62 protein-coding genes, 4 tRNA genes, 1 other RNA gene and 2 pseudogenes (2 of these 69 cut by a window edge) are annotated in these 53,098 nt (G+C 67.0%); 35 read left to right on the forward strand and 34 right to left on the reverse strand.

What is annotated here, in order from left to right; translation table 11 throughout:
• On the forward strand, positions 1 to 96 hold the end of the coding sequence (gene rpsD / locus KBY70_RS04450; RefSeq protein WP_094559687.1) for a 30S ribosomal protein S4. The gene continues 513 nt to the left of window position 1, outside the view; the window shows 96 of its 609 coding nt (coding positions 514-609); the start codon falls outside the window, past its left edge; it ends in the stop codon at positions 94 to 96.
• Positions 97 to 190: 94 nt separating this feature from the next.
• On the opposite strand, the gene trpC is transcribed toward rpsD, so the two are convergent.
• From trpC to KBY70_RS04475, 5 genes are all read right to left on the reverse strand, one after another.
• Positions 191 to 1,075, reverse strand: coding sequence for an indole-3-glycerol phosphate synthase TrpC (trpC, locus tag KBY70_RS04455; protein ID WP_254987552.1), 885 nt, complete (start codon positions 1,073 to 1,075; stop codon positions 191 to 193).
• A gap of 1 nt (position 1,076) precedes the next feature.
• Entirely contained in the window at positions 1,077 to 2,567 is a 1,491-nt protein-coding gene (gene lpdA / locus KBY70_RS04460; RefSeq protein WP_094559685.1) for a dihydrolipoyl dehydrogenase, read from the reverse strand.
• Positions 2,568 to 2,605: 38 nt separating this feature from the next.
• Entirely contained in the window at positions 2,606 to 3,439 is an 834-nt protein-coding gene (locus tag KBY70_RS04465; protein ID WP_233128481.1) for a TrmH family RNA methyltransferase, read from the reverse strand.
• A gap of 1 nt (position 3,440) precedes the next feature.
• Positions 3,441 to 3,689, reverse strand: a complete 249-nt coding sequence (locus KBY70_RS04470; RefSeq protein ID WP_254987618.1) for a hypothetical protein — start codon at positions 3,687 to 3,689, stop codon at positions 3,441 to 3,443.
• A 7-nt stretch (positions 3,690 to 3,696) separates the two neighbouring features.
• A tRNA-Leu gene (locus KBY70_RS04475) sits at positions 3,697 to 3,780 on the reverse strand.
• A gap of 141 nt (positions 3,781 to 3,921) precedes the next feature.
• Between KBY70_RS04475 and murA the strand changes: the two genes are divergently transcribed.
• From murA to KBY70_RS04500, 5 genes are all read left to right on the forward strand, one after another.
• Positions 3,922 to 5,259 (forward strand): UDP-N-acetylglucosamine 1-carboxyvinyltransferase, encoded by a 1,338-nt coding sequence (gene murA, locus KBY70_RS04480; RefSeq protein ID WP_254987554.1) that lies wholly within the window; start codon positions 3,922 to 3,924, stop codon positions 5,257 to 5,259.
• Between the two features lie 12 nt (positions 5,260 to 5,271).
• A tRNA-Leu gene (locus tag KBY70_RS04485) sits at positions 5,272 to 5,353 on the forward strand.
• An 11-nt stretch (positions 5,354 to 5,364) separates the two neighbouring features.
• Entirely contained in the window at positions 5,365 to 6,576 is a 1,212-nt protein-coding gene (locus tag KBY70_RS04490; protein ID WP_254987555.1) for an aspartate aminotransferase family protein, read from the forward strand.
• Positions 6,566 to 7,807: a bifunctional folylpolyglutamate synthase/dihydrofolate synthase gene (locus KBY70_RS04495; protein ID WP_254987556.1), complete on the forward strand. Its 1,242-nt coding sequence runs from the start codon at positions 6,566 to 6,568 to the stop codon at positions 7,805 to 7,807. The genes KBY70_RS04490 and KBY70_RS04495 overlap by 11 nt, the downstream gene beginning before the upstream one ends.
• Before the next feature lie 364 nt (positions 7,808 to 8,171).
• Positions 8,172 to 8,633 (forward strand): pentapeptide repeat-containing protein, encoded by a 462-nt coding sequence (locus KBY70_RS04500; RefSeq protein ID WP_409996020.1) that lies wholly within the window; start codon positions 8,172 to 8,174, stop codon positions 8,631 to 8,633.
• On the opposite strand, the gene KBY70_RS04505 is transcribed toward KBY70_RS04500, so the two are convergent.
• From KBY70_RS04505 to KBY70_RS04515, 3 genes are read right to left on the reverse strand one after another with little or no spacing between them, the layout of a single operon-like run.
• Positions 8,617 to 9,993, reverse strand: coding sequence for an FAD-binding oxidoreductase (locus KBY70_RS04505; protein ID WP_254987559.1), 1,377 nt, complete (start codon positions 9,991 to 9,993; stop codon positions 8,617 to 8,619). The two genes, KBY70_RS04500 and KBY70_RS04505, sit on opposite strands and share 17 nt — an antisense overlap.
• Complete coding sequence (locus tag KBY70_RS04510; protein ID WP_254987561.1) at positions 9,984 to 11,276, reverse strand: amidohydrolase family protein; 1,293 nt, start codon at positions 11,274 to 11,276, stop codon at positions 9,984 to 9,986. The genes KBY70_RS04505 and KBY70_RS04510 overlap by 10 nt, the downstream gene beginning before the upstream one ends.
• Entirely contained in the window at positions 11,276 to 11,731 is a 456-nt protein-coding gene (locus KBY70_RS04515) for a DUF4359 domain-containing protein (RefSeq protein WP_254987563.1), read from the reverse strand. The genes KBY70_RS04510 and KBY70_RS04515 overlap by 1 nt, the downstream gene beginning before the upstream one ends.
• Before the next feature lie 62 nt (positions 11,732 to 11,793).
• Between KBY70_RS04515 and KBY70_RS04520 the strand changes: the two genes are divergently transcribed.
• Positions 11,794 to 11,866, forward strand: a tRNA-His gene (locus KBY70_RS04520).
• Here KBY70_RS04520 and KBY70_RS04525 read toward each other — a convergent pair.
• Positions 11,848 to 12,999, reverse strand: a complete 1,152-nt coding sequence (locus KBY70_RS04525) for a DUF1611 domain-containing protein (RefSeq protein ID WP_094559677.1) — start codon at positions 12,997 to 12,999, stop codon at positions 11,848 to 11,850. The genes KBY70_RS04520 and KBY70_RS04525 overlap by 19 nt on opposite strands.
• Positions 12,993 to 14,081 (reverse strand): enolase C-terminal domain-like protein, encoded by a 1,089-nt coding sequence (locus KBY70_RS04530; protein WP_254987564.1) that lies wholly within the window; start codon positions 14,079 to 14,081, stop codon positions 12,993 to 12,995. The genes KBY70_RS04525 and KBY70_RS04530 overlap by 7 nt, the downstream gene beginning before the upstream one ends.
• 160 nt (positions 14,082 to 14,241) lie before the next feature.
• Here KBY70_RS04530 and miaB point away from each other — a divergent pair, with 160 nt between their 5' ends.
• The 5 genes from miaB to ftsZ all read left to right on the forward strand — a co-directional run bounded on the left by miaB (position 14,242) and on the right by ftsZ (position 19,323).
• Entirely contained in the window at positions 14,242 to 15,624 is a 1,383-nt protein-coding gene (gene miaB / locus KBY70_RS04535; RefSeq protein ID WP_233128479.1) for a tRNA (N6-isopentenyl adenosine(37)-C2)-methylthiotransferase MiaB, read from the forward strand.
• 32 nt (positions 15,625 to 15,656) lie between these two features.
• Positions 15,657 to 16,784, forward strand: coding sequence for a D-alanine--D-alanine ligase family protein (locus tag KBY70_RS04540; RefSeq protein WP_254987568.1), 1,128 nt, complete (start codon positions 15,657 to 15,659; stop codon positions 16,782 to 16,784).
• The gene (locus tag KBY70_RS04545) at positions 16,781 to 17,191 is read left to right on the forward strand and encodes a hypothetical protein (protein WP_094559674.1); all 411 of its coding nucleotides are present in this window, start codon (positions 16,781 to 16,783) and stop codon (positions 17,189 to 17,191) included. Before KBY70_RS04540 ends, KBY70_RS04545 begins: the two co-directional genes overlap by 4 nt.
• A 31-nt stretch (positions 17,192 to 17,222) precedes the next feature.
• Positions 17,223 to 18,038: a cell division protein FtsQ/DivIB gene (locus tag KBY70_RS04550; protein ID WP_233128478.1), complete on the forward strand. Its 816-nt coding sequence runs from the start codon at positions 17,223 to 17,225 to the stop codon at positions 18,036 to 18,038.
• 124 nt (positions 18,039 to 18,162) lie between these two features.
• A complete protein-coding gene (ftsZ, locus tag KBY70_RS04555; RefSeq protein ID WP_409996021.1) occupies positions 18,163 to 19,323 on the forward strand; it encodes a cell division protein FtsZ in 1,161 nt (386 codons plus the stop codon).
• A 70-nt stretch (positions 19,324 to 19,393) separates the two neighbouring features.
• On the opposite strand, the gene ffs is transcribed toward ftsZ, so the two are convergent.
• An RNA gene (gene ffs, locus KBY70_RS04560) (signal recognition particle sRNA small type) lies at positions 19,394 to 19,490 on the reverse strand.
• A gap of 45 nt (positions 19,491 to 19,535) precedes the next feature.
• On the opposite strand from ffs, the gene panB reads away from it, so the two are divergent.
• Positions 19,536 to 20,375, forward strand: a complete 840-nt coding sequence (panB, locus tag KBY70_RS04565; protein WP_254987621.1) for a 3-methyl-2-oxobutanoate hydroxymethyltransferase — start codon at positions 19,536 to 19,538, stop codon at positions 20,373 to 20,375.
• Here the strand turns inward: panB and KBY70_RS04570 are convergent.
• A pseudogene (locus KBY70_RS04570) lies at positions 20,263 to 21,558 on the reverse strand (coproporphyrinogen-III oxidase family protein); the annotation flags it as partial. The gene panB and the pseudogene KBY70_RS04570 sit on opposite strands and share 113 nt — an antisense overlap.
• A 90-nt stretch (positions 21,559 to 21,648) precedes the next feature.
• Here KBY70_RS04570 and KBY70_RS04575 point away from each other — a divergent pair.
• From KBY70_RS04575 to KBY70_RS04600, 6 genes are all read left to right on the forward strand, one after another.
• The gene (locus KBY70_RS04575; protein WP_254987570.1) at positions 21,649 to 22,842 is read left to right on the forward strand and encodes a PIN/TRAM domain-containing protein; all 1,194 of its coding nucleotides are present in this window, start codon (positions 21,649 to 21,651) and stop codon (positions 22,840 to 22,842) included.
• Positions 22,843 to 22,873: 31 nt separating this feature from the next.
• Positions 22,874 to 23,557 carry an ATP-dependent Clp protease proteolytic subunit gene (locus KBY70_RS04580; RefSeq protein WP_094559672.1) on the forward strand — a complete coding sequence of 228 codons (684 nt, stop codon included), beginning with the start codon at positions 22,874 to 22,876 and terminating at the stop codon, positions 23,555 to 23,557.
• A 72-nt stretch (positions 23,558 to 23,629) separates the two neighbouring features.
• On the forward strand, positions 23,630 to 24,232 hold the full coding sequence (locus tag KBY70_RS04585; protein ID WP_254987572.1) for an ATP-dependent Clp protease proteolytic subunit: 603 nt from the start codon (positions 23,630 to 23,632) through the stop codon (positions 24,230 to 24,232).
• Between the two features lie 50 nt (positions 24,233 to 24,282).
• Positions 24,283 to 25,278, forward strand: coding sequence for a ketol-acid reductoisomerase (ilvC, locus tag KBY70_RS04590; RefSeq protein WP_254987574.1), 996 nt, complete (start codon positions 24,283 to 24,285; stop codon positions 25,276 to 25,278).
• A gap of 20 nt (positions 25,279 to 25,298) precedes the next feature.
• Positions 25,299 to 26,360, forward strand: a complete 1,062-nt coding sequence (cbiB, locus tag KBY70_RS04595; protein ID WP_254987576.1) for an adenosylcobinamide-phosphate synthase CbiB — start codon at positions 25,299 to 25,301, stop codon at positions 26,358 to 26,360.
• A 49-nt stretch (positions 26,361 to 26,409) separates the two neighbouring features.
• Positions 26,410 to 26,652: a hypothetical protein gene (locus tag KBY70_RS04600; protein WP_094559668.1), complete on the forward strand. Its 243-nt coding sequence runs from the start codon at positions 26,410 to 26,412 to the stop codon at positions 26,650 to 26,652.
• Here KBY70_RS04600 and KBY70_RS04605 read toward each other — a convergent pair.
• Entirely contained in the window at positions 26,618 to 26,950 is a 333-nt protein-coding gene (locus tag KBY70_RS04605) for a YciI family protein (RefSeq protein WP_254987577.1), read from the reverse strand. The two genes, KBY70_RS04600 and KBY70_RS04605, sit on opposite strands and share 35 nt — an antisense overlap.
• A gap of 326 nt (positions 26,951 to 27,276) precedes the next feature.
• On the reverse strand, positions 27,277 to 27,432 hold the full coding sequence (locus tag KBY70_RS04610; RefSeq protein WP_254987578.1) for a hypothetical protein: 156 nt from the start codon (positions 27,430 to 27,432) through the stop codon (positions 27,277 to 27,279).
• 286 nt (positions 27,433 to 27,718) lie between these two features.
• Here KBY70_RS04610 and KBY70_RS04615 point away from each other — a divergent pair, with 286 nt between their 5' ends.
• Entirely contained in the window at positions 27,719 to 27,901 is a 183-nt protein-coding gene (locus KBY70_RS04615) for a ribbon-helix-helix domain-containing protein (protein WP_254987579.1), read from the forward strand.
• 249 nt (positions 27,902 to 28,150) lie between these two features.
• On the opposite strand, the gene KBY70_RS04620 is transcribed toward KBY70_RS04615, so the two are convergent.
• Complete coding sequence (locus KBY70_RS04620; RefSeq protein WP_158217103.1) at positions 28,151 to 28,396, reverse strand: helix-turn-helix domain-containing protein; 246 nt, start codon at positions 28,394 to 28,396, stop codon at positions 28,151 to 28,153.
• A 391-nt stretch (positions 28,397 to 28,787) separates the two neighbouring features.
• Between KBY70_RS04620 and KBY70_RS04625 the strand changes: the two genes are divergently transcribed.
• Positions 28,788 to 28,931: a hypothetical protein gene (locus KBY70_RS04625; RefSeq protein ID WP_254987580.1), complete on the forward strand. Its 144-nt coding sequence runs from the start codon at positions 28,788 to 28,790 to the stop codon at positions 28,929 to 28,931.
• Between the two features lie 16 nt (positions 28,932 to 28,947).
• On the opposite strand, the gene KBY70_RS04630 is transcribed toward KBY70_RS04625, so the two are convergent.
• On the reverse strand, positions 28,948 to 29,154 hold the full coding sequence (locus KBY70_RS04630; RefSeq protein ID WP_233128612.1) for a hypothetical protein: 207 nt from the start codon (positions 29,152 to 29,154) through the stop codon (positions 28,948 to 28,950).
• Between the two features lie 955 nt (positions 29,155 to 30,109).
• On the opposite strand from KBY70_RS04630, the gene KBY70_RS04635 reads away from it, so the two are divergent.
• Positions 30,110 to 30,289: a hypothetical protein gene (locus KBY70_RS04635; protein WP_254987581.1), complete on the forward strand. Its 180-nt coding sequence runs from the start codon at positions 30,110 to 30,112 to the stop codon at positions 30,287 to 30,289.
• A gap of 310 nt (positions 30,290 to 30,599) precedes the next feature.
• Here the strand turns inward: KBY70_RS04635 and KBY70_RS04640 are convergent, their stop codons facing one another.
• The 9 genes from KBY70_RS04640 to hisF all read right to left on the reverse strand — a co-directional run bounded on the left by KBY70_RS04640 (position 30,600) and on the right by hisF (position 38,281).
• Positions 30,600 to 30,773, reverse strand: coding sequence for a hypothetical protein (locus tag KBY70_RS04640; protein WP_254987582.1), 174 nt, complete (start codon positions 30,771 to 30,773; stop codon positions 30,600 to 30,602).
• A gap of 1,407 nt (positions 30,774 to 32,180) precedes the next feature.
• A tRNA-Ser gene (locus KBY70_RS04645) sits at positions 32,181 to 32,265 on the reverse strand.
• 35 nt (positions 32,266 to 32,300) lie between these two features.
• Positions 32,301 to 34,274: a ComEC/Rec2 family competence protein gene (locus KBY70_RS04650; protein ID WP_254987583.1), complete on the reverse strand. Its 1,974-nt coding sequence runs from the start codon at positions 34,272 to 34,274 to the stop codon at positions 32,301 to 32,303.
• A 58-nt stretch (positions 34,275 to 34,332) separates the two neighbouring features.
• On the reverse strand, positions 34,333 to 34,527 hold the full coding sequence (locus KBY70_RS04655; RefSeq protein ID WP_233128597.1) for a hypothetical protein: 195 nt from the start codon (positions 34,525 to 34,527) through the stop codon (positions 34,333 to 34,335).
• Positions 34,524 to 35,444 carry a glycine--tRNA ligase subunit alpha gene (gene glyQ, locus KBY70_RS04660; RefSeq protein ID WP_254987584.1) on the reverse strand — a complete coding sequence of 307 codons (921 nt, stop codon included), beginning with the start codon at positions 35,442 to 35,444 and terminating at the stop codon, positions 34,524 to 34,526. The genes KBY70_RS04655 and glyQ overlap by 4 nt, the downstream gene beginning before the upstream one ends.
• 94 nt (positions 35,445 to 35,538) lie before the next feature.
• Positions 35,539 to 36,285, reverse strand: a complete 747-nt coding sequence (locus KBY70_RS04665) for an EAL domain-containing protein (protein WP_254987585.1) — start codon at positions 36,283 to 36,285, stop codon at positions 35,539 to 35,541.
• A gap of 80 nt (positions 36,286 to 36,365) precedes the next feature.
• Entirely contained in the window at positions 36,366 to 37,070 is a 705-nt protein-coding gene (gene ubiE / locus KBY70_RS04670; RefSeq protein WP_254987586.1) for a bifunctional demethylmenaquinone methyltransferase/2-methoxy-6-polyprenyl-1,4-benzoquinol methylase UbiE, read from the reverse strand.
• Entirely contained in the window at positions 37,057 to 37,365 is a 309-nt protein-coding gene (locus KBY70_RS04675) for a hypothetical protein (RefSeq protein WP_254987587.1), read from the reverse strand. The genes ubiE and KBY70_RS04675 overlap by 14 nt, the downstream gene beginning before the upstream one ends.
• 127 nt (positions 37,366 to 37,492) lie before the next feature.
• Positions 37,493 to 38,281: an imidazole glycerol phosphate synthase subunit HisF gene (hisF, locus tag KBY70_RS04680; protein WP_254987588.1), complete on the reverse strand. Its 789-nt coding sequence runs from the start codon at positions 38,279 to 38,281 to the stop codon at positions 37,493 to 37,495.
• 68 nt (positions 38,282 to 38,349) lie between these two features.
• Between hisF and KBY70_RS04685 the strand changes: the two genes are divergently transcribed.
• From KBY70_RS04685 to KBY70_RS04695, 3 genes are read left to right on the forward strand one after another with little or no spacing between them, the layout of a single operon-like run.
• Positions 38,350 to 38,565 carry a DUF2862 domain-containing protein gene (locus KBY70_RS04685; protein WP_094560496.1) on the forward strand — a complete coding sequence of 72 codons (216 nt, stop codon included), beginning with the start codon at positions 38,350 to 38,352 and terminating at the stop codon, positions 38,563 to 38,565.
• A gap of 25 nt (positions 38,566 to 38,590) precedes the next feature.
• The gene (chlG, locus tag KBY70_RS04690) at positions 38,591 to 39,571 is read left to right on the forward strand and encodes a chlorophyll synthase ChlG (RefSeq protein WP_094560498.1); all 981 of its coding nucleotides are present in this window, start codon (positions 38,591 to 38,593) and stop codon (positions 39,569 to 39,571) included.
• Between the two features lies 1 nt (position 39,572).
• The gene (locus KBY70_RS04695; RefSeq protein WP_254987589.1) at positions 39,573 to 41,663 is read left to right on the forward strand and encodes a transglycosylase domain-containing protein; all 2,091 of its coding nucleotides are present in this window, start codon (positions 39,573 to 39,575) and stop codon (positions 41,661 to 41,663) included.
• On the opposite strand, the gene KBY70_RS04700 is transcribed toward KBY70_RS04695, so the two are convergent.
• Together KBY70_RS04700 and KBY70_RS04705 are read right to left on the reverse strand one after the other, a co-directional pair.
• The gene (locus KBY70_RS04700; protein ID WP_254987622.1) at positions 41,660 to 43,051 is read right to left on the reverse strand and encodes a 16S rRNA (cytosine(967)-C(5))-methyltransferase; all 1,392 of its coding nucleotides are present in this window, start codon (positions 43,049 to 43,051) and stop codon (positions 41,660 to 41,662) included. The genes KBY70_RS04695 and KBY70_RS04700 overlap by 4 nt on opposite strands.
• A 31-nt stretch (positions 43,052 to 43,082) precedes the next feature.
• Positions 43,083 to 43,439: an MGMT family protein gene (locus KBY70_RS04705; RefSeq protein WP_254987590.1), complete on the reverse strand. Its 357-nt coding sequence runs from the start codon at positions 43,437 to 43,439 to the stop codon at positions 43,083 to 43,085.
• 126 nt (positions 43,440 to 43,565) lie between these two features.
• Here KBY70_RS04705 and trmH point away from each other — a divergent pair, with 126 nt between their 5' ends.
• Positions 43,566 to 44,255, forward strand: coding sequence for a tRNA (guanosine(18)-2'-O)-methyltransferase TrmH (gene trmH / locus KBY70_RS04710; RefSeq protein WP_094560672.1), 690 nt, complete (start codon positions 43,566 to 43,568; stop codon positions 44,253 to 44,255).
• Here trmH and KBY70_RS04715 read toward each other — a convergent pair.
• The gene (locus tag KBY70_RS04715; protein WP_254987591.1) at positions 44,249 to 44,461 is read right to left on the reverse strand and encodes a hypothetical protein; all 213 of its coding nucleotides are present in this window, start codon (positions 44,459 to 44,461) and stop codon (positions 44,249 to 44,251) included. The two genes, trmH and KBY70_RS04715, sit on opposite strands and share 7 nt — an antisense overlap.
• 85 nt (positions 44,462 to 44,546) lie before the next feature.
• On the opposite strand from KBY70_RS04715, the gene KBY70_RS04720 reads away from it, so the two are divergent.
• A complete protein-coding gene (locus KBY70_RS04720; RefSeq protein ID WP_094560502.1) occupies positions 44,547 to 45,686 on the forward strand; it encodes an ATP-binding protein in 1,140 nt (379 codons plus the stop codon).
• Between the two features lie 8 nt (positions 45,687 to 45,694).
• Here the strand turns inward: KBY70_RS04720 and KBY70_RS04725 are convergent, their stop codons facing one another.
• Positions 45,695 to 46,516: an ABC transporter permease gene (locus tag KBY70_RS04725; protein ID WP_198953870.1), complete on the reverse strand. Its 822-nt coding sequence runs from the start codon at positions 46,514 to 46,516 to the stop codon at positions 45,695 to 45,697.
• Positions 46,517 to 46,660: 144 nt separating this feature from the next.
• Here KBY70_RS04725 and KBY70_RS04730 point away from each other — a divergent pair, with 144 nt between their 5' ends.
• The 7 genes and pseudogenes from KBY70_RS04730 (at position 46,661) to KBY70_RS04760 (ending at position 50,193) form a co-directional block, all read left to right on the forward strand.
• Positions 46,661 to 46,909, forward strand: a complete 249-nt coding sequence (locus tag KBY70_RS04730) for a CopG family transcriptional regulator (protein WP_094560676.1) — start codon at positions 46,661 to 46,663, stop codon at positions 46,907 to 46,909.
• A complete protein-coding gene (locus tag KBY70_RS04735) occupies positions 46,906 to 47,370 on the forward strand; it encodes a TA system VapC family ribonuclease toxin (protein ID WP_254987592.1) in 465 nt (154 codons plus the stop codon). The genes KBY70_RS04730 and KBY70_RS04735 overlap by 4 nt, the downstream gene beginning before the upstream one ends.
• A gap of 57 nt (positions 47,371 to 47,427) precedes the next feature.
• Positions 47,428 to 47,676, forward strand: coding sequence for a FitA-like ribbon-helix-helix domain-containing protein (locus KBY70_RS04740; protein WP_094560506.1), 249 nt, complete (start codon positions 47,428 to 47,430; stop codon positions 47,674 to 47,676).
• The gene (locus tag KBY70_RS04745) at positions 47,673 to 48,077 is read left to right on the forward strand and encodes a type II toxin-antitoxin system VapC family toxin (protein ID WP_094560508.1); all 405 of its coding nucleotides are present in this window, start codon (positions 47,673 to 47,675) and stop codon (positions 48,075 to 48,077) included. Before KBY70_RS04740 ends, KBY70_RS04745 begins: the two co-directional genes overlap by 4 nt.
• 434 nt (positions 48,078 to 48,511) lie before the next feature.
• Positions 48,512 to 48,646 (forward strand): annotated as a pseudogene (locus tag KBY70_RS14530) (prepilin-type N-terminal cleavage/methylation domain-containing protein); the annotation flags it as partial.
• A gap of 771 nt (positions 48,647 to 49,417) precedes the next feature.
• The gene (locus tag KBY70_RS04755; RefSeq protein ID WP_254987593.1) at positions 49,418 to 49,615 is read left to right on the forward strand and encodes a hypothetical protein; all 198 of its coding nucleotides are present in this window, start codon (positions 49,418 to 49,420) and stop codon (positions 49,613 to 49,615) included.
• A 5-nt stretch (positions 49,616 to 49,620) separates the two neighbouring features.
• The gene (locus KBY70_RS04760; protein WP_254987594.1) at positions 49,621 to 50,193 is read left to right on the forward strand and encodes a prepilin-type N-terminal cleavage/methylation domain-containing protein; all 573 of its coding nucleotides are present in this window, start codon (positions 49,621 to 49,623) and stop codon (positions 50,191 to 50,193) included.
• 88 nt (positions 50,194 to 50,281) lie between these two features.
• On the opposite strand, the gene KBY70_RS04765 is transcribed toward KBY70_RS04760, so the two are convergent.
• Positions 50,282 to 50,428 (reverse strand): hypothetical protein, encoded by a 147-nt coding sequence (locus tag KBY70_RS04765; RefSeq protein WP_233128603.1) that lies wholly within the window; start codon positions 50,426 to 50,428, stop codon positions 50,282 to 50,284.
• 139 nt (positions 50,429 to 50,567) lie between these two features.
• Here KBY70_RS04765 and KBY70_RS14465 point away from each other — a divergent pair, with 139 nt between their 5' ends.
• On the forward strand, positions 50,568 to 51,392 hold the full coding sequence (locus KBY70_RS14465) for a calcium-binding protein (protein ID WP_254987595.1): 825 nt from the start codon (positions 50,568 to 50,570) through the stop codon (positions 51,390 to 51,392).
• A gap of 7 nt (positions 51,393 to 51,399) precedes the next feature.
• Here the strand turns inward: KBY70_RS14465 and KBY70_RS04775 are convergent, their stop codons facing one another.
• The 4 genes in view from KBY70_RS04775 to KBY70_RS04790 are tightly spaced (each overlapping or abutting the next) and all read right to left on the reverse strand, a layout consistent with a single transcriptional unit that may run on beyond the window.
• Positions 51,400 to 51,960, reverse strand: a complete 561-nt coding sequence (locus KBY70_RS04775) for a type II secretion system protein J (RefSeq protein WP_254987596.1) — start codon at positions 51,958 to 51,960, stop codon at positions 51,400 to 51,402.
• Complete coding sequence (locus KBY70_RS04780) at positions 51,957 to 52,481, reverse strand: GspH/FimT family pseudopilin (protein ID WP_254987597.1); 525 nt, start codon at positions 52,479 to 52,481, stop codon at positions 51,957 to 51,959. The genes KBY70_RS04775 and KBY70_RS04780 overlap by 4 nt, the downstream gene beginning before the upstream one ends.
• Positions 52,468 to 52,896, reverse strand: a complete 429-nt coding sequence (locus KBY70_RS04785) for a hypothetical protein (protein ID WP_254987598.1) — start codon at positions 52,894 to 52,896, stop codon at positions 52,468 to 52,470. The genes KBY70_RS04780 and KBY70_RS04785 overlap by 14 nt, the downstream gene beginning before the upstream one ends.
• Positions 52,893 to 53,098, reverse strand: partial view of a hypothetical protein gene (locus KBY70_RS04790; RefSeq protein WP_094560524.1) — the final stretch only. The gene runs 259 nt beyond the window's last position; the window shows 206 of its 465 coding nt (coding positions 260-465); its start codon lies off the right edge, out of view — the gene reads right to left on this strand; it ends in the stop codon at positions 52,893 to 52,895. Before KBY70_RS04790 ends, KBY70_RS04785 begins: the two co-directional genes overlap by 4 nt.

The following is a 53,098-nucleotide window of genomic DNA, read 5'->3' on the forward strand; positions in this document are numbered from 1 at the left end:
CAGGTGGCCAAGGTGATCAGCAAGTGCGAACGCGAGTGGGTCGCCCTCGAGATCAACGAACTGCTGGTGGTTGAATTTTACTCCCGCAAGGTCTGATCGCGCCGGCCATCGCGCCACGTCCATCAACCGATTCAGCCCGGCCCCAAAAGCCGGGCTTTTTCATGGGGTGCTGCGGGTCCAGCCATGGGGCTCACCCCCCAATCAGTGCCTCAAGAGCAGCCGTCACATCGGCCTGGCGCATCAGGGATTCGCCCACCAGCACCGCATCGGCGCCGGCGCCCTGCACCCGATCGAGGTCGTCACGCGTGACCAGCCCCGACTCGCTCACCAGCAGGCAGCCCTTGGCACGGATCTGCTCGCCGTAGGTGGCGGTGAGCCGCTCGGTGGTGGCCAGATCGGTGTGGAAGGTGGCCAGATCGCGGTTGTTGATGCCAATCAGCTGCACCCCATCGAGGGCTAGCACCCGCTCCAGCTCCTCGGCATCGTGCACCTCCACCAGCACCGTCAGACCCAGGGCCTTGGCCACCTTGAGCAGGTAGGCCATGTCCACATCGGTGAGGATCGCCGCGATCAGCAGGGCGGCATCGGCGCCGGCGGCCCGGGCCTGATACAGCTGATAGGGGCTGAGGATGAAGTCCTTGCAGAGCAGGGGCAACTCCACCACCTGGCGCACCTGCACCAGCACCTCAAAGCCCCCCTGAAAAAACTGTTTATCGGTGAGCACCGACAGGCAGCTGGCACCACCGGCGGCATAGCCCCTGGCGATGGCCTCCGGATCAAAATCCTCGCGGATCACCCCCTTGCTGGGGCTGGCCTTCTTCACCTCGGCGATCACCGCCGGCTTGCGGCAGCTGGCCCGCAGGGCCGCCAGAAAATCGCGGGGCGCTGGCAGCTCGGCCACCTGCTGCTTGAGCTTCTCCAGGGGCACCCGCTCGCGGGCGGAGGCCACTTCCCGGTCCTTCTCCCAAACGATCTTCTCAAGAATGTGGCGCGGTTCACCCTCCTCATGGCGGATGGCGTATTCGAGGAAGGCCACCTTCACCTTGGGATTCGGGGGCCGGCGACGGAACTCCATCTCAGCCACCCACCGCGACGGGAGCCAGTGCAGCAGCGGCCTGCTTGTAGGCCACTTCCACCACCTCACTGAGGGTGGGGTGGGTGTGCACTTCATTGGCGAGCTGGGTGACGCTCTGGCGGCGCGCCACGGCGTTGGCGATCTCCTGGATCAGATCCGCCGCATGCAGGCCGTAGATGTGGGCGCCGAGCACCTCACCGGTGCTCTTGTTGAACAGCAGCTTCATCAGGCCATCGCTCTCCAGCTCGGCCAGGGCCTTGGAATTGGCCTTGAAGTAGCTGCGCACCACCCCCAGCTCAAAGCCGTCCTTGGCCGCCAGCGCTTTGGCATCGGCCTCGCTCAGGCCCACCGAGCTGATCTCCGGATGGGTGAAGGTGGCCGCCGGAATCGAGCGGTAGTCGATCGGGCGGGGGTGACCCAGGATGTTGTCGATCGCCACGGTGCCCTGGGCCGCAGCGGTGTGGGCCAGCATCATCTTGCCGGTCACATCACCCACGGCCCACAGGTGCGGCACGGGCTCGCCGCCCGCCAGCACCCGCATGTGATCGTCCACCGGGATGAAGCCGCGCTCGGTGTCCACCCCCACCGCCGCCAGGTTGAGCGCGGCGCTGCTCGGCACCCTGCCGGTGGCCACCAGCACCGCATCCACCTCCAGGGTTTCCACCAGCTCCTTGGTGGCCATGTCGGCCAGCTCGATTTTCACCGGGCAGCCCGGCGTCACCTTGCGGGCCAGCAGGCCAGCGCGGGCATCGATGTCGCGGCCATCGATCAGCTTGCGGGCGGCCAATTTGGCGATGTCGGGATCGAAGGTGGGCATCACCCGATCCAGGGCCTCGATCATCGTCACTTCACAGCCCAGGGCCGTGTACACATCGGCAAATTCCAGGCCGATGTAGCCGCTGCCGATGATCGCCAGCCAACGGGGCAGCCACTCCAGGCTCACGGCCTCGTCGCTGGTGAACACGGTGCGGCCGTCGGTTTCAATGCCGCGGGGCACGAAGGGCTCCGAGCCGGTGGCGAGGATCACGTCGCGGGCGCTGTAGGTGCGCTCCACGCCACTGCCACTCTCACGCACGGTCACCTGCTGGTGGCCCGCCAGCCGGCCGCTGCCCCGCAGGATCGTGGCGCCGGCGCGCTCGAGAGTTTTGGTGAGGTTGGTGCGGATCGTGGCCACCAGCTGGTTGGCATGGTCAGCGATCTTCTGGCGCTCAAAGCGCACCGGGGCGGCGTGGATGCCGAAGCCGGCCAGGTGCTCGGCGTCGGCCAGCTCCCGCACCCGGCCGCTGGCGGCCAGCAGGGCCTTGGAGGGCACGCAGCCGCGGTTCACGCAGGTGCCGCCCATATCGCGCGATTCCACGATCGCCACCTTCAGCCCGTGCTCCGCGGCGTGCTTGGCCGCGTCAAAGCCGCCGTAACCGGCGCCGACAACGATCACGTCGTAATCGAAGCTCGAGCCATCAAAACGCGATCCGTGGAGGGGGGCGTCGCTCACCGGGCAGCCGTGCAGTTGTTGGCAGGCATTCTCCCCCGTCAGGCTCCGACGCGCTGCCGCAGGCGCTCGAGCAGCAGGGGGGCCGCCGCCACCGCCACATTCAGCGACTCCACCACCGCGCTGTGGGGGATCGTGACCCGCTGGTTGGCCAGGGCTTCCAGCTGGGGCGACACGCCGCCCCCCTCGCTGCCGAGCAACAACACCGTGGGGCGAGTCCAGTCGAGCTGCCAGTAGGGCAGCGGCGCCACCGGCCCGGCCCCCGGCCGAACGGCCACCACCACCTGGGATCCCGCCGCCGCGGCCGCCGCCAGCCGCCCCGCCAGATCCGCCCGGCTCTCGCGCCACAGCGGCAGGGCCAGGGCTGCACCGGCCGAGGCACGCAGCACCTTGGGCTGGAAAGGGTCGGCCCCATCGGCCATCCACAAGCTCTCCACCCCAGCCGCCAGGGCGGTGCGCATCAACGTGCCGAGGTTGCCCGGATCCTGCAAGCCATCGAGGGCCAGCACGAAGGGAGCTGGAGCCGCAGCCGCCGGCGCGGGAGCGGGCGGAGCCACGGTCAACACAACGCCATCGGGATGCTGGGTGGTGGCCACCGCCTCCAGCACCTCCTGGCTCACCTCGCGGCAGATGCAGCCGGGCGGCAGGGCCGCCACCTGGGCACCGTGGTCGGCGAGCCAGGCAGCCGTGGCCAGCAGATCGCACGGCTGGAGCTGCAACCGCAGCACCTCCTGCAGTAGGTGGGTGCCCTCCAGCAGCAACAACCCCTCCTGACGCCGACCGCGGGCGTCGTGGAGCAACCGCAGCCGCTTGACCAGTGGATTGCGGCGGCTGGTGATCGTCTCAGCGAGGCACAGCCCAGGGCTGGGAACCACGTCAGAAGGTGTGGTGGCGCCGGACGCGCAGGCCATCGTGCATCACCAGCTCCTTCTCCTCCATCTCGAGACCTCGCACCGAAGCCACCTCGCCTTTGAGACCTTCGGCCTGGAGGTTTTCAACCAGCTTTTTCAAAATAATGTCCTCGATGGTCGACTGATCGAGAGCATCGGGAGTGAGACTCTCAAGAAACTTGCCGAGCTTCGAGGCCATCACCTCAGAGGCATTGGTGATCTTGAGGACAATCATAAAAAAGTGCGGATGGGGAGACTTGAACTCCCACGACATTGCTGCCACTAGTACCTGAAACTAGCGCGTCTACCAATTCCGCCACATCCGCGTGGCCGCCGCCGCAGCGACTGGGAAAACATACGCCATCGAGGGTCCTCCCCGGCCGTTCAAGCCAGTTTGGTCGGCGGCTGTCTAGACGGTCTCATCATTTGTTGTCAAAATGCGTCGGCAAGAGCTGGGCAGTCGCTCCATGGGTTTGATCGCTGTCCAGTCCAACTTTCAGTCTCAGGTGGTTTTCAGCCCCCAGCTGGAAATCTCTGGTGGCCGCAAGCTGTCTGGGGAGCTGCAGGTGAGTGGCGCCAAGAACTCAGCCCTGGTGCTGATGGCGGCCTGCCTGCTCAGCCGCGACACGATCCGGCTGCGCAATGTGCCGCCCCTCACTGACATCTCCGCCATGGCCGAGATGCTCGGCAGCCTCGGGGGCCAGGTGTTGCGCCAGAGCGACTGCCTCGAGCTCAATGGCGACGCCATCAACAACTCCACGGCGCCCTACGAGCTGGTGAACAGCCTGCGGGCCAGCTTCTTCTGCATCGGGCCGCTGCTGGCCCGGATGGGCATGGCCAAGGTGCCCCTGCCCGGTGGCTGCCAGATCGGCACCCGGCCCGTGGTGGAGCATGTCAAGGGGCTGAAGGCCCTCGGTGCTCAGGTGACGATTGAGCACGGGGTCGTCACCGCCGTCGTGCCAGGTCGTGGGCATCGCCTCACCGGCGGCCGCATCCACATGGACTGCCCCAGCGTCGGCGCGACCGAGACGTTGATGATGGCCGCCGTGCTCGCCGATGGCGAGACGGTGATCGACAACGCCGCCCTGGAGCCGGAGGTGGTGGATCTGGCCGGGCTGCTGATCGCCATGGGCGCCAAGGTGCGCGGCGCTGGCACGCCCACCATCACGATCGTGGGCGTCGAGCGTCTCCACGGCGCCGACTACGCCGTGATCCCCGATCGCATCGAAGCCGGCACCTTCCTGCTGGCCGCCGCCATCACCCGCTCCCACCTGCGGATCGCCCCCATCATCCCCGACCACCTCGGCGCGGTGCTCACCAAGCTGGAGGAGGCGGGCTGCACCCTGGAGCACGACGGCATCGGCCTCACCCTCAAAGCCGATCACATCAATGCTGTTGACCTGCGCACCCAACCCTTCCCCGGCTTTCCCACCGACCTGCAGGCGCCATTCATGAGCCTGCTGGCCACGGCCCAGGGCACCAGCGTCATCACCGAGAACATCTTCGAAAACCGCCTGCAGCACGTGGCGGAGCTGCAGCGCATGGGGGCCGCCATTCGCATGCAGGGCAACACCGCCTTCGTTGAAGGAGTGGCCCGGCTCAGCGGTGCGCCGGTGCAGGGCACCGATCTGCGGGCCTCCGCCGCCATGGTGCTGGCGGGCCTGGCCGCCGAAGGCATCACCACGGTGCGGGGGCTGGAGTTCCTCGACCGCGGCTACGCCAACCTCGAAGCCAAACTCAATGCGGCCGGCGCCTGCATCCAGCGTGTTAGCGGTGCACCAAACAGCACCAGCATTGCCGCGTAAGCTCTCCACTGCGGGAGCGTGCCGGAATTGGTAGACGGACTCGACTCAAAATCGAGCGCCTTCGGGCATGTGGGTTCGAGTCCCACCGCTCCCATCTCGCCGGTCATGGACACCTATGCCCGCTTCCCGATCAGCCTCACCCGGGGCCGGGGTGTGTGGGTGTGGGACAGCAGCGGCAAGCGCTACCTCGACTGCGTGGCCGGCATCGCGGTCTGCACCCTCGGCCACAGCGACGGCCGGATGAAGCGGGCCCTGAGCCGGCAGCTGGGCAAGCTCCAGCACGTCTCCAACCTGTATCGCATTCCTGAGCAGGAGGAGCTGGCGGCGGCGATCACCGCCAGCAGCTGTCTGGATCGGGTGTTCTTCTGCAACTCCGGAGCTGAAGCCAATGAGGCCGCCATCAAATTGGCGCGCAAGCACGGCAACACGGTCCGCGGCATCAACACCGCGGGCGGCATTCCCGGCGGCGAGCACAGCCCCCTGATCCTCACCGCCCAGGCCAGTTTCCACGGCCGCACCCTGGCGGCCGTCACCGCCACCGGCCAGCCCAAATACCACCAGGGCTTTGAGCCGATGGTGCAGGGCTTCCGCTACTTCCCCTACAACGACACCGCCGCCTTTGAAACCCTGCTGGCCAGCAGCGAGGCGCAGGGTCCGCGGGTGGCGGCCGTGCTGCTGGAGCCGATCCAGGGCGAGGGCGGCGTGCACCCGGGCAACCGCGCCTTCTTCCAGCGGGTGCGGGAGCTCTGCGACGCCCACAACATCCTGCTGATCTTCGACGAGGTGCAGATCGGCGTCGGCCGCAGCGGCCTGCTGTGGGGCTACGAGCAGCTGGGCGTGGAGCCCGATGCGATCACCCTGGCCAAGGGACTGGGCGGCGGCATCCCGATCGGCGCCCTGGCGGTGAAGGCGAAGGTGGATCACTTCCGCCCCGGCGAGCACGCCAGCACCTTCGGCGGCAACCCCTTCGCCTGCCGGGCCGGCCTCACGGTGCTGGCCGAACTCGAGCGCCGCAAGCTGCTCAGCCACGTGCAGCGGATGGGAGAACTGCTGCAGGAGCTGCTGGCCGAGCTGGTGAGCCGCCACCCCACCCTGCTGGAGGGGGTGCGCGGCTGGGGGCTGCTGCAGGGCCTGGTGCTGCGTGCCGAGGCCCCGAGCGCCCCCGAAATCGTCAAGGCCGCGATGGAGCAGGGCCTGCTGCTGGTGCCCGCCGGACCCCAAGTGGTGCGCTTCGTGCCGCCGCTGGTGATCCAGCCCCGCCACCTGCGCCTGGCGGTGGATCGCCTCGAGCGGGCCCTCACCAGCCTTGGCCGCTGAGCGCGACAGCTTCGCCGACCTGATCGAACCCTTCAGCCGCCGCGGCGTCGACCTGGGGCTCGATCGCCTGCAGGCCGCCCTGGCCGAGCTGGGCCATCCCGAGCGTCGCTTCGCCGCCGTGCAGGTGGCCGGCACCAACGGCAAGGGCTCGATCTGCACCCTGGTGCACCAGGCGCTGCTGGCCGCCGGCATCCGCGCCGGCCTCTACACCTCGCCCCACCTGGTGAGCTGGACCGAGCGCATCCGGCTGGGCGACACCCCGATCGCCACGCCGGACCTGCGCCGCCACCTGCAAACCGCCACGCCGGTCGCCCAACGCCACCAGCTCACGCCGTTTGAGCTGGTCACCGCCGCGGCCTTTCTGGCCTTCGCGGAAGCGGAGCTGGAGCTGGTGGTGCTGGAGGTGGGACTGGGGGGCCGGCTCGATGCCACCACCTGCCATCCCCACCGGCCCGTGATCGGCTTTGCCTCGGTGGGGCTCGACCACGCCGAGTTTCTGGGGCCGGATCCAGCCCGCATCGCCGCCGAAAAAGCCGGCGTGCTCCAGCCGGGCGCCGTGGCCATCAGCGCGCCTCAGAGCCCCGAGGTGGCCGCGGTGTTGACCGCCCGGGCGGCGGCGGTGGGGGCCGAACTGCGCTGGCTGGAGCCACTCGATCTGAAGCGCTGGCCCCTCGGGCTGCCAGGGGCCGTGCAGGCGAGCAACGGTGCCGTAGCCCTGGGGATGCTGCGGGCCCTGGTGGAGCGGGGCTGGCCGATCAGCGAGTCCGATATCCGTCAGGGGTTTGCGGCGGCCCGCTGGCCCGGCCGGCTGCAACAGCTGATTTGGCGAGGCCAGCCCCTGCTGCTCGACGGAGCCCACAACCTGCCCGCCGCCCGCGCCCTGCGCAGCGAGCTGGATGCCCACCCGCAGCGCCACGGCCTGGCCGCCGGCCCCCGCCACTGGGTGCTGGGGATGCTGGCCAACAAGCAGGGGCCGGCCATCGTCGAGGCGCTGCTGGCCCCCCACGACCGCGCCTGGATTGTGCCGGTGCCGGGCCACGCCAGCTGGAGCCATGCTGCCCTCGCCGTCACCTGCCCCAGCCTCGTGGATCAGCTGCAGCCGGCCTCCGAACTCGAGGCTGCCCTGCTCCAGGCCCGGGTTGCCGCAGCCAAGCCGACCGTGGTGGCCGGCTCGCTTTACCTGATCGGTCACCTGCTGGAGCAGCACAGCAAGGAAAAGCCGGGCGGGTGAGCTGGGTTGCGGGTTGGGCTTACGGGCTGGACTTGCGAGCTGGGCTTATGGACTGGGGAATCCCGGATCCGGGCCCTGAATCTGGCCCCGATCCAGACGGGCGGTCACAATTTCGGCGCTTAGCTAAGCCAAAACTAAGCCAAGCGTTAAAACGGCAAGTGCCCCGCCAAAACGGCGAGCGCCCCGACGTCGCCCCCTTCAGCCCGCCTTGGCTCCAGATCACACAGCAGGGGCGGCAACGACCAGCCAAAGTGAAGCTCTGCGGCCCCGGCTCCCCATGACCCATCCTGTCGGCCAAGCGGCCACGGCCCTCGGCCGACTGTGCCACCGACTGAGCAGCTGCCTGGTGCTGCTGACTGTGCTGATGACACTGGGGCTGGCCCCCGGGCTGGTGCTGCCGGAGCCGGCCGCCGCCGAGTTTTCAGGGGTGGACTACACGCTCACAAACCAGAACGAGCAGAATTTCAGCGGCCAGAATCTGGCCAACACCTCCTTCGCCGGTGCCACCGGACGGCACGCCAACTTCAGCGGCGCCAACCTGCACGGCGCGATCCTCACCCAGGCCGCCTTCCCCGAGGCCAATTTCGCCGGGGCCGACCTCAGCGGCACCCTGATGGACAAGGTCGACCTGTCCGGCGCCGACCTCACCGGGGCCGTGCTGAGCGGCGCTATTGCCTCGGGCAGCAGCTTCCGCGGCGCCACCGTCACCGATGCCGACTTCAGCGACGCCCTGATCGATCGCGTCGACCAACGCTCCCTCTGCCGCGATGCCGAAGGCACCAACCCGACCACCGGTGTCGACACCCGCCTCAGCCTGGGCTGCTGAGCCAACCGCGCAGCTTGCCCGGATTGAGCAACCCGGCCGGGTCGTAGGCGGCCTTGGCCGCCACCTGGTCGGCATCGATCACGCCCAGGCCGCCGTCCTCGACGGTGAGCACATGGGGGTTGAACAGCACCGCCCCCGCCTCGCGGCAGTCGGCCATCAGCCGCTGCAGAGCCTCCTCCCCCCGCCAGCGCACCAGCGGCAAGGCCGCCAGCCGGGCCGCCCCCTGCTGCTTCACCGCTTCCAGGTGCCAGAGCAGATCGTCACCCCACTGGCCCCGCAGGCGCTCCAAACAGGGGCCCTCCGGCTGGGGTAGCAGCATCTGCAGGTAGGTCCAGCCCTTGTGCTGGGTGCGCCAGTGCAGGGTGGTGTGGTTCCAGCTGAGCTCCCGCAGCGGCAGGCCCCGGCTCTGGCCCTGGGGGGCCTGCCAGCGCAGCGCACCACCGCGGGCCGCCAACCAATCGGGCAGCACCGCCAGGGCATCGGGGGCAGCCAGCAGCAGCAGGCGATGCTCCTCCCCATCTGGCGCCGGACAGCCCGCCGGCCAGGGCAGCGGCTGAGCCAACGGCGCCTCCAGCAGCGTGATGGCGTTGAGCTGCAGCGCCGTAGCGGGCAGGGCCTGGGCCGCCGCCAGGGCCCGATCCCACTGCGCAAACCCCACCACGAGCTGCTGCCAGGCCACGGCTTCGGTGGTGGGCAGGCGCAGGGCCGTGAGGATGCCGTTGGTGCCGTAGGCGTGGTTGAGCGGGGCGCTGGCGGCGGCATCGAGCTGGAGCAGCCGCGGCTCGGGCTCCAGGGTCACCACCTCCAGGCCCAGCAGGTTGCCGGCATCCCGCAGGAAGCCCCAGCGCAGGGAGCCGATGCCGCCGGAGCCCCCGGCAATGAAGCCGCCGATGGTGGCGCTGCGCACCGTGCTGGGCACCAGCCGCAGGGCCCGGCCCCGGGGCGCCAGCTGCTGCTCAATCGCGCCCATCAGGGCGCCCGCCTCCACCTCGATCACCCCGGTGGCCTCGTCCAGCTGCCGCAGGCGCTGGAGGCCGGTGAGATCCAGCACCAACCCGCCCTGCAGCGGCACGCACTGGCCGTAGTTGCCGGTGCCGGCCCCCCGCACCGTCAGGGGCACGCCGTGGCGGGCACAGGCACCGGCCACCAGCCGCACCTGCTCCACCGTGACGGCGAAAGCCACCAGCTGGGCGCGGCAGCCCTGCAGCTGCGGCACCAGCACCGGCGAGTAGTCGAAGTAGTCGCGGGAGAGGCGCTCCAGCTCGGCCGGTGCCTCCGAGCCCAGCAGCGCCAACGCCGGATCGAGCCGCTGCAGCTCTGCCGCCAGGGCGGCGACCCGGGAGCAGGGGTTCAACTCCATGGAAGCAGCAGGGGAGAGGGCTGCTCCTGCCCAGGCAGCGGCAGCCACTGGCCGGCGCGCAGCACCCGCCGCTGGGGCGGCCGGGCCAGCAGCTCGCCCCACGAGCCCGCACCGAGCAGCACCAGATCGGCAGGCCCGCCAACGCGCAGCACCCCATCCCAGGCCAGCCCCAGCACGGCGGCGGCGGCGGTGCTGAAGGGGGCCAGGCCGAGGCGCTGCCACGGCATCAACTGGCAGAGCGGCGCCGCCCAGCGCAGCAGCTCAACTGGATCGAAATCGCCGCCCGGATACCAGGGATCCTGCACGTTGTCGCCGCCGAGGGCCAGCCGCACCCCTGCCCGCTGCAGGCTGCGGATCGGCGCCAGCGGTCGGCGCAAGGGGGTGCGGCCGGGCCTGCGGCCCAGCAGCCAGAAATTGGTGGTGGGCAGGGCAACCACGGCGATCTCCGCCGCGGCCAGGCGCTCGGCTAGCTGGTCGCAGGCCCGCGGCGGCAGCAGGCCCATGCTGCTGGCGTGGCTGCAGGTGATCGCCACGGCACGGCGCTGCGCCAAAGCCACCCGGGCCACCAGATCGACGCCCACTCCCGGGTCGCGATCGGATTCATCCACGTGCAGATCGACGCCGCAACCCAAGCGCTCGGCCAGATCGAGCAGGGCCAGCAGGGCCTCCCGGTCGGCGGCGCGGCGGGCCGGTCCCTGCCCGTAGGGCGGCCCGATCACCCCCCCCAGCAGCCCCTGGCCATCGGCCACCGCGCGGGCGAGGGCTTCCCCTTCCGGACTGAGCCAGTGGGCCAGCGGTGCCAGGGCCACCAGCTGCAGCTCCAGCCGCCCCCGCCAGCGCTCGCGGGCCTCCAGCAGGGCGTCCCAGCTGGCGCGAGCCGCCGGCCCAACGCTGTCGATGTGGCTGCGGATAGCCCGCACCCCGTTGCGCCAGGCCCGATCGAGGGCCAGCTCGGCCCGCGCCGCCACCTGCTCGCCGGTGCGCACGCCGTACTCGCGTTGGTTGGCCGCCAGGGCCGCAGCCATGGTGCCCTCCCGGTTGGGGAAAGCATCGGCCGTGAAAGCCTTGTCGAGATGGGCGTGGGGCTCCACCAGGGGCGTGAGCGCCAAAGGCAGGGCGGCCAGCGCGGCCGGATCCATACTCCACAATGGCTCGATCGCCGTGACCAGTGCTCCGGCCACCCGGATCTGCAGCGCCACCAGCCCGTCGGCATCGGCCTCAAAACCCCTGGCCAGACGCGGATCCAGCAGCCCGCGGGGTAGGCGCAGCGCCAGAGGATGCATCACGGAGCGTCCTGGGAGGGGTCGGCGACAGCCTTGTCGATCGCGGCACCGATCAGCACAAACTGTCCCGCCACCCCAACCACGGTGGAGCGAAAGCGCGGCACCCGCCAACCCAACAACTTGTGGCCACCGATGTCACTGCGATACAGGCTCAACACCCCGAGATTGTGGCGGCGGGTATGGCCTGCCACCAGCGCCGCCAAGGGCGTCCGCTGGGCCAGCACCAGCTCCTCACAGTTCTGAATCCCTAGCCGCATCAGCAGCGGTAGACCGCCATCAGTGCAAACTTCCTCGCTGATTTCATCGACCAACCGCTCGGCGGCATAGGCCTGGAAATCGGCGGCGGAGGGATTGGTGATGGCCAGCCCGGCCCCGGCCAGGGCCGCCAGGATCAGGCCGAATGCCCAGGGGGGACAGGCGAAGTGATCTGAACGGCCGGGCAAACGGGACGTCATTCAAGGGCTCCCACGTTGGCACCAATCCCTGTCGGTGGCTTGGTACATTGTTGGCAATCACGGCGGGCGTCGCCAAGTGGTTAAGGCAGCGGCTTGTGGCGCCGCCATTCGGGGGTTCAAGTCCCCTCGCTCGCCCTTGATGCCCTAGCCGTCTCCGCTTCTGGTGGAGGCGGCTTTTTTGTGCCGCCCTGCTGCAACGCGCCCTGCGGCAAGAGGGCCTGCAGCAGCAGACCCGCCCCCTGCCGCACCGGATCGGCGCAGGGCAAACCCGTCTCGGCGGCCGTGGCCACGAGAGCGGCATCGGCTTCTGCGCTGCTGAGCCGGGCGGTGTTGAGCGCCACGGCCCGCACCCGGGGCCGCAGGCCATCGGGCCGGCCCAAGGCCGCCAGGGCCTCCAGCGCCGCGATCAGCTCCGGCAGCGGTGGAATCGCCACCGGCGCCGCCCCAGGCCGGCTGCGCACGAAGCGCTGGCCGGCGCGGTGCACCAGCAGCAGGTCGGTGGGCTGGCTGCCGCGCAGCAGCGGCAGGGTGGCGGTGGAGCCCGGGTGGCAGAGCGACCCCTGCCCCTCCACCAGCACCAGGGCCTCGGGCCCGGCCCCGGCGGCCACCTGAAGCACCGCCGCCTCCACGGCCCCGGCGGCGTAATCCACCCGCACCGCATCGAGGGCCACTCCGCATCCGGCGATCAGGATCCCCGCCTGGCCGGTGCCCACAAAGCGGGCATCGAGGCCCCGGTGCCGAGCCTCGGCCTGCAGCTCCAGGCAGGCGCTCATCTTGCCCACGGCCATGTCGGATCCCACCGCCAGCAGCCGCCGGCAAGGAAGAGCCGCCGCCCGCGCCGTGGCCACCTCCAGCGCCTCGGGCTCCTGGCGCAGGTCCCAGATCCACTGGCCGGGGCGGGTGCAGGCCGCCGCCAGGGCCGGATCATCCCCCAACCGGCTGTGCAGTCCACTGGCCAGGTGCAGCCCGGCCTGGAGCCCCGCCAGCAGATCGGCGCGCATGGCGGCGGGCAAGCGGCCACCGGAGGGGGCCAGCCCCACCACCGCCACCTCGGGCCCGTAGGCCAGGGCCGCCGCCATGTCGGCCACCACCGGCACGGCCCGGTCGATGCCCGTGATCGCCTCCAGCGAGGCGCCAGCGAAGGCCGGATCGATCACCGCCACGATCGGTCCGGAGCGGTAGCGCAGCATCGCCAGGCCGGTCTTGCCGGAGAGGTCGTCGAGGCCGCCGTGCTGCAGCAGCACGACCGGGGCGCTGGCGCTCAACATGCCTGATCGCCTCTCAGCCCAATGCCCAAACCAGGCCCGGCCGGCGGCAGCAGCCGATCGCCCGCCAGGTCAAGGCCAGAAAAGGGGTCGTCCAGCAGGTTGAGGTGGCTGTCGAGATCGGGCCAGGTCACTAGGGGCAGCAGCTGGGCGGCGGCACCGTTGAGCAGGGCGGCGTCGGAGTAGCAGCCGACCATCACCCCCAGCCCCAGCCGCCGGGCCGCCTGGGCCATCAGCAAAGCCTCGGAGAGACCTCCACTTTTGAGCAGCTTGATGTTGATGCCGTCCACATAGGGAGCCAGCCGCACCAGATCGGCCAGGTCCCAACAGCTCTCATCCGCCACCAAGGGCATCGGACAGTCGAGCTCCAGGGCCTCGAAGCCAGCCGTGTCGAGCTCCGCATCCAGCAGCGGCGCCAGGGGCTGCTCCAGCAGCACCACCCCAGCGCGCTCGAGGGGCACGAGCATGGCCCGGGCCGTGCCCAGATCCCAACCGCCGTTGGCATCCACCTGCAGCTCGCAGGCCACGCCGGTGCTCTGGCGCCGCTGCTCGAGGGCTGCAGCCACGGCCTCCAGCAGCACCAGGTCGTGGGCCACCCCCTCGGGGCTGCCGAGCTTGAGCTTGATGCGGGTGGCGGGAAGCTGCAGCCACCAGCGCTCGAGCCGCGCCAGCACAGCCTCGGGGGGGCCTAAGCCGAGGGTCACGCTGGTGGCGACACGGGCTCCCGGATCCAGGCCCCAGAGCCGCCACAGCGGTTGCCCCAGCCGTTGGCCCCACCAGTCGTGCAGGGCCAGATCGAGGCCGCAGCGCGCCGGCGGGCTGAGGCCAGCCAGCAGTGGTTCCAGGGCCTGGAGCGGCTCCGGCGCCAGGGCTCCCAGCTGGGGGGCCAGGGCTTCGAGCTCCGCCGCAACGGCGTCGGTGGCGTAGTGGCGATGGCCGGTGTCGAAGCCGCCGGTCTCACCGATGCCTGTGAGCCCGTCGTGCTCGAGGCTCACCAGCAGGTGCTCCACAGCCGCTGTGGTGCCGCGGCTGATGGCCAGGGGCACAGCCTTGGTGAGCAGAAACCGGCGCAGGCTCAGGCGCATGGGGATGGAGCGCTGCCATCAAGCTGGCACAACCAGGACGGCACGCGTCTGACATGCCTCCTGAAATCCGTACAACCCGTACAGATTTCGGAACACCAGCCAGCGCCATTCCCCAGCCCTTGCCCACGACCTACCACCAGCAACCCAAGTGCGGAACCCGATGGCCGAAACTGATCGGATGACGGCCACCACGCTCAGCACCCGCGGCAGCTACTGGATCACCACCTTCGGCTGCCAGATGAACAAGGCGGATTCCGAGCGCATGGCCGGGATCCTCGAATCCATGGGCTACCGCGAGGCTCCAGCCGAGCTGGAGGCTGATCTCGTTCTCTACAACACCTGCACGATCCGCGACAACGCCGAACAGAAGGTGTACAGCTATCTGGGTCGCCAGGCCCAGCGCAAGCGCACCAACCCCCACCTCACCCTGGTGGTGGCCGGCTGCGTGGCCCAGCAGGAGGGCGAATCGCTGCTGCGGCGCGTGCCCGAGCTGGATCTGGTGATGGGGCCCCAGCACGCCAACCGCCTCGATGTGCTGCTGGCCCAGGTGGAGCAGGGCCAACAGGTGGTGGCCACAGGCGAGCACCACATCCTCGAAGACATCACCACCGCCCGCCGCGACAGCACGATCTGCGGTTGGGTGAACGTGATCTACGGCTGCAACGAGCGCTGCACCTATTGCGTGGTGCCGTCGGTGCGGGGCCAGGAGCAATCGCGTCTGCCTGAGGCGATCAAGCTGGAGATGGAGGGGCTGGCCGCACGGGGGTTCAAGGAGATCACCCTGCTGGGCCAGAACATCGATGCCTACGGCCGCGACCTGCCCGGCATCACCGCCGAAGGCCGGCGCGCCCACACCCTCACCGACTTGCTCCACCACGTGCACGACGTGGCGGGCATCGAGCGGATCCGCTTCGCCACCAGCCATCCGCGCTATTTCACCGAGCGGCTGATCGACGCCTGCGCCGACCTGCCCAAGCTGTGCGAGCACTTCCACGTGCCCTTCCAGAGCGGCGATGACGACGTGCTCAAGGCCATGGCCCGCGGCTACACGGTGGACCGCTACCGCCGCATTGTCGAGCGCATCCGCGAGCGCATGCCCGATGCCGCGATCAGCGCCGATGTGATCGTGGCCTTCCCGGGCGAAACCGACGCCCAATACCGCCGCACCCTCGATCTGATCGAGGAGATCGGCTTCGATGCGGTGAACACTGCCGCCTACTCGCCGCGGCCCAACACCCCCGCCGCCGTCTGGCCCAACCAGCTCAGCGAGGCGGTGAAGGTGGAGCGGCTGCAGGAGCTCAATGCCCTGGTGGAGCGCACCGCCCGGGAACGCAGCGCCCGCTACGCCGGCCGCCGCGAGCAGATCCTGGTGGAGGGCACCAACCCCAAGAATCCCGAGCAGATGATGGGCCGCACCCGCACCAACCGCCTCACCTTCTTCCCGGCCCAGCGCTCCGATGGCCGCACCATCGCCCCCGGCGAGCTGGTGACGGTGCAAATCGAAGACGTGCGGGCCTTCTCCCTCAGCGGCAAACTGGCCTGAGTTTTGGGCCCCTGGCTCACCCTGCAGACGGCATGACACCCACCCCCCTTGCCGTTGGCCTGATCTTTGGGGGGGCTTCCGGCGAACACGCCGTTTCGATCCGCTCAGCGGCCACCGTGGCCGCCGCCGTGCGCCATCCCGACAACGCCGCGCGCTATGCCCTGCGCTGCTTCTACATCGATCCCGAAGGCCGCTGGTGGGGCCCTGATGTGGCCGAGGCCGTGCTGGCCCAGGGCGTGCCCGCACCCCCCGACCAGCTGCCCCAACCCCTGCCTGAGCCTGGATTCCGCGGTTTTCCCGCCGGCGCCCTGGAGGTGGCGGTGTGGCTGCCGGTGCTGCATGGCCCCAATGGCGAAGACGGCACGATCCAGGGCCTGTTCACGTTGATGCAGGTGCCCTACGTGGGCTCAGGGGTTCTCGGCTCGGCCGTGGGCATGGACAAGCAAGCGATGAAAGCCGCCTTTGCCGCCGCCGGGCTGCCCCAGGTGCCCTATGCCTGCGTCAGTGCCAGCCAGCTTGCCCAGGATCCCGACGGCCTGGTTGCGAAGCTCGAAGCTGATCTCGGCTATCCCTGCTTTGTGAAACCCGCCAACCTGGGCTCCTCAGTGGGCATCAGCAAGGCCACCGACCGGGCCAGCCTGCTGGCCGGGCTGCGCACGGCCGCCGCCCTCGATCCGCGCCTGGTGGTGGAGCAGGGCGTCACGGCCCGGGAGCTGGAGTGCGCCGTGCGCGGCGGTGGCCACCAGCCCCTGCAGGCCTCGGTGCTGGGCGAAATCTGCTTCGACGCCGACTGGTACGACTACGACACCAAATACAGCGAGGGCAAAAGCCACACCGTGATCCCCGCCGTGGTGCCCGAGCGGATCGCCGCGCGCGCCCGGGCCATGGCCATTCAGGCCTGTGAGGCGGTGGGGGCGATGGGTCTGTCGCGCGTCGATTTCTTCTACGGCGAAACCAGCGCCAATGAAGCCAACCCCGGCGAGCCCAGTGGCACGCTGTGGCTCAACGAAATCAACACCTTGCCCGGCTTCACCAGCCAGAGCATGTACCCGATGCTCTGGGCCGCCAGCGGTGTGCCCTTGCCGCAATTGGTGGGCGAGTTGCTGGAAGGGGCCCGAGAATGGCACCAGGCAACACCTCTGGGAGGCCCCTTGGCATGACGCACGGACTGCTGTGGCTTCCACTGCTACTGGTGTTTGTACTGCTCACCGCCCTGGGCTGGCTGGAGCGGCGGCGGCAGCGGCTGTTCCGCGAGTGGGCCGAAGGCTCCGAGCTGGCCAAGCTCGACAGCTGTGGCGCCGCCCGGCTGGTGGATGGGGTGCTCACCTGGTGCACCTTCGAGGCTGGTCAACTGAAGGAGGAGGGCTCCTTCGTGATCAAGCAGCTCGAGCTGGTCGAACTGCTGTCGCTGGGCTCCGGCGAGGCGCCGCTGACCGAGGAAAGCCAGGGGGCCTGCCGGCTGCGGCTGGTGGGCGGAAGCGAGCAGAAGGATCTGCCCTTCGCCGATGCGGAGCGGGCCCGGCGCTGGATCGCCGAGCTGATGTCCCGCTCCCGCTGCGAACTGTGAGCCCCATTCCAGGTCGACGGGTGAGCCTGCGGTGGTGAAGGGCAACCCTGCGCCGCCCGGGTCGGAACGCCGCCGCCAACTGCGCCAGCAACGGCAGCGCGAGCGGCTGCGCAATCTCTGGCGGCTGGTGGTGCTGCTCAGCCTGGCGGGCGGCCTGGGCTACGGCCTGCTGCGTCAGGGCTGGGTGCTGACCGGCCCCAGCCAGGTGGAGGTGGTGGGCAGCGCGCAGGTGGGGCCAGACCAGGTGGTGCAGGCCGCCCAACTGAGCTTCCCCCAACCCCTGCTGGCCCTGCAGCCCAAACGCATCGCCGAGGCCATCGCCGGCGCCCTGCCGGTGGAGCAGGTGCAGGTGAGCCGGCTGATGGCGCCGCCGCGGCTGCGGATCGAACTGGTTGATCGCCAGGCGGTGGCCCGGGCCCAGCGGCGCACCAGCACGGGCCTCGAGCAGGGCTTTGTTGACCGATTCGGCCACTGGATGAGCAACCGCCAGGGGCAGGGCGTTGCCGCCAAGGCCAGCGCAGGCCTGACGGTGGTGGGCTGGCAGCCGCGCTACCGCCCCGCCCTGGCCCAGGTGCTGGAGCAACGCGACCGGCTCGGAGCCGACCTGCACCAGATCCGCTTTGAGCCCGGCGGCAGCCTCTGGCTGGAGAGCACCAGCCTCGGCCAGGTGCGGCTGGGGCCAGCCGACGCCCAACTGGGGCGGCGTCTCGAGGTGCTCGGCCACCTGCAACAGGAATTGCCAGCGCGAATCAAGGGCCGGCGGCTTCAATCGATCGACCTCAGCGATCCGGAACAGCCGGAACTGGGGCTGCCCTTGCCCGCCCAGCCAGCCAAACCCCCCGGATGAGCATTCCGGCAACGGCCATGCCAGGAAACCCGCAAAGGTGGGACACTCCCTGAATCCAGGGGTGCCAAAGGCCGACATAATGCAGCCGCAGATGTACAGCACCGCCGCCTCCCCCAATGCCGCTATGACCCACAGCTCCCCCCAATCCGGGTCCCCCCTTTTCAACGGTATCCAGCCCGCGAACGAAGGGTTGCTTGGCAGTTCGACCGCAGGCGGAATTGTGCCCAGCCAGTCGGCACGCATCGAAGTGATCGGGGTTGGCGGTGGTGGCAGCAACGCGGTCAACCGGATGATCGCCTCCGATCTCCAGGGTGTGGGCTATCGGGTGCTCAACACCGATGCCCAGGCCCTGCTGCAGTCGGCCTCCCAGAAGCGCATCCAACTGGGCCAGAAACTCACCCGCGGCCTGGGGGCCGGCGGCAATCCCGTGATCGGCCAGAAGGCGGCTGAAGAATCCCGGGCCGAACTGCAGGAATCGCTGCAGGGCGCGGATCTGGTGTTCATCGCCGCGGGCATGGGCGGCGGCACCGGCACAGGCGCCGCGCCGATCCTGGCGGAGGTGGCTAAAGAGGTGGGCGCCCTCACCGTGGGCATCGTCACCAAGCCCTTCGGGTTTGAAGGTCGCAAGCGGCTGCGCCAGGCCGAGGAGGGCATCGCCCGCCTGGCCGAAAGCGTTGACACCCTGATCGTCATCCCCAACGACCGCCTGCGGGATGCCATCGCCGGAGCGCCCCTCAATGAGGCCTTCCGCGCCGCCGACGACGTGCTGCGCATGGGCGTCAAGGGCATCAGCGACATCATCACCAAGCCCGGGCTGGTGAACGTTGACTTCGCTGACGTGCGCTCCGTGATGGCCGACGCCGGCACCGCCCTGCTGGGCATCGGTGTGGGCTCCGGTCGCTCCCGGGCCAGCGAAGCGGCCCAGGCGGCGATGAGCAGCCCCCTGCTGGAGTCGGCCCGCATCGACGGCGCCAAGGGCTGCGTGATCAACATCAGCGGTGGCAAGGACATGACCCTCGAGGACATGACCACCGCCTCAGAGGTGATTTACGACGTGGTTGATCCCGACGCCAACATCATTGTGGGCGCCGTGGTAGACGAGCGCCTCGAGGGTGAGATCCACGTGACCGTGATCGCCACCGGCTTCGAAAGCGGTGCTCCCTACCGCAGCGAGCGCACCACGGTGAGCTTTGCCGGCACCACCCTGTTCAGCAACAACCAGGAAGAGCGTGGCGCCAAGATTCCGCCGTTCCTGCTCAACCGCCAGGGTCAGGCCAATTCATAAGGCCTGACGGGGCGATTGAACTCTGAACACGGCCTGGGGTCCGGCCTGAAGGTGGCGACCCCCTGAAAGTGGTGACCCGGAGTCCACGCCTGCCCTGAGCATCCCGTGTGGCTGCTCCCTTCCGGTCCTGACCAGATTTGGGCGTCGGAGCCGCATGTGTCCGAGTCGATTTGATGCTAGCAATGGCATCCTCCGCACCGACGTCCGTGCCCCTGCGCCCCGCAGATCTGGCGAGTCGCAAGCAGGCCGGGCTGCCGATCACGGTGCTCACCGCCTGGGATGCCCTCTCCGGAGCGCTGGTGGCCGAGGCCGGCGCCGATGCGGTGTTGGTGGGTGACTCCCTGGCGATGACGGTGCTGGGCCACGCCACCACCCTGCCGGTGACCCTCGAGGAGATGCTGCACCACACCCGGGCCACGGCGCGCGGCCTGGCCAGCAGCTGTTCCCCCGGGCAGGAGCCGCTGTTGATCTGCGATCTCCCCTTCCTCAGCTACCAATGCAGCGCCGATGAGGCCGTGGCCGCCGCAGGACGGGTGCTGAAGGAAACCCCCGCTGCCGCCGTGAAGCTCGAAGGCGCCGAACCGGAAACCCTGGCCGTGATCGACAGGCTGGTGCGCAGCGGCATCCCGGTGATGGGCCACATCGGCCTGACGCCCCAGTCGGTGCACCGCCTGGGCTACCGCCGCCAGGGCAACGACGCGCCCAGCCAGGAGCGACTGCGGCGCCAGGCCCTCGCCCTGCAGGAGGCCGGCTGCTTTGCCCTGGTGCTCGAGCACGTGCCGGCCGATCTGGGGGCATCCCTGCAGCAGACGCTGGATCTGCCGGTGATCGGCATTGGCGCCGGCGAGGGCTGCGACGGCCAGGTGCGTGTCACGGCCGATCTGCTGGGGCTCACCAGCCAGCAACCACCCTTCAGCCCACCGCTGCTGCAGGGCCGGACCCTGGGGGTGGAAGCGCTGCGGCGCTGGATTGCCGCCCAGGAGTATCCAGCCCAGGAGCCTCCAACTGCTCCTGCCACCAGGCCAGCAACTCCCGCAGCACCCCATTGCTGAGGGCCAGACCGGCCGGATCACTGAGCCGCCAGCGGGGGCCCTCAATCCGCAGCAACCCCTGGCGCCACCACGGCTCGAGCCGTTCACGCAGCTGAGCGCAGCCGGCCTCGCCCAGCAGCTGGGGCAGATGCACCCCCTCCCGGCGGCGCAAACCCACCAACAGCCGCTCATCGATCGGCATTCCCACCCCGGCTGCAGCCCTGGGATCCCCTGGCTCGCCGCTGCCCTGAGGCTGGGCCAGCCAGGCGGCATAGCCCTCGCGGGTGCGGGGCCGAGCCAGCCGCTCGCCCCAGGGTGCCGAGGTCGCCCCCATGCCGAAGCCCCACCAACCGGCACCGCTCCAGTAGACGCGGTTGTGGCGGGAGGTGTGGCCGGGCAGGGCGTAGTTGGAGATTTCGTAGTGGCCATAGCCGGCGGCGCTGAGCTCGGTCCAGGTGAGCTCCATCAGGTCGGCGCCCAGGTCGGCATCGGGCAGCTCCAGCTGACCGCGCTGGTGGCGCCGCGCAAACACGGTGCCCGGCTCCAGGCTGAGGTCGTAGACCGAGAGATGGGGCGGCGCCAGGGCGATCGCCTCACCCAGCTGCTGGCGCCAGGCGGCCAGGGCCGCTGCGGAAGACGCCTGACCCGGCAGCCCCTGGATGAGATCCAGGCTCCAGCTCGCCAGGGCGCCGCGGCGCTGGGCCTCGGCCAGCCAACCCGCAGCCTGCCGCAGGTCGGCGCCGCAGTGGCGGCGCCCCAGACTCGCCAGCACGGCGTCGTCGAAGCTCTGGCCGCCCAGGCTCACCCGATTCACCCCGGCCTGCAGGTAGCCCGCAAGCCGCGCCTGATCGAAGCTGGCCGGGTCGAGCTCCAGGGTGATCTCGGCGGCGGGAGCCAGGCCAAAACGCCGCCGCAACGCCCCCATCAAGCCCCCCACCTGGGCCGGGGTGAGCAGCGAGGGGGTGCCGCCACCGAAGTACACCGTGCTCAGGGGCGGCCCCGGCGGAGCCAGGCCAATCTCCTGGTGCAGCAACTGGAGATAGGCCTCGATGGACGCCGAACCCGGCGCCCCCGGCTCGCCGCCGGCCCGGTCACCCAGGGGCACCACCGGGAAATCGCAGTAGAAGCAGCGGCGGTGGCAGAAGGGGATGTGCAGGTAGGCACTGCGGGGCGGCCAAAGCGGGCCAGAGATTTGGGCAGTCACAACAACAAGTGCGGGAACCCCTTCAGGCCAATGGCGCGGAAATCAGGCATGCTGCAACCTTGAACGGATGGGCAGCCACGCAAGACGGGAATGGTGGACTCCCTCATCCTGATCCTGTTTGTGATCTCCGGGGCCGCCGCTGGCTGGCTGGGGGTCGACCTGCTGCCAGCGCCCCTGCTGCTGCAGGTGGACAACCCCGAGGGGCTGCGCACGGTGCTGGGCGGGTTCGGAGCCTTTTTCGGGCTGCTGGCGGGCTTTTTCTTCGGTCAGCTGCGCCGCAAGCTGATGGCCCAGGTGCGCACCATGCCCACCGACCTGCTGATCAGCCGCGCCGTCGGCCTGATCCTGGGCCTGCTGGTGGCCAACCTGCTGCTGGCCCCGATCCTGCTGCTGCCGCTTCCCTGGGAGGTGGTGTTCGTCAAACCGCTGGCGGCAGTGCTCAGCAATGTGTTTTTCGGGGTGTCGGGCTACAACCTCGCCGAGGTGCATGGCCGCACCCTGCTGCGTCTGTTCAACCCCACCAATACCGAAGCCATGCTGGTGGCCGATGGGGTGCTGCAGCCCGCCAGCGCCAAGATCCTCGACACCAGCGTGATCATCGACGGCCGCATCCGCGGCCTGCTTGCCTCGGGGCTGCTGGAGGGCCAGGTGATCGTGGCCCAGAGCGTGATCGATGAGCTGCAGGCCCTGGCGGATTCAGGCAACGCCGAGAAGCGTGGCCGCGGGCGCCGCGGTCTCAAGCTGCTCAGCGAGCTGCGCGAGCAATACGGCCGGCGGCTGGTGGTGAACAGCACCCGCTACGAGGGCAACGGCGTCGACGACAAGCTGCTGCTACTCACCGCCGATACCGGCGGCACATTGTTAACCGCCGACTACAACCTGGCCAAGGTGGCGGAGGTGAAGGCGCTGCGGGTGCTCAACCTCAGCGAGCTGGTGATCGCCCTGCGGCCAGAGGTGCAGCCCGGCGACGAGTTGCTGCTCAAGATCGCCCGCGATGGCAAGGAGGCCGACCAGGGCGTGGGCTACCTCGACGACGGCACGATGGTGGTGGTGGAAGGGGCCCGGGGCCGCATCGGCGAACGGCTGCCGGTGGTGATCACCGGCGCCCTGCAAAACCCCACCGGACGCATCGTGTTTGCCCGCAGTGAACCTTTGGCGCCGGCCTCCAGCCCCGATCCGGCCCCGAAGCGCAAACCCCGCTTTGAGCGCAATTCCGAGCGCAACGCCGAGCGCAGCAAGACCAATTCGGCCCAGACGAATCCGGAGACCGATGGCCCCCGCTAGGCTCCACAAACGTGTTTTCCATTAACCGCGCATGTCGGTGTCAGCCCCCTACTACGGCGATTCCGCGGTCATGCGCACCCCGCCGCCCGATCTGCCGAGCCTGCTGCTGAAAGAACGGATCGTGTACTTGGGCTTGCCCCTATTCAGCGACGACGATGCCAAGCGCCAGATGGGCATCGACGTGACCGAGCTGATCATTGCCCAGCTGCTCTATCTAGAGTTTGACAACCCCGAGAAGCCGATCTTCTTCTACATCAACTCCACCGGCACCAGCTGGTACACCGGCGACGCCGTTGGCTTTGAAACCGAAGCCTTCGCCATCGCAGACACCCTCCGCTATGTGAAGCCGCCGGTGCACACCATCTGCATCGGCCAGGCGATGGGCACCGCCGCGATGATCCTCAGCGCCGGCACCAAGGGGCACCGGGCCGCCCTGCCCCACGCCTCGATCGTGCTGCACCAGCCCCGCAGCGGCGCCCGCGGCCAGGCCACCGATATCCAGATCCGGGCCCAGGAGGTGTTGCACAACAAGCGCACCCTGCTGGGGATGCTGTCGGCCAACACCGGCAAGTCGGTGGAGCAGCTGTCGCGCGATTCCGACCGGATGACCTACTTCACCGCCGAAGAGGCCATGGAGTATGGCCTGATCGACCGGGTGCTCACCAGCCAGAAAGACCTGCCCACCGCGCCACCCACGGCCGCCGGCCTGGGCTGAACCCCCGTCTGGCAGCCCGCCACACTCCAGGCACTCCAAACCCGCGATTCACCGACCACCCCAACCAAACCCATGCCCATCGGCACCCCCAGCGTTCCCTACCGCCTCCCCGGCAGCCAGTACGAGCGCTGGGTTGACATCTACACCCGTCTGGGAGTGGAGCGAATCCTGTTTCTGGGCTCGGAGGTGAACGACGCCGTTGCCAATGCCCTGGTGGCCCAGATGCTCTACCTGGACTCGGAGGACAACTCCAAGCCGATCTACCTCTACATCAACTCCCCGGGGGGCTCGGTGACCGCCGGCCTGGCGATCTACGACACGATGCAGTATGTCAAGAGTGACGTGGTGACGATCTGCGTGGGCCTGGCCGCCTCGATGGGCGCCTTCCTGCTGGGCGCCGGCACCAAGGGCAAGCGGTTGGCCCTGCCCCACAGCCGGATCATGATCCACCAGCCCCTGGGCGGTACCAGCCAGCGCCAGGCCAGCGACATCGAGATCGAGGCGAAGGAGATCCTGCGCCTCAAGGACATGCTTAACCACAGCATGGCCGACATGACCGGTCAGAGCTTCGAGAAGATCGAGAAGGACACGGACCGCGACTACTTCCTCAGCGCCGCCGAAGCCAAGGACTACGGCCTGATCGACCGGGTGATCGCCCACCCCAGCGAGGCCTGAAAGGCGCTTGCGTAAGCTCGGGCCTTGCCCTGCCCAGACCCGAAGCCTCGATGGCCAAGCTCTACTACGACACCGACGCCGACCTTGCGCTGCTGAACGGCAAGACGGTGGCCGTCATTGGCTATGGCAGCCAGGGCCACGCCCACGCCCTCAACCTGAAGGACAGCGGCGTCAACGTGGTGGTGGGCCTCTACGAAGGCAGCCGCTCGGCTGACAAAGCCAAGGCCGACGGCCTCGAAGTGCTGAGCGTGGCCGATGCTTGCGCCAAGGCCGACTGGATCATGGTGTTGCTGCCCGATGAGTTCCAGAAGGCTGTTTACGACAAGGAAATCGCGCCACACCTGAGCGCCGGCAAGGTGCTCAGCTTCGCCCACGGCTTCAACATCCGCTTCGAGCTGATCAAGCCCCCAGCCGATGTGGACGTGGTGATGATCGCCCCCAAGGGCCCTGGCCACACCGTGCGCTGGGAATACCAAAACGGCATGGGTGTGCCGGCGCTGTTCGCCATCCATCAGGACGCCAGCGGCAAGGCCCGTGAGCTGGCCATGGCCTATGCCAAGGGCATCGGCGGCACCCGCGCCGGCATCCTCGAAACCAACTTCAAGGAAGAAACCGAAACCGACCTGTTCGGGGAGCAGGCCGTGCTGTGTGGCGGTCTGTCTGAGCTGGTGAAGGCTGGCTTCGAAACCCTGGTGGAAGCCGGCTATCAGCCCGAGCTGGCCTACTTCGAGTGCCTGCACGAAGTGAAGCTGATCGTGGACCTGATGGTGAAGGGCGGCCTCACCGCCATGCGCGATTCGATCTCCAACACCGCCGAGTACGGCGATTACGTGAGCGGCCCGCGCCTGATCACCGCCGACACCAAGGCCGAGATGAAGCGCATCCTGGCCGACATCCAGGACGGCACCTTCGCCCGCAACTTCGTGGCCGAGTGCGAGGCCGGCAAGCCGGAGATGGCGAAGATCCGTGAGCGCGATGCCCAGCACCCGATCGAGCAGGTGGGCAAGGGCCTGCGCTCGATGTTCAGCTGGCTGAAGGCGACCTGAGCCCCTGGCCCTGGCTGCTGGTGCTGGCCGCCTGCGGCCTCGATCGCCTGGTAGGGGACCCGCGTTGGTGCCTCCACCCGGTGGTGGTGATGGGCTGGTGGATCACGGGCCTGCGCCGGCTGGCTGAGGCCTGGGCGGGTGATGCCCCCGGGAAGCTGCGCCTCGCCGGCGCCCTGATCACGCTGCTCCTGGTGGGCGGCAGTGGCCTGGCGGGCTGGTGCCTGGAGCAACTGGTGCGGGAACTGGCGACGCGCGGCCCGGTGGCCGCTGGCCTCAGCCTCGCCACCTTGACGTTCGCCCTGGCCAGTGCCCTGGCCGGGCGGAGCCTGGAGCAGGCGGTGCAACAGGTGCTGAACAGGCTCCCACCGGATTCCGTACAGCGTGTACAGAATCCCGAAGCGCAGAACACGAGTTCCCCCGAAAGCCTGATGGCCGCCCGACAAGCCCTGGCTTGGATCGTGGGTCGCGACACCAACGGGCTGGATCGGGCCGAGATCCTGCGAGCCACCGCCGAAACCGCCAGCGAAAATGCGGTGGATGGTCTGTTTGCGCCGCTGTTCTGGATGCTGGTGGGGGCTGGGATCGGCAGCCTGAACCCCGCCCTGCCCGGCCCGTTGGCCCTGGCCTGGGGCTTCAAGGCGGCCAGCACCCTGGATTCGATGCTGGGCTATCGCCGCGGCCGCTTGCGCTGGCTGGGCACCGCCGGCGCCCGCCTCGACGACCTGCTGGTGTGGCTGCCCTGCCGGTTGGCGGCCCTGAGCCTGGCGGTGGCGGCGGGGCACCCTGGCCACTGCGGGGCGCTGCTGGCGGCAGCCCTAAGGGAGGGGGCCGCCGACCCCTCCCCCAATGCCGGCGTCTCCCAGGCGGCCTATGCCCACGCCGCGGGGGTGCAGCTGGGCGGCAGCAACCGCTACGGCGGCCAGATCCGCAGCAAACCTTTGCTGGCCAAGGGCCTGCCGCCGGCCGATGCAGATGCGGTGCAGCGCATCCTTGCGCTGAACCGTCGGTTGGAAACGCTGTGGCTCGCCATCGCCGGAACCATGGCGGCCGCGGTGTCGTTCATCACGAAAACTCTCAGCTGATTGCCCCGACACCAGGAGCTACCGAAGCTGCAGGGACGTTCCTGGGCCCATGCCAATTCGCGACCTGCTCGAAGACGCTCTGCGAGAGCCGAATATCGGCCTTACCCCTTGCTTCCGCTGGCACGCCACGCCAGTGGGCATCGCAGCCCTCTGGCAGGCCGGCTCACCTCCCAGCTCCCCTCCGTTCGAAGACGCCCTCAAAGAAGGCCTGCAGGTGGGGCTTGACCTGCGCCGCGAAGAGCGGGAATTTCACCAGCTCAACTCAGGCTTGGTGCTGCTGTTTCACAGCTAGCCAGGTGCGGGCGCGGGAAGACCACCGCCCATTCGTGCAGCGTCCAGTCGACACAGCCCTCAAGGATCAGCGGGTCGCTCAGCACCAGCAACTCGGCTTCAGCCCAGTCGCGGGCGCGAAACACCAACATGCCACCGGCTCCGTCGCCACTACGGCCAACCCGATCAGCCCAGTAGCCACTGCGGGGCGCGTGGCCGTTGCGCTCCAGATCAGCCAGCCAGGCCAAATGGGCTGGGATCACCGCATCGAATTGCGGCTTGGACACCAGGCCCGCCTCCAGCTTCACAAACCAGGGCATGGGATCAGACCATTGCGAGCCGACGGTACCGCTGCGTTAAGCAGGACTCCACAACGCTGCAGCGTGCTTGGGGGCTGCTGCAGATCAGCCCCAATCCCTCTTGAGGCCAGCCAGCGCCTATACGTTCACGCACGTGTTCCACAAGCCAAGGCAGATGAATTGCCTGCACCCCTCCATCAGCCAACGCCTGACACCATTGGTGATTGGTATCACGCCGGAGCGGCGCCGTGCCGTGCTGAGCATCGCCCAACAAGCCTCCTGCTGGCAGGACTTTCTGGATGCGCTGAAACAAGGAGACTTCCCCCTTCCGCGCGACACGAAAACCCCTAGGAAGAATGGGACAAGGGTGGCAGCGGAGGCGTAACGGACTGAGCGATGAAATCTTCCACCAGGTCGCGGATCGAGCGGCCCGTGCGGCTGCTCTGTGCCTCCAGCGCCTGATAGACCTCCTCACTCAGCTCGAGATCCAGACGCCTGGGCATCTTGGATGGGTCCAGTTTCCAGGCATCTGTTGCCTTCTGCGAGTCATCAACCAAGAGTCTTGCTCCAGAGAGGGACTGCTGAAATAAAAAACGCAAATATCGCAGACAGTAATAACTACAGGTCGAACCTAAATCGGCCACTCTTAAGAAAACCTAAAGCAGGGTAGTAGGGGGGGGGCGCGCGAAAGGAGTGCCGCGAGCGAGAGCGCTTAACAAATGTACACGCATAAAAACAGAAGAAAGGTAAGGCGCGACAAGATGAACAAGAATTCAAGCCGCTTTAGCGATGTACGGCAGAGAGGAGGGAGGGACTGATGGTTTCACAGGCAACCGCGCCCCACAAAGGCTATCCATCGCCTTGAACTACGCTGCCTACAAGAATTTGGAAAGACGAAGCGCCATGGAAGGTCGATCCATGAGCAACTTGGCAGCATTCATCCTGGAGAGTGCACTGACGAAGAACTCATGAAGCGACGACGAAGGCACAAAGAGTGGGACTATCAAACGAGACATCAGTCTCTTGAGAGAATGCCTCTTACCTCCTTCAACACCCTGAACCTTCGTGAGCGGAATCTACTAGACCGTTGTTTGGAGATAGGGTTCATCAACGCTGCGACTGCACTCACCCGCTATCAGCAAGGCAGGGGCATTGACCAACGCGCAGGGAACAAGTGGGAGAGCGACCCGCCAACTGGATCAAGGAAGTCACTTGTGCAGATTAAACAACCTCCAGCAAGTCCTCAATCCCACAATCCAGCACCGTCACAATCTTGGACGCCAGATCCAGCGACAGCGCTGATGCCGCCTTCTGATCGTTTCGTGCCAGTCGGGTGATGGTGGTCGCCGCCACCCCCGCCTGAACGGCCAGCGCGTTCATCGTGATGGGTTTCTCGCCCGTCTCAGCACGGCGCAAATTTGCTTTGGCAATTGCTTTGGCGAGGGTCAGGCGAACTTGCTTTGCCATATCGGGCACCATAACTCAGGTGCCCTCGGCATGACCCTGAGTATGAGGCACACCAAAAGGTGCTCAAGCAATCACCCCGATCACGATCCGCACCACCAGGAATCCGAGCAGACCCACAAGGGCAAGCAACGACGGCAGACCAGCGACACCCATCTCCCGCCCTCGAACGATCAACCATTTCTAAAGGGAATCCGAAGAACCATCCGTAGTGATACACACAGCAGCTCCGAACAGAACATCGCTCAATGACTCAGAACACTAAGCGCTCATTTATCAGTTTTAGGCACTAGTAGTACAGTGTTTAGGACAAGAGATTTCTCAATGCGCTCCGCGTCTCCTGCTGGTGCGGGCGGAATCCCCAGCAACCCTTCCTCCACCCACCCCAGCGCGAATGGCGCACGAACACCCTGATGCGCCTCAGCCGCTCGGCATCCACCACAGTGAGGACACGATCAGACTGGTCTCTGAAAATCAGCATTTCCGCCAACGCAGCAATCAAGCCATCACCCTCTGCATGACCCAGGAAAGCGCCTGAGACTCCCTCCCGAGCATCAGACGCGAAAGACCCGCTGAAGATGGGCGACGGGGTTGCTGGCCTCATCTCCACCAACAACCCAAAACTCAGTGCTGCCGCTTCTGAGGAGGGCGCGGAAGTCATCGGCATCGATCAAAATCCCGCAGTGTTCCGCCAGGGCGACCATCTCCTCTGGGGTGGTGGCGGCATAGAACTCACGCCCCAACTCTGGGTCACCATCCATCCGATACAGGAAGTGATCCAGGGCATCCAGTAGCGGGGACGAGGAGCAATCCACCCAGGGTGCTCAACTGATGAGAACCATTATCTGCAACGGCGGGAGTGCCCAACAAATAACTTCACAAGAGCAGCAGCAACGGCCCCCAGGCATCCGCCTCCACTGCCGTCAAATTCTCCCTAAGCCCACTGCTGCTGGGGGTGAGGTGGGGAAGGGTGATCCGGCGACCATCCAGACCAAGCAGAACCAGGTGGATAGCTGTGGGCGATTGATGGACATCCTTGAGTGGGCCTTCTAGGGGTTGAGGTAGGTCACGCACCACTTGCTATCACCGGCATTCACACGGGTGTAGGGAAAGATGCAGGTTTTGCTGGAGTTCTCGCCAAGGTAGATGATGTCCTTGTATTCAGGTGCTGCCTGGCACACCTTCCCTTTGCCTGCTAGCAAATAAGCGCCAGGGCAATTGACACGACTACCGACTCCAACTATGGAGGGGGCAGGTAAGCAGGGTGACGCAGTGCCTGCCGACCTCGTAGCGGAAGTACTGGCAGGTGATGCAGACAGACCCCGTGCGGGATGGTTTCAGGACATCCCACTCCAGGTCATCCCACTCCTCTGGGTGGGTCAAAGCGGCAGAGGCGGTCACAGCAGCGAGACAAGAACATCAGTACTACTCCTGATGGGGGCTGAGGTCAAGAAGTCTCCTGAGGCGCCTCACTGGACTGACTGAGGTGCCTACGTTTTCAGCAAAGGCACCAGAAGCGTCGCCTGTGACCACTGAACTGCTACTGGCACTGGGCATACCCACCGCCTATCTGGTGGTCTCCACCCTGCTGCTGCTTCAACGACCTCAGACCCTGCCACCACTGCTTCAGCGCCTCAGCACCCGCAGGGCAATCGCCTGGAACACGATGGTGGGACTCTCTATCGGTGTGGGGGCATTGCGATGGGCACTGAATCGGTGACAACCAATCCCCTGTGGATGCTGGTGCCCTGGGCGGTCTTTGCGATCGCTGCTGGGTTAAAGTTCTGGCGCCTCACCGCCCTGTTCCGCAAGCACCTGCTGGGGATCCCCTCACGAACCGAACGCTTCAGGCAGGCACTGGAGAGGATCTGGCAGAAGGATCAGCAGGCGGTGTGATGGACCACCTGAACTGGGGCACCATCCAACTGGGATTAGTCGCCCTTGCCTTTGGCGGTCTTCAGGTCTGGTGGATCAGCAGCGTCTTTAGAAGGCGAGAGCTGGCACGACCAATGAGCGAGGGGCAATTCAGACGGGCACTGGAGCGGATCTGGTCAAAGCGACCCTGAAAACCCAGCGCATCCACGGTTCGTTACAGAAGTTCGTAGAATGTGCTCTGGTCATCGAGCGGTCCTGGACGGGTCCGCTTTTTTATTGGGCAACCGTTCTGTAGAGGCGAAATGGTTGCGCTTCTGCCGCCCACAGGCAACTACCGCTGAACCGACCTCCAGATCCACCAGGCAACCACTGCCACCATCACCCAAGGCACCAGTGTCCTAAAGACCAACAGCACCACCAGAAGCACTAGGGCAGAGACCGCCGTGCGCTTGGTGAGTGCCTTCGCCTCATCGGTCATGAAGCGCCAGCGGGGGATCAGGGACATTGCTTGGGCAGAAGGGAGGAACTCAGAAAAGCGCCGTGAAGGTCAGGCATCAAGAGGGGCGTAAATCCGTCCAAAAAGCGCCACATGGCCCCTATTGAAGAGGAGGAGTGGGTCTATGTGTGGGCTGAGAACATGGTGGGAAGAGAAGGCGACATCGCAGTTCAGGACGGCGGTGGGATACTGGATGGAAGGTTGATGACTTGATGGGTCTTCCTCAAAATCGACCATTAGAGCGAATGACCTCCGTACAAAGTTTTATGGCGCGGCTATTGAGTGTGATTACCCTGATAAGTTGGAGGAAGTAACCGCAACCACCTTTATTCCTTGGAAGAGAGATCATCTTGACATTGTACATGAAACAGAGGCGCCATGAAACGTAAATGCGTTTGCTGCCAAAAAACCAAACCACTGGACAAAAAACACTTTCAGGTAGTCAAATACTTTACAGACGGGTACTCTTATTACTATCTTGATTGTGACGAAAAACTCAAGAAGCCAAAGTCAAGGAGCAAAAAGTAATCAAAGTTCCTTAGCGAGAAGGTAGAGTTCAAGTTGCAGTACAAAGATATATTAGAACTAGCAAAAATTCTTTCGTATTACCAAGGAGAGCTGGGGTCTTCCGTGGATTACAAAGTAGACACTTCAAACATAGAAAGATTAATTAAGAAACTTGAGCATTTTCTGCCTAAAACCAAGGGGGGTAGCACATAGCACCCTCAAGTGAAGCGAGGGCGCTCACTGCAGGATGCCTCGCGCAAGCACCTGTAATCGCAGGGACATGGAGCGATATTGAGAGGCCAAGAAACGAGTTACTCAAAACAGGCACAAAAATAGTTGAATCAAAGTGCAAGGAAAAGAACGTTGTGTCATACTACGAATTCGAGGATAAGAAGACTGATCGGATCGTGATTTGCATCAACAACATAGACGCCAAAGATCCCGATGAATACTGCGAAAGCCTTGTGCACGAGGCGACTCCTGCAATGCATGCATGCACGGGAGACTATGCATTGGATGACAAATTTATTCCAATAGTATATAGAGAACTTCAGGCGATTAACCCAACCAGCGTGGAAGACATTCAGGTTTGACCACGCCCGGATGCGATCCCACTCCTCCCTCGCCTCCTTGAGGGTCCACATGCCCAGCCCCTTCAAAGGACTTGCCCCCCTGGCAACGGACTCAATCACCAAAATCAGGGAATACCCGACAGATTTGCTCTGCCTGCGCTCAGCCGCCTTCAGGGCACGAACTTGCGAGTCAGAGAGTGGCGTCTCAGCAATCCAACAACACGTCGCTCGGACACCCCTGTTTTAAGGCGAACAAACCAGGACGATCCACAAAGCAAAAGTCCCACTGCCGCAGGGGAAGTGGGACTTAGGCGGTCTTCGCAGGACCTTCTCTACACGGAGAGGGTGGGATTCGAACCCACGGAAGGTTTCCCTTCAAACGATTTCGAGTCGTTCGCTTTCGACCACTCAGCCACCTCTCCAACAGCCCGCAGGCCCAGACCACTTTAAGGATCGATCAGCCCCGAGCAGCCTGCAGGGATCCACTGGAGCCGCTGGCCGCCCAGCCCCCGGGCCAGCCTGGAGGGGTGCCACCGCTGAGCCACACCCGCTCAGCGCCGAGGGCCTGCAGCTGGACACGCTCACGAGGTGAAGGCCGGAAGCCGAGCCACACGCCATCAAGACGTGCCGGATCACCGGTGTTGGCACGCCCCTGCCAGGCCCAGAGCGCCTGTCGGTCGGGCAAGAGCAACCAGCGCCAGCGGCCCACCTGCAGCTGCATCGCCCGGCTTTCGATTGCCACCGGGGCGGCACTCAGCCCCCGGCTGGCCAGGCGCTGGCCGGGCTGAAGCGGCACACTGCCGTCGGCGCTGGCCAGCACCAGGCCGGCTTGCCCCTGCCAGCAGCCCGGCTGCTCGGGGGCCAGGGGATCGAGCAACAGAGCCCAGTCGTAGCGCTGCACCCCCAGCCCACGGGCCAGCTGGCTGGCCAAACTGCAGCTGAAGCCATCGGCCGAGCTGCTCACCAGCGCCGCCCGGCCGCGATGCCGCGCCACCAGCAGATCCAGCCGCCCCTGGTGCACCAGCAGCAGCTGGTCGGCACCCAGCAGGCTGAGATGAACCGCCGCCACCAGGGTGAGCAGCCCCACGCCCAGCAGCCGCCAGCGCCGGGTCAGGCCCGGCACCGCCAGGGCGATCACGGCCAAGGCCAGCAACAGCACCAGCCACGGCGCCGGCCGGCCCAGCTGCCACTGGGCCATGGGCAGGGCCGCAAAGGCCTTCACCACCAGCACCAACAGCCGACACAGCCAGTCGATGGGCACGGTGGCCAGGGGCAGCAACGGCGGTAGCAGCACCGCCAAACAAGCGAGCGCCATCGCCCCCAGGGTGAGGGGCGTCAGCAGCGGCGCCACCACCAGGTTGGCGGGCACGGCATAGAGCGGCACCACGCCGAAGTGCAGGAGCTGCAGCGGCAGGGTGTAAAGCGAAGCCGCCAGGGGCACCGCGGTGGCGACCGCCAACCAGCCCGGCAGCCAGCGGCGCATCCCCAGCTCCAGGGGCCGGGCCGAGATCACCAGGGCAGCAGTGGCTACCACGCTCAGCTGAAAACCCACATCCAGCAGCCAGTCGGGCCGGGCCAGCAGCAGCACCAAAGCACTGGCCGCCAGGATCCCCAAGGGCCTGCTGCGGTGGCCGCTTTCCAGCACCCCTAGCGCCAGCGCCCCCATCAACACCGCCCGCAGCACCGAAGGCTGGGGCCCAGCCAGCAGCACGAACAACCCCATCGCCGCCGCCGCCAGGCCCAACCGGCCCAAGCGCGGCAGCCGGGAGCCCAGCGGCAGCACCACCCCCAGCAACACCGACAGGTGAAAGCCCGAGGCGGCCAGGGCATGGGAGAGGCCCGACGCCCGGAAGGCCTCGCGCAGCTCCGCCGGCAGCGGCACAACCGCACCGCCCAGCACCAGGGCAGCGAGTACGCCACCGCGGTCGGGGCCAGCCTGCTGGATCAGGGCCCGGGCCATGCGGCGGCGCAGATCCGCCACCGGCGTGGCGGGACGCTGCAGCACGGTGAAATCCTGCACCTGCAGCTGGCTGAAAACCCCCTGGCGGGCCAAACGCTCGGCAGGGGCAGACAGCAACGGATGCGGCGAGCTCTGGGGTTGGCGCAAGCGGCCCTGCACCTGCAGGCGCCAACCCTCCTGGAGCAGTGGGCACTCCTGAAAACGCAGTTCGGTGCGGCCTACGGGCAACTGCAGCAGGACCCGGCAGGCTCCGGCGCCACCTCTGGGGATCGGGCCACCGCTGGGCACCGGATCGCGCAGCAGGGTGCCCCGCAGCTCCAGCTCCACCGATGTGTCCGCCGCTGCCTGCAGCCGCAGCACCGGATCGCCAGCTGCCGGGGCCAGCGGGGTGAAGGCCACCAGCGCCACCCGCAACAGCAGCAGCGCCAGCAGCAGCCCCCAGAGCAGCAATTTCAGCGGACACTTGGCCAACGGTTTGCACCTGGCTGCAACCCGCTCAGGGTTCCCACGGAGCGCCCAGAAGACCGACCTAAAAACGCGGAATCTTCAGCAGCAGATCGCACACCTCCCGGCTGGGCATCTGCTGGCCCAGCAGCGGCGCCACCAGGCCGGCCACGGGCCGCAGGCGGCACGGCCACACAGCCCGCTCACTGAGGCGTCCCAACTGGAAGCTGCCGCCGGCGAGCACGGCCACCAGCAGGGTGCGCTGCAGCAGACGCCTCACGGCGCAGCAGCAGCAGCGCCTTGGGCCACCATCTCGGGCTGGCGTTTGGCCGAATCAAGCAGCGGGAAACCCAGGGCCTCGCGCTCCGCCAGCCAGGCCTCCGCCACCTGACGGGCCAGGGTGCGGATGCGGCCGATGGTGGCGGTGCGCTCGGTGACGGAGATCACGCCGCGGGCCTCCAGCAGGTTGAAGGTGTGGCTGCACTTGAGCACGAAATCCAGCGCCGGAGCCGGCAGCTGCTTGGCCACCAGATCCGCCGCCTCGGCCTCATAGATGGCAAACAGCTGCTTGAGCCGCTCGGGGTTGGAGGCTTCGAAGTTGTAGGTGCACTGGCCCTTCTCAAACGGCAGCCAGATGTCGCCGTAGGAGCGGTTGGCATCCCAGGAGAGATCCCAGATGCTCTCCACATCCTGCAGATACATCGCCAGGCGCTCGAGGCCGTAGGTGATCTCAATCGACACCGGCCGGCAGTCGAGCCCGCCGCACTGCTGGAAGTAGGTGAACTGGGTCACCTCCATGCCGTCGAGCCACACCTCCCAGCCCACACCCCAGGCGCCGAGGGTGGGCGATTCCCAGTTGTCTTCGACGAAGCGGATGTCGTGATCCTTGGCGCGGATGCCGAGCGCCTCGAGGGAGGCGAGGTAGGTCTCCTGGATGCCGTCGGGGCTGGGCTTGATCAGCACCTGGTACTGAAAATAGTGCTGCGCCCGATTGGGGTTGTCGCCGTAGCGGCCGTCGGTGGGGCGGCGGCAGGGCTCGGGGTAGGCCACCGCCCAGGGCTCGGGGCCGATCGCCCGCAGCACCGTGTGGGGGCTCATCGTGCCGGCGCCCTTTTCAGTGTCGTAGGGCTGCAGGATCAGGCAGCCGCGCTCAGCCCAGAAGCCGTTGAGGGTCTGGATGATGTCCTGGAAGTTCACGGGCTGGCAGCAACTGGATTCGAGGATCGACCCGCAGGCCGTGAGCCTCTGATGATCCCAGAAGGGCTGGCGGTGTGGCAGGAGGCGTCCAAGCTCAGGGGGCGTTGAGCAGGCGGTCGAACGATGCCGGCACCGCTTCTCCGGCAAGGGCAAGGCTCTCAAACAGCTCCACGGGGAGCGCTTCGCTCCACAGCCAGCCCTGGCCCTGGTTGACCCCATGGTTGCGGAGGAAGCTGGCTTCCGCTTCCGTTTCCACGCCCTCCGCGCAAACCTCCACCCCGATGGCGTGGCAGCCCGACACCACCCACTTCACAAACCGCTGACGGAAGCCATCCACATCAACGCCCGCGACGATCGAGCGATCCAGCTTGAGCTTGCTGAAGTGCAGATTCAGCATGTGGGAGAGGGGTGCATCGCCGGTGCCGAAATCATCAACAGCGATCGTGTGCAGGTCTGCGAGCTCGTGGATGAATGACAACGCATGCTGATCCGCCACACCAGACTCGGTTACCTCCACCACCAGCCGTCGGCCGATGCGACGACGCAGGCTGTCGAGATCACCAAGCGCCCGGGAGATGGGCCTGAAAAACATCAACCCGGAGCCGATGAACTGACAGGACAGGTTGACCGACAACCAAAGGTTGGGCGGCATGCGGTCGAGGGCCCGCAAGGCAACAATAAAAGAGTCCTGCGTCACCGCAATGTTCAGATCCGGATCCACATCCAGGGCCTGAATGTCTGCCGCCGTTGGCTGAGCATTGTTGGGACGCCACAGCACTTCGCCGCCGCAAAGACGACCTGAGGCCAGATCAATGATGGGCTGGATATGAAACGTTGCCAAAGCCCTCAAACAATGGCCCACAACAATCGGGGCTGTTGACGAAGACTAATCATCCCTGACAGCCAGCAAGTTGCTGGGTTTCAAGCCACCAGCTCCAGTAGCCCCATCAGGCCGCCAGCGAGGGGGCGATGGCGCGCCGCACTGAAGCCCGCCTGCCGAGCCAGGGCCTCCTGCTCCAGCCCGGTGGGAAACCGCTGCAGGCTGTCTTCGAGGTAGGCGTAGTGCTCCGGAATGCCGAACTGCTCGGCGGTGGGCACCACCAGACGGCGCAGATAGAAACGCTGAAAGCGCGCCGCCACTCCACTGGGCCGGTTGAAATCGAGCACCGCCGCCCGGCCGCCGTCGCGTAGCAACCGCCGCAGCTCCCGCAGGCCAGCGCCCGGATCGGCGAGGTTGCGCAGGCCGTAGGCGATCACGGCCCCATCGCAACTGGCGCTCGCCAAGCCGGTGGCCAGGGCGTCGCCCTGTTGCCAGCGCAGCGGCAGCCAGGGCTGGGCGGCGCCGCGCCGGGCCGCCACCGCAAGGGGAGCCGCTGCCGCATCGATTCCGAGCACGGAGCCCCCCGGCCGCACCCGGGCCGCCAGCACCAGCGCCAGATCGCCGGTGCCGCAGCAGAGATCGATCAGCTGCTGGCCGGGGCGGGGCTGCAGCCAGGCGATCGCCTGGCGCTTCCAGAGCCGGTGCAAGCCGAAGCTGAGCAGATCGTTGAGCTGGTCGTAGCGGGGTGCAATCTGTTCAAACAGCTCCTGCACCGCCGCCGGATCTCCCGGCTTAAAGCTGACCATCCCAGGGCAACACGATGGCATCAAGGCTGATCCCAGCCTCCACCTCCGGAACGGGCAGCAAACCGCGGGCCTCCAGTCGCTCTGGGCTCGTGAAGGTGAGCACCATCACCGTGGCCAGGCCAACGGCGGCCGAGCACACCATGCAGCCGGCCAGCATCAACGAAAATTCCTGGCGATCGTTGGCGGCCTGCATCAGCTGCAGGGCCCAGGCCACCAAGGCCACCACGGCCCCCGCCATGCCGATGGCGATTGCTGTGGACGCGGGAGCAGGAAGAACGGGCAGGGCGGAGAACAACGTGATGCCTGAAGCGAAGTGATGCCGGAAGCGATGTGGTGCCAGAAACGGAGTAGTGCCGGAATGGTGGGCTGGGACTGGCCTTAATGCCATTACGTTACAAGCGTTAACACGCCAACGTGGGTGCTCACGCCAGCGGCCGGATCGGCAAACCCCTTTGCAGCAGTTCGGTTTTGATCGCCTCGACGGTGAGCACGCCGTCGTGGAGCAGGGAGGCCAACAGGGCCGCGGAGGCATGCCCGCCCTCGGGGCCCGGATCGAGGGCCTCGGCCAGGTGGGCGATGCAGCCAGCCCCGCCTGAGGCGATCACCGGCACCTCCACCGCATCGGCCACCGCCCGGGTGAGGTCGAGGGCGTAGCCGGCCTGGGTGCCGTCGCCATCCATCGAGGTGAGCAGGATCTCGCCAGCGCCGAGCGCCACCACCCTTCTGGCCCAGGCCACCGCATCGAGGCCGGTGTTCTCGCGACCGCCCTTCACATACACATCCCAACCGGCCCCGGAGCCCTCGCCGCTGCGGGCCCGGGCGTCGATGGCCACCACGATGCACTGGCAGCCGAAGCGCTCGGCACCGCGGGCCACCAGATCCGGGTCGCGCACCGCCGAGGAGTTGAGGCTCACCTTGTCGGCGCCGGCGCGCAGCAGCTCGGTGATGCCCTCCACGCTGCTGATGCCGCCACCCACGGTGAAGGGAATGGTGACGGCCTCAGCAGTGCGCCGCACCAGCTCCACCAGGGTGCCGCGGCCCTGGTGGCTGGCGGCAATGTCGAGAAACACCAGCTCATCGGCCCCCGCGGCGCTGTAGCGGCAGGCGAGCTCCACCGGGTCGCCCGCGTCCCGCAGGCCCACGAAATTCACCCCCTTCACCACCCGGCCATCAGCCACGTCCAGACAGGGAATGATCCGCTTGGCAACCATGGACGCGAGCTCCGTTGGGGACTGTTTGGCCACTGTTAAGGTTGCGCCACTTTCCAGTCGCGCCGGCCATGTCCCAGGCTGCCACCATCAACATCGGCTCGAAGGTACGAATCACCCGGGTGCGGGATCGCATCTCCACTGAGATGGTGGATTCCCTGAAGGCTGACGCCACCGGCACCGTGACGGGCTTCCGCACGGTGGACGGCAAAGGCATCGGCGTGGTGGTGGAGCTGAGCGGTGGTCAGACCGCCTGGTTCTTCGACGACGAAATCACCCTCGCCTGAGCTCCCCTCGCCGGAACAGCCCGCCTTGACCAACAGCCCCAACCCTGAAGCCTCCAGCGGCGCCGGCGCCCGCCAGCTGCTGGGCATGAAGGGTGCCAGCGGCACCAGCAGCATCTGGAAAATCCGGCTGCAGCTGATGAAGCCCGTCACCTGGATCCCCCTGATCTGGGGTGTGCTGTGTGGCGCGGCGGCATCAGGCAATTTCCACTGGACCCTGCCGGAGGTGGGGGCCTCGATCGCCTGCATGCTGATGAGCGGGCCGCTGCTGGCCGGCTACACGCAAACCATCAACGACTACTACGACCGCGAGATTGACGCGATCAACGAGCCCTACCGTCCCATCCCCTCAGGCGCGATTCCGCTGGGCCAGGTGAAGGCCCAGATCTGGATCCTGCTGTTGGCGGGTTTGGGCGTGGCCTATGGGCTCGACCTGTGGGCCGGCCACTCCACCCCCGTGCTGCTGCTGCTGGCCCTGGGTGGCTCGTTTGTGAGCTTCATCTATTCAGCCCCGCCGCTGAAGCTCAAGCAGAACGGCTGGCTGGGCAACTACGCCCTCGGCGCCAGCTACATCGCCCTGCCCTGGTGGGCCGGCCAGGCGCTGTTTGGCCAGCTCACCTGGACCACCGCGATCCTCACCCTGGCCTACTCATTGGCAGGCCTGGGCATCGCCGTGGTGAACGACTTCAAGAGCGTGGAGGGCGACCGGGCCCTGGGGCTGCAATCGCTGCCCGTGGCCTTCGGCATCGAGAAAGCCAGCTGGATCAGTGCCGGCATGATCGATGTGTTTCAGCTGGCGATGGTGGCCGTGCTTATCGCCATCGGCCAGCATTTCGCCGCAGTGCTGCTGGTGCTGCTGATCATTCCCCAGATCACCTTCCAGGACATCTGGCTGCTGCGCGATCCGGTGGCCTTCGATGTGAAATACCAGGCCAGCGCCCAGCCCTTTTTGGTGCTCGGCATGCTGGTGACGGCTCTGGCCATCGGCCACAGCGCCCTCGTTGCCTGAGGTGAGCCGCACGGCCAAAAGCTCCGCCAAGCCCACGCGTCGCACCAACCTGGTGGGTGCCGGCGTGCTGGCGGCGCTGATCGGCGGGGGCGTGGCCTGCGGCCAGGCGGCCCTAGTGGCCAGCTTCGACAGCCTGCTGCCCGATGCCCGTGTCATCAACCACTTCAACCGCCCCGGCACCCTGACGATCCTCTCGGCCGACGGCCAGGTGGTGCACAAGATCGGCCCGGTGACGCGCGAGAAGCTCACCCCCGAAACGATGCCGGCCCTGGTGGAGCAGGCCTTCATCGCCGCGGAAGACCGGCGCTTCTACCAGCACGACGGCATCGACCCGGTGGGGATCGGCCGCGCTCTGGTGCGCAACATCACCCAGCGCTCGGTGGAGGAAGGCGCCAGCACGATCACCCAGCAGCTGGCCCGCACCGTGTTCCTCAGCCAAGACCGCACCCTGGTGCGCAAGATCAAGGAAGCCGCCCTGGCGGGCAAGCTCGAGCGCCAGCTCAGCAAGCCGCAGATCCTCAGCGAGTATCTGAATGTGGTGTATCTGGGCTCCAGCGCCTACGGCGTGGCGGACGCGACCTGGGTGTACTTCTCCAAAACCCCCGACCAGCTCACCCTGCCCGAGGCGGCCCTGATTGCGGGCCTGCCGCCGGCCCCTTCGGTGTATTCGCCCCTGGTGAACCCAGAACTGGCCCTCGAGCGCCGGGCGGCGGTGCTGCGCCGCATGCAGGAGGCGGGCTTCATCAGCGCCAGCGCGCAGCAACAGGCCGAGACCACGCCGCTGCAGCTGAAGCCAGCCGAGCCCAAATACTGGGACAGCGGGGCTCCGTGGTTTAGCAGCTGGGTGCAGCAGGAGCTGCCCAAGGTGCTCACCCCCGAGCAACTCGAGGTGGGCGGCCTGACGGTGCGCAGCAGCATCAACCTGGCCTGGCAGCAGCAGGCGCAGAAGGCGATCAACACCTACGCCACCGGGGACATGGAGGGGGCTCTGGTCGCGATAGAGCCCGGCACGGGCCTGGTGCGGGCGATGGTGGGCGGCACCAACTTCAAGGCCAGCCAGTTCAACCGGGCGGCCCAGGCGCTGCGCTCGCCGGGCTCCACCTTCAAGTTGTTTGTGTATCTCACGGCGCTGAAGCAGGGGATGCTGCCGGAGCGGGTGTTCACCGATGCGGCCCGCTGCTTCGCCGGCTACTGCCCGAAAAACTTCGGCAACCGCTACATGGGCTCGGTGTCGATGGTGGTGGCCCTGCAGAACTCGCTCAACACCGTGGCGGTGGCGCTGCTGCAGGAGCTCGGCTTCGACAAGGTGATCGACACGGCCAAGAGCCTGGGCATCACGCGGGAGCTGGGGCGCTTCTTCCCCCTGGCCCTTGGCGCCACCGAGCAGACCGTGGTGGACATGACGGCCGCCTACGCGGCGATCAACAACGGCGGCATCTACGTCAAGCCCACGCCGTTTGAGGAGATCCTCGGCCCCGACGGCGAGCTGCTGTGGAGCCGGCGGGTGGACGGCGACCAGGGCCGCCGGGCTGTGAGCAGCGACCTCGCCGCCCTCATGCTGTGGATGCTGCAGCGGGCGGTGCAGTCGGGCACCGGTGGCGGCGCCGCCCTGCCGGACCGGCCGGTGGCGGGCAAAACGGGCACCTCAGAAGGGGGCCGTGATCTGTGGTTCATCGGCTCGATCCCCCAGCTCACCACTGGGGTGTGGCTGGGCTACGACAACAGCCGCACCACCAAGAGCACCAGCGTGGTGGCCACCTACGCCTGGCGGGCCTTCATGGCGCCGATCAGCAAGGACCTACCGGCGCGCCAGTTTCCGCCCAAGCCGGATCTGCAGGACACCTACCGAGGCGGCAAGAAGCCGCCGGCGCCCCCCAGTGAAGCCCCTGCCCGCCCCGACGCCCCACTGGATGGCGAGGACGCGCGGGAACAGGAGCTCGATCCCACCCCGAGGGTCAACGAGCAGCCAGGCGCCACCGCACCCAGAGCAGGAGCGCCCGTTGCACCGGCCACCCCGGCCCCACCCCAGGCCACAACACCGCCCCCCCTGGACGCCCCACCGCCACCGGTGGCGCCCCCCCCGGCGCCCTAAGCCGCCAAGGCCGCGGGTGCCAGCGGGGCCTGCAGCAGGGCCGCAAAAAAGCCATCGCCACCGCTGGGCTCCGGCCAGCGCTGCCATTGCTGCAGCCGCTGCCAGCTGGGGTGGTCGGCCAGGAAGCCATCGAGAAGCTCGGCATTTTCAGCCGGATGAACCGTGCAGGTGGCGTACACCACCTGGCCGCCGGGCTTGAGCAGGGGCAGCAGGGCCTCCAGCAACTGGCGCTGCAGCAGCACCAGCTCGGCGATCGCCTCGGGCGTGATGCGCCAGCGGGCATCGGCGTGGCGGGCCAGGGTGCCGAGCCCTGAGCAGGGGGCATCCAGCAGGATGCGACCAAAGCTGCTGCGCCACTCGGGCTTGTCGGCCGCCAACTGGGCGGCATCGGCGGCCAGGGTGTGGATGCTCTGCAGGGCCAGGCGCGCCGCGTTAACGCCCACCCGGCGCAGCCGCCCTTCGGAGCGATCCACCGCCCACACCTCGCCCTGGTCGCCCATCAACTCGGCCAGGTGGGTGCTTTTGCCGCCGGGGGCGGCGCAGGCATCGAGAATCCGCTCGCCAGGCAGGGGAGCGAGCAGCAGGCCCACCGCCTGGGCGGCGCGGTCCTGCACGCACCAGTGGCCCTCGGCGTAGCCGGGCAGGGCTCGTAACTCGCCGCTGCGGCCCAGGAGCGTGAGGCCGTTGGGCAGATCCGGCAGGGGGGCCGCCTCCAGCCCGACGGCGGCGAAGGCCTCCAGCAGGGCCGCACGGCTGGTGCGCAGCGGGTTGACCCGCAGATCGAGGGCGGGGGCCTGGTTGCAGGAGCAGCCGAAGGCCTCTGCTTCTGGAGCGGGCAGCCACTGCAGCGCCAGCTGCGCCAGCCATTCGGGCAGGGAGTGGCGCAGGCCAAACGCAGCCGCAGGATCGGCGGGCAGGGGGCCCAGGCCGTCCCAGGGCTCAGGCCCGGCCTGCGCGCGCCGCCGCCCGCAGGCCCTCAGTAGGCCATTGGCCACCGGCGCCAGCCGGCCGAGCTTGCCCCGTTTCGCCAACTCCACGGTGGTGCTCACCGCCGCCAAAGCCGGCACCCGGCTGCTGAACAGCAGTTGGTAGAGCCCCAGATGCAGCAGCCAGCGCAACTTGGGCGGCTGGCGCGCGGCCGGCACCTTGCCGAGGGCATCGAGCCAGGCATCGAGCAGGCGCCGCTGGCGGATGGCGCCGTAGGCCAGTTCGGTGGCCAGAGCGCGGTCGGCCCCGTCGAGAGGATGGCGCTGCAGCTCCCGCTCCAGGGCCACATCGGCGTAGGCGCCACCCCCCACCGCCAGCAACACCTGCCAGGCCAACTGGCGTGGCGCCAGACCGATCGCGGCAGGGGGCGCGGTGGGCGGTGCGGCGGGCGACGGGGTCAGGGGTGGTGCGGGCGGTGATCCAACTCCACACCTAGCGCGGCCGCCAGCGGTGGCGGGCCAGGGGCAGGCGACCGGCGGCGTCGACGGGGATGCCTTCGGCCAGCAGCAGCTCGCGCTGGATCCAGTCGCTGCCTTCGCGGCTGGGGCTGAAGCTGATCTGGCCGCGGGCATTCACCACCCGCTGCCAGGGAATCGGCGACGGCAAGGGCAGCCGCCGCAACGCCCAACCCACCTGGCGCGCCGCGCCGTAGGCCCCGATCAGCTCGGCAATCTGGCCATAAGTGGCCAGCTGCCCGCGGGGGATGCCGGCCACCGCGGCATAAACCCGCTGGTCGAAGGAAGCGCTGGGCGCGGGCGGGAGCGGGGATGTGCCATCGGCGGTTTGCATGGGTGCAACAAGTTGTTCAACAAATCCAATTCGCCCGAAACACCAGCTCCCCAGCCGGTAGGGGCGTTGCTGGTGGGGTGTTGATTGAGGATGGCGCAACGGCCCTTGACGCCAGATCCCAACGCCATGCCCCTGCTGCCCCGCCGCTTCGAGCGGCTCAAGGCCGTGCTCGATCGCCGCATGGGCGACCTCACCGTGGTGCTCGAGCACGTCGACAAACCCCACAACCTCTCGGCGATCCTGCGCAGCTGCGATGCCGTGGGGGTGCTGGAGGCCCATGTGGTGAGCCTGGCGGGCCGCACCCCCACCTTCAACTGCACAGCCAAGGGCAGCGAGAGGTGGGTGCCGCTGCACCGCCACAGCAACAGCGTGGCCCTGCTGCAGCAGCTCAAGGCCCAGGGCTTCCGGCTCTACGGCACCCACCTGTCGGTGGAGGCGGTGGACTACCGCGCCTGCGATTTCACCGGCCCGAGTGCCCTGGTGCTGGGCGCTGAGAAGTGGGGCCTGAGCGCAGAAGCGGCGGCGCTGGTGGACCAGCCGATCGTGATCCCGATGCAGGGCATGGTGCAGTCGCTGAACGTGAGCGTGGCCTGCGCCACCTTGCTGTTTGAGGCGCTGCGCCAGCGGCAGGCTGCCGGGGTGCTGCCCACCTGCGGCGAAGGGGTGCCGGCGGAGCGCTACGGACCGCTGTTGTTTGAGTGGGCCTACCCCGAGGTGGCGGCCTGGTGCCAGCGGGAAGGGCGGCCCTACCCGGCTCTCGATGCCGAGGGCGCCATCAGCGAAAACCTGCCGCGCACCCTGAAGATGCGCTACTGAAACCGGCGGGCGCTGGGGAGCCACAGGGCCACGCCGAGGGCCAGCAGCTCCAGCGGGATCTGGCGGCCGCCCAGCAGCACCACCGCCAGGGCCACAGCGGCGAGCAGCTTCTGGAAAAGACCCCAAACGTCGTCTGGGTCGGCGCTGCCGCTGAACCAGAGGGCCGCCGCGGCAGAGAGCAGGAGCAGATCCAACCACCAGGGCATGGGTTCGACCTTCACACCTATTGATTCTGGCGCAGCTTCAGAATCAATGCAAAATGGAAGCCGAAACTCCATTTTGCCTGCGCAAATGGCGGCGATCCGGCGATTTCTGCAGCCACCTCCGGGCAGCTTCTTTCTGTTCGGGCCGCGCGGCACCGGCAAATCCACCTGGCTGCAGCAGGAGTTTCCCGAGGCCCTGCGGCTGGATCTGCTGGCACCGGAGGTGCTGCGCACCTATCAGGCCAGGCCGGAGCGACTGGCCGAGCGCATCGCCGCTGCAGGAACAATGGCCCACACGGTGGTGATCGACGAAGTTCAGAAAGCGCCCCAGTTGCTCGACGTGGTGCATGCCCTGGTGGAACAACGACGTGATCTGCGCTTCGTGCTCACCGGCTCGAGTGCGCGCAAGCTGCGCCACGGGGCCGCCAATCTGCTGGGAGGTCGGCTGCTGGCGGTGCACATGCCGCCGTTCATGGCGGCGGAGCTGGGCCCGGATTTCGAGCTGTCGCGGGCACTGGCCAACGGACTCGTGCCACTGGTGTGGCAAGCCGTGGATCCAGAGGCCACTTTGGCGGCCTATGCCTCGCTGTATCTGCAAGAGGAGGTGCAGGCCGAAGCCCTGGTGCGCCAGATCGGCGATTTCGCTCGCTTTCTGGAGGTGATCAGCTTTTCGCAGGGCTCATCACTAAACCTGGCCAACCTGGGCCGGGAGGCCGAAATCCCGCGCAAGCGGGCCGAAAGCTATCTGGGAATCCTTGAAGACCTTCTGATCAGCTTCCGGCTACCGGTGTTTCAACGGCGGGCCCAGCGGCAGCTGGTGCAGCACCAGAAGTTTTTCTTCTTCGATGCGGGCGTGTTCCGCTCCCTGCGCCCCCGTGGCCCGCTGGATGCGCCGGAAGAGATTGAAGGGGTGGCGCTCGAAACCTTGGTAGCTCAGCACCTACGGGCGGTCTGTCAGCTGCGCGACGGAGGCGCCCAGCTCAGCTTCTGGCGCACCCGATCTGGATTGGAAGTGGATTTCATCGTGTATGGCCCCAACTTGTTTCTGGCGATCGAGGTGAAACGCAGCCGGCGAATCGACCGGAGCGACCTCAAAGCGTTGCGGGCCTTCGGTGAGGACTACCCCGAAGCCGAACGCCTGCTGCTCTCTTACTGCCCCGAGTGCCTGCTGATCGACGGCATCCGCTGTGAACCGCTCGAAGGCTGGCTGCGGCAGCTGCGCCCCTGAAGTCGGCTTCAGGATCCCGCCCGCTGCCCGTCGGCCCCACTCAGCCAGCTCTCCAGCCCCTCCCCTAAAAACGACAGGCCGAGCACCAGCACAAACAGGGCCAAGCCGGGATAAAGGGCTGTCCACCAGATGCCGGTGGGCAGGGCCGTGAGCGCCTGCTGCAGGTCGCCGCCCCACTCCGGGATAGTTTCTGGCAGGCCCAGGCCGAGGAAACCGAGGCCGCCGAGCACCAGCACCGCATCGGCGGCGTTGAGGGTGAGCAGCACCGGCACCGAGGTGATCACGTTGCGCAGCAGGTAGCGCCGCAGGATCCAGAGCGGACCTGCCCCGAGCGACTGGGCCGCCTCCACAAACAACTCCGCCTTCACCTGGGCCGTTTGGTTGCGCACCACGCGGAAGTATTGGGGGATGTAGACGACGCACAGCGCGGCGGCGGCATTGGGCAGGCCGCGCCCCAGCAGAAACGCCAGCACCACCGAGAGCAGCAGCACCGGCAGGGTGTAGAGGGTGTCCATGAGCAGCACAAGCACCCGGTCGACCCAGCCGCCCAGGTAGCCGCTCACCATGCCCAGCGGCACCCCGATCACCAGGGCAATCACCAGGGCCAGCAGCACCACCTGCAGGGCCACGCCGCTGCCGGCCAGGGTGCGCACGCACACATCGCGGCCGAGACGATCGGTGCCGCACCAGTGGGCCAGCGACGGCGGCGCATAGATGGGGTTCTGCAGGCCGGCGTTGGGATCGCTCAGCCAGCCGATGTGCACCAGCAACGGCGTGAGCAGGGCCACCAGGGCATACAGCACCACGATCGCCAGCCCCCAGCGGGCCATACGGCCCGAAAGGCTGGTGGCGCGGCGAAGGGCAAAGCCTGCAAACAAGAGGTGCGCCAATGGCGGTGGGCACCAGTTGAGCAGAGATGGGGCTGCAGCGCCACGGCGATCAGATCTATTTTGATGTTTGATGCCAGGCACCAAATGCGCACCACCCTGCGGCTGGATGACGACGTGCTCTCGGCTGCCCGGGTTCTGGCTCGGGAACGGCGCCAATCCATCGGCAGCGTGATCAGCCAATTGCTGCGCAGCGCCTTAACCACGCCAGTGCCAGCGGATCTCGCCAGAGCACCTCAGGAACACCGCAATGGCTTTCCGTTGCTGCCCCTCCAGCCCACCGGAGGCCCGGTGGATCTCGATCTGGTCAACAGCCTGCGGGAGGACGGCGAGTGATCCCGGTCGCCCTGCTCGACGCAAACGTGCTGATCGCCTTGATCGACCCCAGGCATGTGCATCACGACAGCTCCCATCGCTGGTTTTCGAGCCGGGGAGAGGCCGATTGGGCCAGTTGTGCCGTGACCCAAAACGCCGTACTGCGCATCGTGGGGCATCCGCGATACCCCAATTCCCCGGGATCACCGGCGGTGGTGAGTCGGATTTTGCAGGAGCTCGTCTCCCATCCCCAGCATCAGTTCTGGGCGGAGGCCCCGAGCTTGCTGGGCCTGGGGCATGTCAACCCATCGGCCCTGGTGGAATCGGGCCAAATCACCGATACCTTTTTGCTGGCTTTGGCGGTTCAAAAAGGAGGGGTGCTGGCCAGCCTCGACAGACGCCTCAGCACCTTCGCCGTGGCGGGCGGACAAGGCGCCCTTGAGCTGATTCCCACCGACGCAGCCCCCACCGAGAAGCCTTAACGCATGCATGATGCATGCATATCCACTACAATCGGCATTCACCTTCCTCGGGTAGCGATGCCCTCACTCCAGATTCGCGACCTGCCCGAGCCATTGCATCGCCTGCTGCAGCGGCGAGCCCGTGCCCACAAGCGCAGCCTGAGCCAGCAGGCGCTGGCCGATCTGGAAACCATGGCGGGCGGCGATCAGCGCCAGCGGCGCCAACTGACCCTGGAGCGGATCCAGCAGCGCTGGAACCAGCGCTCGCCCCTGCAGTGGACCCAGTCACCGGAAGATCTCATCCGGGCCGACCGTGAGCGCGGATGACAGCACCCTCCCTCGCCACCTGCGTGCTGGATGCATCAGCGGTGGTGAGGCTGATCACGGGCGATCCGGAGGCATCCCAATGGGCGCAGCACATCGAACGAGCCCCGTTGGTGCTTGCGCCTGAACTGATGCTGAGCGAGGTTGCCAACACGCTCTGGAAACTGCATCGCGCCGGCCACCTCAGTGCGCAGGATCCCCAGGAGCTGCTGGCCGACGCCCGCGATCTGGTGGACCAGATCGAACCGGATCGTCACCTCCAGGTGGAAGCTCTGGCCCTTGCCTGCCATCTCGACCACCCTGTGCATGACTGCCTCTACTTGGCCCTGGCCAGGCGAGAAGCAGCGCTGCTTCTGACGGCTGATCAGCGACTGCAAAAGCTTGCCAGCAAGGTTCTGCCGTAACGCGGCCCCCTCCTAACCTCCGCCCATGGCCAGCGCCCGTTCCTGCGCAGCGAGCTGGAGCTGGAGCTGATCCGCGCTGAGCCCTGGAATCTGCTGCTGCTCGATTGGACCCTGCCGATGCTCACCGGCGTTGACGGCATCGAAGACCGGGTGAACGCCCTGGATGCCGGTGCCGACGACTACCGGGTGAATCCTTCTCGTTCGAGAAGCTGCTGGACCGGTTGCGGGCCCTGCAAACGGCGCCATTGCAACAGCTGCCAATTGGCCGCCAGCAGGAACGTGGGCTGGAAGCAGGGTCGTAGCGAAGGGCGGGTGAGTAACGATAGCCAGCAAATTCTCAGACAGATCTCAGCAGACCCTGTAGACCGGGAAAAACGCTCCGGCGATACTGCAGGAATCCAACCCACGGACCCATGACCAGCTCCACACGTCTGATGCAGCAGAAGCTTCTGCTCAACCGCCTGATCACCAAACAAGACCGCAAGGGCCTGGCCCAGGGCTTCACCCTGATCGAACTGATGATCGTGGTGGCGATCATCGGCATTCTTTCTGCTGTGGCGATTCCTCAGTTTTTAGGGGTGCGGGATCGGGCAGCAGCGTCCGCCAAGGTAGGTGAACTGGTTGGACTCGCAAAAGAATGTGCAGTGGGGCAAGTTACTGGGGTAGAGCAGACCCTTGGACTTGGAGCCAGCGGCATTGTCCCCACCGCAAAATGTGATGGCAAGCAAGATGTTTTACTTCCGACCGCAGCACTCTCCCCTGCAGCCCCGGCTGGAGTTAAATGCCTTGCAGATGACAAATCTTCAGGGAAGACAATAGCAACTATTACCGTCAAGCAAGACGGCTCCATGGCATGCGCCTGGAGCTAACAGAGCAAAAGAACGAAAGAAGAAATAGGACAAACTTAACCAGCTTTACTTAGCCCTAAGTAGCGGCCATGTTCCAAAGTTAATTCTGCGAATCAAGGCCAATCATGTCCACTCATCACTGGCAACGCAAATTCCTGCTCCTGAAGGCAAACAAGCCCCAGGAGCAGGGTTTCATTCTGGCCCTGGTGGTGACCAACTCGGTGGGCACGCTCACGCAGTCGGGCAAGAGCTTCAGCAAAAGCCGCGAGCGCGATGCGATCAGCGCCCTGATCGCCAAAGACCTCGAAGGCTTGCGGGCCACAGCGTTCAACTACATGCGCTGCGATCCCTCCCCCCAGCCCAATGAGCCAGCCGGTTGCCCCACGGCCCGTGACAATTCCTTTGCTGATGGGCAGATCACCTTCGTTCCGGATGTGACCCGCTTGCAGGGCAGGCACCCTGGCCGAAGGCCTGGCGTCCACCGACGCTGCCTTGGGGGGCATCTCCACCCTGGCCATCCCCCCAACTCTCTCGGGAGTGAGCCTCCGGGGGGTGAGCATCTCGCGCACGGTGAGCGCGACGGGCAACGAGCTCGCGGTGAAATACAGCTCGCTTTCCTCGGAATCCGGCAATAGCCCGGTGTATCAACAGGCGATCATCGTGCCGGAATCCACCGGCTGGTGTCCCTGACGGCAATGCGATCCTGCAACAGCCAAGGCTTCACCCTGGTTGAGCTGATGCTGGTGGTGGTGCTGATGGGCTTGACCAGCGTGCTCGGACTGAGCAGCTACTACCGCTTCATGAATGATGCTCGCCTCAATTCAGGCGGCAAAGCTATCGCTGGCTGGCTCGATCAAATTCGAAGCATGGCCATCCAAAATTCCAAAACCTGCACCGTGCAAATCAATCCCGCCAGCGGCACATTGGAGCTGGTCACGGATCCCACCCTGGGAAACTGCGATTTTCAGGATCCTCCACGGCCCTTCACCTTCAATCTGCAAGAGCAAGTGGGACAAGACGAAATCGTGCAGCTCTGCGCCAGATTGATGAATCCCAGCGCGGAGTTCACACCCTGCAGCAGCTCGGCACCCGGCAGCGCGCTGACAGTGCGCTACACACCGCGCGGCACCACGCCAGACAATGCTCTGATTGAGCTACGCAGCGCCAAACAAAGCCACAATCGCTGCATCGCCCTTCATTCCCCCCTGGGGCTAATTCGCCTAGGGCGCGTGCTCAACGACCGCTGCGACTGGACTAGTGCATGGTGATCACCACACCACGGCAAGCTTAGGGGTTCACGCTTCCAGAACTGCTGATAGCAGGCTTCATCAGCGGCTTGCTGGTGGTGGGAGCTGGTCAAATCATGCTGAGCCAGATGCGCACCGATGAGCGCATGGAGGCAGCCGAACGCCAGAAAAGCGAATGGTCGCGAGCCTCATCTTTCATCGAAGCTGAAGCCGCTCTCAGCCAGCAGGTGATCACCACTGCCAGCAAGGTGAACATTCCCAGCAGTTGTGGCTTTCAAACGGACCAATTCCGCGCGGCTCTGGATCTCCGCCGTGATCTGCCATTGGTGATCTATGGGGTGAAACCCAATGTGAGCGGATCACTGCCGAGCCATGCCCTGTGGCGCTGCGGCCCGGTGATCACGGCCGAAGGCCGCTACGATTCCTCCCAGCCAATCCAGCTCGCCATGATGGTGGATGGGCTGGATGGTGACGCCATTGGGAATGGCTTTGCAGCCAGTAGCAGCGACAGCAAATCGTTCACATTTAACCTGGCTCTGAAAGGCCTTTCAACCCGTGCCTACAGCCAGGATGCGGGCGTTCACTCCCGTGTCAACCCTCTCTATCCACGCCCCGGTGAAGGCAGCTTGTGTGGGGGCAGCATGTACAACTGGGCCGTGGGATCAACCACTGGCGCAGATACCCTCAGCGTTCCCATTGGTGCACTCACCAGCGAAGACGAAGTGCTGATGTGCGGCAAAGGTGGTGGCGACACGATCCCCGGCTCCAATGTAAACGACATTCTGGAATGTGGCGATGGCGGAATCAATGGCATTGATGCCTGCACAGCCTATGGAATGGGTGGCAGCGATCGCTTGGTGGGCAGCAATCAAAACGACACGCTTTACGGAGACAGTCCTACAAACACTGGTATTACTGACACCCGAAACGAACTCGTTGGCCGTGGTGGCGACGACACGCTCTATGGCGGCCAAGGCCAAAACCTCTACCTCCCTGGCCCCGGCAACGACACCGTGATTGGCGGCTCTGGCCTCGATGTGGTGTTTTTCAAAGGGAATCGCAGCGAATACTCCCTCTCCGCTGGTTGCTCCAAAAGCAGCTGCATCGTGACCGACAACGCAGCAGCCAGCGCCGATGGCACCCGCCCGGAAGGCACCAACACGCTGTCTGGCGTAGAGATCCTGATCTTCAAGGACGCCCGCATCGACCTCGATCCCTGAGTCGCCTTCAGGCACCCCGCAGCAGCGCCACCGGCAACACACTGCGCAGCTGCCCGCCATCGGCCCAGCTCTGCTGCACCTGCAGCTGCAGCACCCCATCGGCGCCGGGCTCAGCCCGAAAGCCATCGCTCTTGGCCAGGGCATCAAGCACCACCCGGTTTTGGGCCGCGCCGCTGCCCAGTTCGCCATGGAGTCCATAGGCCGGCCCGCAGCGCATCAGCACCCGCCCGCGCCAGATCGGCTCGGCGGGTTTGCCCAGCGAGTAGGTGATCGGTCCGGCAGCGGTGGCCAGATGCAGCACCACCGTGCGCCCGGCCAGATTGCAGGCCGGCGGCAGCACCGCCGGATCAGCCTGGCCTTGGGCCTGCAGCAGATCGCCCCGCACCAGCTCCAGCGTGCGCCGGGCCACCACCCGCTCGCGCAGCAACCGGCCCAGCCGCTGGCCGTTGCTGCCTTCCGCCAGCATGGCCTGCAGCAGCCCGCCGGTGAGGCCGCAGCCGATCACCAGGGCCAGCAACAACTCCACCAGGGAAAACCCCTGGGATTGAGCAAGACACTTGTGGGTCATAACGCCCCATCGGCAAGGCAGGCGCTGCTGCTGGGCGTGCCATCCGCCGGGCCGCTATAGCGCCCCAGCCGCACCACCCCCAGGGGCAACGACAGCACCAGGCAACGCCGCAGCTCGATGCCCTCAGCAGCGATCAGCACCGTGCCGCCATCCAGCACCAGTCCGTTGCTGCTGAACCGCAGGGCCGCAGGCAGGTTGTGCCGCAGCTCCACGCCGGCTTGGTGCTCCTGCTCCGCGCCATCGCTGATTCCGCAGGCCGGCAAGCTGCCGCCACTGGGCTCACGCCAGCCCGAGGGTCCAAGCGCCAGGGCGCAGGGCTGGCCGTGGCGCGCGGCCGCCTGGCGTGCTTGCTCAAGGCCCAGGGCCAGCCGGCGGCTGGTCGACTCCACCCGCATCAGCGCCAGGCTGCGCTGGCCCGAGCCAACACTCATCGCGGCCAGGATTCCCAACACCGCCATCGCCACCAACACCTCCGGCAGGCTGAAGCCAGCGTGTGCGGTGCGGCTGTCAAAGCGTGGCATCGGTCTGCTCCTCAGTTGGGGGCTCAGTTGTGGGCACCATTGAGCCGCACAGGCCATAGGCCGCCGGGCTGAGCCAGCGCTGCCGCTGCCCCACCTCCGCCGCAGTGATCTGCACGCGCACTAGGGCGCCGGGTTCGGCGCTCACCACACGGCTCAACCCTGCCCCCAGAGGCTGGGATTGCAGATGGGCGGCCAGCCAGCGGGCGGCATCCACGCAGTCGGCCGCCACGGGCTCGGCCGCCATGGCCGTCAGCCGGGCCTGACTGCCCAGCAGGGCGATCTCCAGCTGCCCGAGTTGCTGCTGACGCTGCTCCGCCGCCGCCGCTGAGCTGGTGCCGCTGGCCCAGAGCTGCAGGGAGCAACTCGACGAGACCACCAGAATCACCGACGCCACCAGGGTTTCCACCAGGTTCATGACGCCCCCGCCGCGGCGGAGCGACCCCGCAAGCCGAGTTCCCGCAGCGCCACCAACTGCGGGGGCGCCAGTCCCTCAGCGGCCGCCTGACGCATCAATTCCAGGGCAAACGCCGCCTGCAGCGGGCGCGGCTGCTCGGCACTGGCCAGCAGCTCCAGCGTGGCCACCGCCTGGCCCCGCTGCGGAGCCCCGGCCTCAGCGG

The sequence above is a fragment of the Cyanobium sp. ATX 6E8 genome (assembly GCF_024346335.1).
Lineage (GTDB): Bacteria > Cyanobacteriota > Cyanobacteriia > PCC-6307 > Cyanobiaceae > Cyanobium_A.

Excerpts from the sequence above, each read along its gene's own strand:
- KBY70_RS04720 (WP_094560502.1), top strand. The coding sequence starts at position 44,547 with ATGGCGGCGATCCGGCGATTTCTGCAGCCACCTCCGGGCAGCTTCTTT.
- KBY70_RS04685 (WP_094560496.1), top strand. The coding sequence starts at position 38,350 with ATGTCCCAGGCTGCCACCATCAACATCGGCTCGAAGGTACGAATCACC.
- KBY70_RS04605 (WP_254987577.1), bottom strand. The coding sequence starts at position 26,950 with ATGCCCTGGTTTGTGAAGCTGGAGGCGGGCCTGGTGTCCAAGCCGCAA.
- KBY70_RS04515 (WP_254987563.1), bottom strand. The coding sequence starts at position 11,731 with ATGACGTCCCGTTTGCCCGGCCGTTCAGATCACTTCGCCTGTCCCCCC.
- KBY70_RS04470 (WP_254987618.1), bottom strand. The coding sequence starts at position 3,689 with ATGATTGTCCTCAAGATCACCAATGCCTCTGAGGTGATGGCCTCGAAG.
- KBY70_RS04545 (WP_094559674.1), top strand. The coding sequence starts at position 16,781 with ATGACGCACGGACTGCTGTGGCTTCCACTGCTACTGGTGTTTGTACTG.
- KBY70_RS04730 (WP_094560676.1), top strand. The coding sequence starts at position 46,661 with ATGCGCACCACCCTGCGGCTGGATGACGACGTGCTCTCGGCTGCCCGG.
- KBY70_RS04510 (WP_254987561.1), bottom strand. The coding sequence starts at position 11,276 with ATGCATCCTCTGGCGCTGCGCCTACCCCGCGGGCTGCTGGATCCGCGT.
- KBY70_RS04625 (WP_254987580.1), top strand. The coding sequence starts at position 28,788 with ATGGCGCACGAACACCCTGATGCGCCTCAGCCGCTCGGCATCCACCAC.
- KBY70_RS04740 (WP_094560506.1), top strand. The coding sequence starts at position 47,428 with ATGCCCTCACTCCAGATTCGCGACCTGCCCGAGCCATTGCATCGCCTG.
- KBY70_RS04760 (WP_254987594.1), top strand. The coding sequence starts at position 49,621 with ATGCGATCCTGCAACAGCCAAGGCTTCACCCTGGTTGAGCTGATGCTG.
- murA (WP_254987554.1), top strand. The coding sequence starts at position 3,922 with ATGGGTTTGATCGCTGTCCAGTCCAACTTTCAGTCTCAGGTGGTTTTC.
- ilvC (WP_254987574.1), top strand. The coding sequence starts at position 24,283 with ATGGCCAAGCTCTACTACGACACCGACGCCGACCTTGCGCTGCTGAAC.
- KBY70_RS04785 (WP_254987598.1), bottom strand. The coding sequence starts at position 52,896 with ATGAACCTGGTGGAAACCCTGGTGGCGTCGGTGATTCTGGTGGTCTCG.
- KBY70_RS04765 (WP_233128603.1), bottom strand. The coding sequence starts at position 50,428 with ATGTTCACCTTGCTGGCAGTGGTGATCACCTGCTGGCTGAGAGCGGCT.
- KBY70_RS04640 (WP_254987582.1), bottom strand. The coding sequence starts at position 30,773 with ATGTCCCTGATCCCCCGCTGGCGCTTCATGACCGATGAGGCGAAGGCA.
- KBY70_RS04745 (WP_094560508.1), top strand. The coding sequence starts at position 47,673 with ATGACAGCACCCTCCCTCGCCACCTGCGTGCTGGATGCATCAGCGGTG.
- KBY70_RS04715 (WP_254987591.1), bottom strand. The coding sequence starts at position 44,461 with ATGCCCTGGTGGTTGGATCTGCTCCTGCTCTCTGCCGCGGCGGCCCTC.
- KBY70_RS04630 (WP_233128612.1), bottom strand. The coding sequence starts at position 29,154 with ATGGATGGTGACCCAGAGTTGGGGCGTGAGTTCTATGCCGCCACCACC.
- KBY70_RS04620 (WP_158217103.1), bottom strand. The coding sequence starts at position 28,396 with ATGGCAAAGCAAGTTCGCCTGACCCTCGCCAAAGCAATTGCCAAAGCA.
- KBY70_RS04780 (WP_254987597.1), bottom strand. The coding sequence starts at position 52,481 with ATGCCACGCTTTGACAGCCGCACCGCACACGCTGGCTTCAGCCTGCCG.
- hisF (WP_254987588.1), bottom strand. The coding sequence starts at position 38,281 with ATGGTTGCCAAGCGGATCATTCCCTGTCTGGACGTGGCTGATGGCCGG.
- KBY70_RS04525 (WP_094559677.1), bottom strand. The coding sequence starts at position 12,999 with ATGTTGAGCGCCAGCGCCCCGGTCGTGCTGCTGCAGCACGGCGGCCTC.
- KBY70_RS04610 (WP_254987578.1), bottom strand. The coding sequence starts at position 27,432 with ATGCCCAGGCGTCTGGATCTCGAGCTGAGTGAGGAGGTCTATCAGGCG.
- KBY70_RS04775 (WP_254987596.1), bottom strand. The coding sequence starts at position 51,960 with ATGACCCACAAGTGTCTTGCTCAATCCCAGGGGTTTTCCCTGGTGGAG.
- KBY70_RS04575 (WP_254987570.1), top strand. The coding sequence starts at position 21,649 with ATGGTGGACTCCCTCATCCTGATCCTGTTTGTGATCTCCGGGGCCGCC.
- KBY70_RS04725 (WP_198953870.1), bottom strand. The coding sequence starts at position 46,516 with ATGGCCCGCTGGGGGCTGGCGATCGTGGTGCTGTATGCCCTGGTGGCC.
- KBY70_RS04505 (WP_254987559.1), bottom strand. The coding sequence starts at position 9,993 with ATGGAGTTGAACCCCTGCTCCCGGGTCGCCGCCCTGGCGGCAGAGCTG.
- KBY70_RS04530 (WP_254987564.1), bottom strand. The coding sequence starts at position 14,081 with ATGCGCCTGAGCCTGCGCCGGTTTCTGCTCACCAAGGCTGTGCCCCTG.
- trpC (WP_254987552.1), bottom strand. The coding sequence starts at position 1,075 with ATGGAGTTCCGTCGCCGGCCCCCGAATCCCAAGGTGAAGGTGGCCTTC.
- KBY70_RS04490 (WP_254987555.1), top strand. The coding sequence starts at position 5,365 with ATGGACACCTATGCCCGCTTCCCGATCAGCCTCACCCGGGGCCGGGGT.
- KBY70_RS04600 (WP_094559668.1), top strand. The coding sequence starts at position 26,410 with ATGCCAATTCGCGACCTGCTCGAAGACGCTCTGCGAGAGCCGAATATC.
- KBY70_RS04585 (WP_254987572.1), top strand. The coding sequence starts at position 23,630 with ATGCCCATCGGCACCCCCAGCGTTCCCTACCGCCTCCCCGGCAGCCAG.
- KBY70_RS04615 (WP_254987579.1), top strand. The coding sequence starts at position 27,719 with ATGTACGGCAGAGAGGAGGGAGGGACTGATGGTTTCACAGGCAACCGC.
- ubiE (WP_254987586.1), bottom strand. The coding sequence starts at position 37,070 with ATGGTCAGCTTTAAGCCGGGAGATCCGGCGGCGGTGCAGGAGCTGTTT.
- KBY70_RS04540 (WP_254987568.1), top strand. The coding sequence starts at position 15,657 with ATGACACCCACCCCCCTTGCCGTTGGCCTGATCTTTGGGGGGGCTTCC.
- trmH (WP_094560672.1), top strand. The coding sequence starts at position 43,566 with ATGCCCCTGCTGCCCCGCCGCTTCGAGCGGCTCAAGGCCGTGCTCGAT.
- ftsZ (WP_409996021.1), top strand. The coding sequence starts at position 18,163 with ATGACCCACAGCTCCCCCCAATCCGGGTCCCCCCTTTTCAACGGTATC.
- miaB (WP_233128479.1), top strand. The coding sequence starts at position 14,242 with ATGGCCGAAACTGATCGGATGACGGCCACCACGCTCAGCACCCGCGGC.
- KBY70_RS04500 (WP_409996020.1), top strand. The coding sequence starts at position 8,172 with ATGACACTGGGGCTGGCCCCCGGGCTGGTGCTGCCGGAGCCGGCCGCC.
- KBY70_RS04580 (WP_094559672.1), top strand. The coding sequence starts at position 22,874 with ATGTCGGTGTCAGCCCCCTACTACGGCGATTCCGCGGTCATGCGCACC.
- KBY70_RS04705 (WP_254987590.1), bottom strand. The coding sequence starts at position 43,439 with ATGCAAACCGCCGATGGCACATCCCCGCTCCCGCCCGCGCCCAGCGCT.